The organism is Streptomyces sp. NPDC046915, from assembly GCF_040644935.1.
Taxonomy (GTDB): domain Bacteria; phylum Actinomycetota; class Actinomycetes; order Streptomycetales; family Streptomycetaceae; genus Streptomyces.
Window position 1 is genome coordinate 1 of the sequence record NZ_JBEYXB010000039.1, and the last position, 44761, is coordinate 44761.

45 protein-coding genes and 10 pseudogenes are annotated in these 44761 nt (G+C 68.9%); 29 read left to right on the forward strand and 26 right to left on the reverse strand.

The window, feature by feature from the left end:
• Positions 1-312: 312 nt before the first annotated feature.
• Positions 313-536 (forward strand): annotated as a pseudogene (locus ABZ915_RS46580) (DUF664 domain-containing protein); the annotation flags it as partial.
• A gap of 82 nt (positions 537-618) precedes the next feature.
• On the opposite strand, the pseudogene ABZ915_RS46585 reads toward ABZ915_RS46580, so the two are convergent.
• The 4 genes and pseudogenes from ABZ915_RS46585 to ABZ915_RS46600 form a co-directional block, all read right to left on the reverse strand.
• Positions 619-1071, reverse strand: a pseudogene (locus ABZ915_RS46585) (acetoacetate--CoA ligase); the annotation flags it as partial.
• A gap of 26 nt (positions 1072-1097) precedes the next feature.
• Complete coding sequence (locus ABZ915_RS46590) at positions 1098-1325, reverse strand: hypothetical protein (protein ID WP_361816903.1); 228 nt, start codon at positions 1323-1325, stop codon at positions 1098-1100.
• Between the two features lie 409 nt (positions 1326-1734).
• Entirely contained in the window at positions 1735-1914 is a 180-nt protein-coding gene (locus tag ABZ915_RS46595; protein WP_361816904.1) for a hypothetical protein, read from the reverse strand.
• Between the two features lie 118 nt (positions 1915-2032).
• Positions 2033-2620, reverse strand: coding sequence for a TetR/AcrR family transcriptional regulator (locus ABZ915_RS46600; RefSeq protein ID WP_361816907.1), 588 nt, complete (start codon positions 2618-2620; stop codon positions 2033-2035).
• A 79-nt stretch (positions 2621-2699) separates the two neighbouring features.
• Between ABZ915_RS46600 and ABZ915_RS46605 the strand changes: the two genes are divergently transcribed.
• The gene (locus ABZ915_RS46605; RefSeq protein ID WP_361816910.1) at positions 2700-3668 is read left to right on the forward strand and encodes an NADP-dependent oxidoreductase; all 969 of its coding nucleotides are present in this window, start codon (positions 2700-2702) and stop codon (positions 3666-3668) included.
• 251 nt (positions 3669-3919) lie between these two features.
• Here the strand turns inward: ABZ915_RS46605 and ABZ915_RS46610 are convergent.
• Positions 3920-4809, reverse strand: a pseudogene (locus ABZ915_RS46610) (integrase core domain-containing protein).
• A gap of 1603 nt (positions 4810-6412) precedes the next feature.
• A complete protein-coding gene (locus tag ABZ915_RS46615) occupies positions 6413-6904 on the reverse strand; it encodes a GNAT family N-acetyltransferase (protein ID WP_361816913.1) in 492 nt (163 codons plus the stop codon).
• A 99-nt stretch (positions 6905-7003) separates the two neighbouring features.
• Here ABZ915_RS46615 and ABZ915_RS46620 point away from each other — a divergent pair, with 99 nt between their 5' ends.
• Entirely contained in the window at positions 7004-7924 is a 921-nt protein-coding gene (locus ABZ915_RS46620) for a LysR substrate-binding domain-containing protein (protein WP_361816916.1), read from the forward strand.
• Between the two features lie 299 nt (positions 7925-8223).
• Here ABZ915_RS46620 and ABZ915_RS46625 read toward each other — a convergent pair whose 3' ends face one another.
• Positions 8224-8835, reverse strand: coding sequence for a TetR/AcrR family transcriptional regulator (locus ABZ915_RS46625; RefSeq protein ID WP_361816919.1), 612 nt, complete (start codon positions 8833-8835; stop codon positions 8224-8226).
• Between the two features lie 131 nt (positions 8836-8966).
• On the opposite strand from ABZ915_RS46625, the gene ABZ915_RS46630 reads away from it, so the two are divergent.
• The 3 genes from ABZ915_RS46630 to ABZ915_RS46640 all read left to right on the forward strand — a co-directional run bounded on the left by ABZ915_RS46630 (position 8967) and on the right by ABZ915_RS46640 (position 11331).
• Entirely contained in the window at positions 8967-9899 is a 933-nt protein-coding gene (locus ABZ915_RS46630; protein WP_361816922.1) for a chlorophyllase, read from the forward strand.
• A gap of 41 nt (positions 9900-9940) precedes the next feature.
• On the forward strand, positions 9941-10792 hold the full coding sequence (locus ABZ915_RS46635) for an LLM class flavin-dependent oxidoreductase (RefSeq protein ID WP_361816925.1): 852 nt from the start codon (positions 9941-9943) through the stop codon (positions 10790-10792).
• 197 nt (positions 10793-10989) lie between these two features.
• Entirely contained in the window at positions 10990-11331 is a 342-nt protein-coding gene (locus ABZ915_RS46640; RefSeq protein ID WP_361816928.1) for a hypothetical protein, read from the forward strand.
• Between the two features lie 437 nt (positions 11332-11768).
• Here the strand turns inward: ABZ915_RS46640 and ABZ915_RS46645 are convergent, their stop codons facing one another.
• A complete protein-coding gene (locus ABZ915_RS46645; protein ID WP_361816931.1) occupies positions 11769-14696 on the reverse strand; it encodes a BTAD domain-containing putative transcriptional regulator in 2928 nt (975 codons plus the stop codon).
• Between the two features lie 470 nt (positions 14697-15166).
• Here ABZ915_RS46645 and ABZ915_RS46650 point away from each other — a divergent pair, with 470 nt between their 5' ends.
• The 5 genes from ABZ915_RS46650 to ABZ915_RS46670 all read left to right on the forward strand — a co-directional run bounded on the left by ABZ915_RS46650 (position 15167) and on the right by ABZ915_RS46670 (position 18519).
• Positions 15167-15673, forward strand: a complete 507-nt coding sequence (locus ABZ915_RS46650; RefSeq protein WP_361816933.1) for a hypothetical protein — start codon at positions 15167-15169, stop codon at positions 15671-15673.
• Positions 15674-16217: 544 nt separating this feature from the next.
• Positions 16218-16643, forward strand: a complete 426-nt coding sequence (locus ABZ915_RS46655; RefSeq protein WP_361816936.1) for a hypothetical protein — start codon at positions 16218-16220, stop codon at positions 16641-16643.
• Between the two features lie 60 nt (positions 16644-16703).
• On the forward strand, positions 16704-17108 hold the full coding sequence (locus ABZ915_RS46660) for a hypothetical protein (protein ID WP_361816938.1): 405 nt from the start codon (positions 16704-16706) through the stop codon (positions 17106-17108).
• Between the two features lie 234 nt (positions 17109-17342).
• Entirely contained in the window at positions 17343-17774 is a 432-nt protein-coding gene (locus ABZ915_RS46665; RefSeq protein WP_361816940.1) for a hypothetical protein, read from the forward strand.
• Between the two features lie 496 nt (positions 17775-18270).
• A complete protein-coding gene (locus ABZ915_RS46670) occupies positions 18271-18519 on the forward strand; it encodes a transposase (RefSeq protein ID WP_361816942.1) in 249 nt (82 codons plus the stop codon).
• Between the two features lie 20 nt (positions 18520-18539).
• Here the strand turns inward: ABZ915_RS46670 and ABZ915_RS46675 are convergent, their stop codons facing one another.
• Together ABZ915_RS46675 and ABZ915_RS46680 are read right to left on the reverse strand one after the other, a co-directional pair.
• Positions 18540-19082, reverse strand: coding sequence for a DUF6368 family protein (locus ABZ915_RS46675; protein ID WP_361816945.1), 543 nt, complete (start codon positions 19080-19082; stop codon positions 18540-18542).
• A 233-nt stretch (positions 19083-19315) separates the two neighbouring features.
• The gene (locus ABZ915_RS46680) at positions 19316-20092 is read right to left on the reverse strand and encodes an alpha/beta hydrolase (RefSeq protein ID WP_361816948.1); all 777 of its coding nucleotides are present in this window, start codon (positions 20090-20092) and stop codon (positions 19316-19318) included.
• 336 nt (positions 20093-20428) lie between these two features.
• Here ABZ915_RS46680 and ABZ915_RS46685 point away from each other — a divergent pair, with 336 nt between their 5' ends.
• Positions 20429-20599, forward strand: coding sequence for a hypothetical protein (locus tag ABZ915_RS46685; RefSeq protein ID WP_361816950.1), 171 nt, complete (start codon positions 20429-20431; stop codon positions 20597-20599).
• Positions 20596-20754, forward strand: a complete 159-nt coding sequence (locus ABZ915_RS46690) for a transposase (protein ID WP_361816953.1) — start codon at positions 20596-20598, stop codon at positions 20752-20754. Before ABZ915_RS46685 ends, ABZ915_RS46690 begins: the two co-directional genes overlap by 4 nt.
• Here the strand turns inward: ABZ915_RS46690 and ABZ915_RS46695 are convergent.
• The 4 genes and pseudogenes from ABZ915_RS46695 to ABZ915_RS46710 form a co-directional block, all read right to left on the reverse strand.
• Positions 20732-20836, reverse strand: a pseudogene (locus ABZ915_RS46695) (LysR family transcriptional regulator); the annotation flags it as partial. The gene ABZ915_RS46690 and the pseudogene ABZ915_RS46695 sit on opposite strands and share 23 nt — an antisense overlap.
• A 44-nt stretch (positions 20837-20880) precedes the next feature.
• A complete protein-coding gene (locus tag ABZ915_RS46700) occupies positions 20881-22212 on the reverse strand; it encodes a cytochrome P450 (RefSeq protein ID WP_361816956.1) in 1332 nt (443 codons plus the stop codon).
• A gap of 185 nt (positions 22213-22397) precedes the next feature.
• Positions 22398-22891, reverse strand: a pseudogene (locus ABZ915_RS46705) (TetR family transcriptional regulator).
• Positions 22891-23022 (reverse strand): annotated as a pseudogene (locus tag ABZ915_RS46710) (QacE family quaternary ammonium compound efflux SMR transporter); the annotation flags it as partial. The pseudogenes ABZ915_RS46705 and ABZ915_RS46710, both read right to left, overlap by 1 nt.
• Between ABZ915_RS46710 and ABZ915_RS46715 the strand changes: the two are divergent.
• Complete coding sequence (locus tag ABZ915_RS46715; protein WP_361817021.1) at positions 22988-23287, forward strand: MerR family transcriptional regulator; 300 nt, start codon at positions 22988-22990, stop codon at positions 23285-23287. The pseudogene ABZ915_RS46710 and the gene ABZ915_RS46715 sit on opposite strands and share 35 nt — an antisense overlap.
• A gap of 399 nt (positions 23288-23686) precedes the next feature.
• On the opposite strand, the gene ABZ915_RS46720 is transcribed toward ABZ915_RS46715, so the two are convergent.
• Both ABZ915_RS46720 and ABZ915_RS46725 read right to left on the reverse strand, forming a co-directional pair.
• The gene (locus ABZ915_RS46720) at positions 23687-24466 is read right to left on the reverse strand and encodes an oxidoreductase (protein ID WP_361816959.1); all 780 of its coding nucleotides are present in this window, start codon (positions 24464-24466) and stop codon (positions 23687-23689) included.
• A gap of 247 nt (positions 24467-24713) precedes the next feature.
• Entirely contained in the window at positions 24714-25607 is an 894-nt protein-coding gene (locus ABZ915_RS46725) for an MBL fold metallo-hydrolase (protein WP_361816962.1), read from the reverse strand.
• Positions 25608-25694: 87 nt separating this feature from the next.
• Here ABZ915_RS46725 and ABZ915_RS46730 point away from each other — a divergent pair, with 87 nt between their 5' ends.
• The 3 genes and pseudogenes from ABZ915_RS46730 to ABZ915_RS46740 form a co-directional block, all read left to right on the forward strand.
• Positions 25695-26123: a MarR family transcriptional regulator gene (locus tag ABZ915_RS46730; protein ID WP_361816965.1), complete on the forward strand. Its 429-nt coding sequence runs from the start codon at positions 25695-25697 to the stop codon at positions 26121-26123.
• 143 nt (positions 26124-26266) lie between these two features.
• Positions 26267-26887 (forward strand): LysE family translocator, encoded by a 621-nt coding sequence (locus tag ABZ915_RS46735; RefSeq protein ID WP_361816968.1) that lies wholly within the window; start codon positions 26267-26269, stop codon positions 26885-26887.
• 311 nt (positions 26888-27198) lie between these two features.
• Positions 27199-27591, forward strand: a pseudogene (locus ABZ915_RS46740) (transposase); the annotation flags it as partial.
• Positions 27592-27606: 15 nt separating this feature from the next.
• Here ABZ915_RS46740 and ABZ915_RS46745 read toward each other — a convergent pair.
• Together ABZ915_RS46745 and ABZ915_RS46750 are read right to left on the reverse strand one after the other, a co-directional pair.
• Positions 27607-27921, reverse strand: a complete 315-nt coding sequence (locus ABZ915_RS46745) for a hypothetical protein (protein WP_361816970.1) — start codon at positions 27919-27921, stop codon at positions 27607-27609.
• Between the two features lie 1056 nt (positions 27922-28977).
• Positions 28978-29667 (reverse strand): hemerythrin domain-containing protein, encoded by a 690-nt coding sequence (locus ABZ915_RS46750; protein WP_361816973.1) that lies wholly within the window; start codon positions 29665-29667, stop codon positions 28978-28980.
• An 83-nt stretch (positions 29668-29750) separates the two neighbouring features.
• Between ABZ915_RS46750 and ABZ915_RS46755 the strand changes: the two genes are divergently transcribed.
• Positions 29751-30197: a MarR family winged helix-turn-helix transcriptional regulator gene (locus tag ABZ915_RS46755; protein WP_361816976.1), complete on the forward strand. Its 447-nt coding sequence runs from the start codon at positions 29751-29753 to the stop codon at positions 30195-30197.
• A gap of 892 nt (positions 30198-31089) precedes the next feature.
• Here ABZ915_RS46755 and ABZ915_RS46760 read toward each other — a convergent pair.
• The 4 genes from ABZ915_RS46760 to ABZ915_RS46775 form a co-directional block, all read right to left on the reverse strand.
• Entirely contained in the window at positions 31090-31419 is a 330-nt protein-coding gene (locus ABZ915_RS46760; protein WP_361816979.1) for a hypothetical protein, read from the reverse strand.
• A 422-nt stretch (positions 31420-31841) separates the two neighbouring features.
• On the reverse strand, positions 31842-31997 hold the full coding sequence (locus ABZ915_RS46765; RefSeq protein ID WP_361816982.1) for a DUF6131 family protein: 156 nt from the start codon (positions 31995-31997) through the stop codon (positions 31842-31844).
• Between the two features lie 157 nt (positions 31998-32154).
• Complete coding sequence (locus ABZ915_RS46770; protein ID WP_361816985.1) at positions 32155-32943, reverse strand: GvpL/GvpF family gas vesicle protein; 789 nt, start codon at positions 32941-32943, stop codon at positions 32155-32157.
• A 3-nt stretch (positions 32944-32946) separates the two neighbouring features.
• Entirely contained in the window at positions 32947-33345 is a 399-nt protein-coding gene (locus tag ABZ915_RS46775) for a gas vesicle structural protein GvpA (protein WP_361817024.1), read from the reverse strand.
• 628 nt (positions 33346-33973) lie between these two features.
• On the opposite strand from ABZ915_RS46775, the gene ABZ915_RS46780 reads away from it, so the two are divergent.
• The 3 genes from ABZ915_RS46780 (at position 33974) to ABZ915_RS46790 (ending at position 35514) form a co-directional block, all read left to right on the forward strand.
• Entirely contained in the window at positions 33974-34468 is a 495-nt protein-coding gene (locus tag ABZ915_RS46780) for a hypothetical protein (RefSeq protein WP_361816988.1), read from the forward strand.
• Between the two features lies 1 nt (position 34469).
• Positions 34470-35156 (forward strand): response regulator transcription factor, encoded by a 687-nt coding sequence (locus ABZ915_RS46785; RefSeq protein ID WP_361816991.1) that lies wholly within the window; start codon positions 34470-34472, stop codon positions 35154-35156.
• Between the two features lie 124 nt (positions 35157-35280).
• Positions 35281-35514: a hypothetical protein gene (locus tag ABZ915_RS46790; RefSeq protein WP_361816994.1), complete on the forward strand. Its 234-nt coding sequence runs from the start codon at positions 35281-35283 to the stop codon at positions 35512-35514.
• A gap of 122 nt (positions 35515-35636) precedes the next feature.
• On the opposite strand, the gene ABZ915_RS46795 is transcribed toward ABZ915_RS46790, so the two are convergent.
• Positions 35637-35813 (reverse strand): hypothetical protein, encoded by a 177-nt coding sequence (locus ABZ915_RS46795; RefSeq protein ID WP_361816996.1) that lies wholly within the window; start codon positions 35811-35813, stop codon positions 35637-35639.
• Positions 35814-36033: 220 nt separating this feature from the next.
• On the opposite strand from ABZ915_RS46795, the pseudogene ABZ915_RS46800 reads away from it, so the two are divergent.
• From ABZ915_RS46800 to ABZ915_RS46815, 4 genes and pseudogenes are all read left to right on the forward strand, one after another.
• Positions 36034-36494 (forward strand): annotated as a pseudogene (locus ABZ915_RS46800) (alpha/beta hydrolase); the annotation flags it as partial.
• A gap of 311 nt (positions 36495-36805) precedes the next feature.
• Positions 36806-37645 (forward strand): alpha/beta hydrolase, encoded by an 840-nt coding sequence (locus ABZ915_RS46805; RefSeq protein WP_361816999.1) that lies wholly within the window; start codon positions 36806-36808, stop codon positions 37643-37645.
• 48 nt (positions 37646-37693) lie between these two features.
• The gene (locus ABZ915_RS46810) at positions 37694-38515 is read left to right on the forward strand and encodes a hypothetical protein (RefSeq protein WP_361817002.1); all 822 of its coding nucleotides are present in this window, start codon (positions 37694-37696) and stop codon (positions 38513-38515) included.
• Between the two features lie 59 nt (positions 38516-38574).
• Positions 38575-39147: a hypothetical protein gene (locus tag ABZ915_RS46815; RefSeq protein ID WP_361817004.1), complete on the forward strand. Its 573-nt coding sequence runs from the start codon at positions 38575-38577 to the stop codon at positions 39145-39147.
• A 774-nt stretch (positions 39148-39921) separates the two neighbouring features.
• Here the strand turns inward: ABZ915_RS46815 and ABZ915_RS46820 are convergent.
• Entirely contained in the window at positions 39922-40176 is a 255-nt protein-coding gene (locus ABZ915_RS46820) for a Smr/MutS family protein (RefSeq protein WP_361817007.1), read from the reverse strand.
• A 164-nt stretch (positions 40177-40340) separates the two neighbouring features.
• On the opposite strand from ABZ915_RS46820, the pseudogene ABZ915_RS46825 reads away from it, so the two are divergent.
• Positions 40341-40793 (forward strand): annotated as a pseudogene (locus tag ABZ915_RS46825) (metallophosphoesterase); the annotation flags it as partial.
• Positions 40794-41096: 303 nt separating this feature from the next.
• Here ABZ915_RS46825 and ABZ915_RS46830 read toward each other — a convergent pair.
• Positions 41097-41585 (reverse strand): GNAT family N-acetyltransferase, encoded by a 489-nt coding sequence (locus tag ABZ915_RS46830; protein WP_361817010.1) that lies wholly within the window; start codon positions 41583-41585, stop codon positions 41097-41099.
• Positions 41586-42155: 570 nt separating this feature from the next.
• Between ABZ915_RS46830 and ABZ915_RS46835 the strand changes: the two are divergent.
• The 3 genes and pseudogenes from ABZ915_RS46835 to ABZ915_RS46845 all read left to right on the forward strand — a co-directional run.
• Positions 42156-42309 (forward strand): annotated as a pseudogene (locus ABZ915_RS46835) (6-phosphofructokinase); the annotation flags it as partial.
• 361 nt (positions 42310-42670) lie between these two features.
• Positions 42671-43429, forward strand: a complete 759-nt coding sequence (locus ABZ915_RS46840; RefSeq protein WP_361817012.1) for an SDR family oxidoreductase — start codon at positions 42671-42673, stop codon at positions 43427-43429.
• 16 nt (positions 43430-43445) lie between these two features.
• Positions 43446-44111, forward strand: a complete 666-nt coding sequence (locus tag ABZ915_RS46845; RefSeq protein ID WP_361817015.1) for a helix-turn-helix domain-containing protein — start codon at positions 43446-43448, stop codon at positions 44109-44111.
• Positions 44112-44282: 171 nt separating this feature from the next.
• Here the strand turns inward: ABZ915_RS46845 and ABZ915_RS46850 are convergent, their stop codons facing one another.
• On the reverse strand, positions 44283-44423 hold the full coding sequence (locus ABZ915_RS46850; RefSeq protein WP_361817018.1) for a hypothetical protein: 141 nt from the start codon (positions 44421-44423) through the stop codon (positions 44283-44285).
• Between the last annotated feature and the right edge of the window lie 338 nt (positions 44424-44761).

The window sequence follows — 44761 nt, forward strand, 5'->3', positions numbered from 1 at the left end:
GAGATGAGATAGTCAGTCGTCGTCATGGGGAAGAGCTTGCCGCCCACGGCGCCGCACGGCCTCGACCCGCGGGTTGACTCCTGGGTTGATACCTGGCGTCAACCCACGGGTTGACGCACCAGACCGCCCGGGTTGCGCCAGCCCGTGGCCGAGCAAGTTGAGCCTGCGGGCCGGGTCGTCCGCCCGTGGAACCGGCACCGGGAGCCGTCCCCGCGGCCGTACCGTCCCCGCGATCACCCTTGCGGAGGCGCGCAGTTCGGCCTCTGGACCATGAATAGGTGGCCAGGACCGGTGGTGGCGAGGCGGGCGGCGGCCCGCCGGACGGACGAGCTGGTGACCACGCTGCCAGACCTGGACGTCGCGCAGCCGCCGCCGAAGGCCCGTGGTTCCCGGCCAGTGCGTGGTGGTCGGCCCGTCGAGTACTGATGCGCCTCCTCGCCGAGACCGCGCAGCACGCCGGCCACGCCGACATCGTCCGCGAGTCCCTCGACGGTGCCAAGGGCACGGGGCAGGCCCGGCTCACCCGGTCAGAGTGAACACTCGCTCCGCCGTCCGGTGGGCGATCGCCGTGCGCTGGTCGTCGGTCAGCGGGGTGTTCCGCAGGAAGTCCACGGCCGCCTACCCGGGGGTGCCCGGAGCCGTGCCGCGTCGCGCGCGGTGTGCGGCGCCGATCCTCGCGTACCAGTCGAGGAGGTCGGGCCGGTCGACGCTGCCGGGGTCGGCCACAGTGTCCTGGGCGTCTCCGCGCAGCAGACGTTTCACGGGGACCTCGAGTTTCTAGCCGGTGTGGGTGTGCGGGATGCCGGGGGCCTGGATGATCTCGTCGGGGACGCGGCGGGGGGAGGCACCGCGGCGGATGACGGCGCGGATCTTCTCGCGCAGCGCGTCGTCGAGGCCGATGCCGTCGGTGGTGGTGACGAACAGAGGCATCCAGTAGTCGCCGCCGTCCTGCTCGACCCCGACGACGAGAGCCTCCGCGCTCTCCGCCAGGTCCTCCACCGGACCGTATATGTCGCTGCTTCCCATGCGTACGCCGTGGCGGTTCAGGGGCGCGTCGGACCGGCCGTGCAGGCCACGGCCGCCGGGACCAGGTGCAGCTAGCCACCAAGTTCGGCATCGACCGCAGCGCCGGTGACCGGGCACGCCGCATCCGCGGTGCCCGGGACGTCCGCTCGGCGGGCGATGGCGGCGGCACTGACCTGGGCTTTCTCGTGTCGGAGCCGGGCGATGGCCTGGTGGACGCGCTCAAGGGCGGCTTCGATCTTTCGGCGGCGGGCGGCCAGGGTCGCCGCGGTGCGGGGTTCGGGAACGGTGGCGGTGTTCATGCAGCTTCCTGTTCGGGGTCGTCGCCGTCGGCTGTGCACGTATCGCTGTACTCGTCCGGCTCGTCGCTGCCCGCGTCGGCAAGGTCGGCGGCGCGGAAGGTGGTGGACCACACGCGGTGGAAGTAGTCCTGGGGTTTGCGCAGGTCCAGGGCGAAGGCGTCGTCGAGGAGGCCGAGGCCGGCCAGGCCTTCTCCAGGCCGTCGATGGCGCGGGCGATGGGCTCGAAGTAGCGGTGGAGGTAGTCGGCGGTGGCGTCATCGGGGGCACCCTCAGCCAGCAGTCGCCACTGCTCACCCTTACGCCGCCAATACAGCAGGTCGGCGCCGGAGAGGACGAACGTGTCGCAGTTGTGGCAGTCGAGGTTCCAGGGGCAGGCGTCGCCGTCGACGACGGGCTGGAAGGTGCAGAATCAGCCCTCGGCGGGTGTGCTGCGGCGGGCGAGGTCGATGGCGAGAGCTTGGGCCTGCTCGCGGGTGAGCGGGGTGGTGTCGCCGGCGAGGAGTTCGCCGAGTTGGGCGGTGCCGGGGCCGGTGACCCAGACGTGCTGGAGGACCTTCTCCAAGTCTTCGCTGGTCAGGGGTACTGGCAAGTGCGGCTATTGAGACTTGCGGAATACCCAAGCGGTCGAGGGGTGTGCCGACGGGGGCCTGGCAAGACAGAGCCCCCGTACGGCTCAGTCCTGGCAGTCGCCGTCGTTCGGCTGGTCCTCACGGGTGCCTCTGCGGTCGAAGGCCATCCAGCAGGATGTCCAGGAGGCGATCGGCTGTGACCGCGTGGCCGGACTGGTGCGCGACGGTGAAGATCCCGATCAGGCTGGCTGCGATCTCTTCGGCGGTGACGTCAGGCCGGAGGTCTCCGGCTGCGCGGCCTGCGTCGAGGATCGCCGATATCGCGTTCAGGAGCTCGGCCCTGGTTTGGGCGTGGCCGACAGCGCCCGACTCGATCAGGGCCGGCAGGGTGTCGACCATGCCGTTCTTCGTCGCGACCCAGTCACCGAAGAGATCCATCCAGCGTCGCATCGCAACGGCCGGGGCCTCGCTGGCGAGCAAGTCCTGGGCGCCGTTCGTGAGGCGGCCGACTTGGTCGCGGTAGACGGCCTCCACAAGGGACTCGCGCGTAGGGAAGTGGCGGTAGAGCGTTCCGATACCCACACCGGCCTCGCGGGCGATAGCTCGCAGGGATGGCTCGCCGTCGGGCGAGGCGAGCACGCGTGTCGCGACCTCAAGCAGCTGATCGCGGTTGCGGGTGGCGTCGGCCCTCGTCGCCCGCGGCTTCGAACTCGTCAAACGGATCACGCTCCGGTTATGCTGGATTCCATAAGCGGAGCATAGTCCGCTTTGGGCGGCTCCACGAACACAAGGAAACGAGTAGGACATGCAGCAATATGGCGACGCCCTTCGAGACGGCGCGAGCAGGGCCGTGCTGCTCGACTCGTTCGGCGGCCCGGAGGTCCTGGCCCTCAAGGGCGTGCCTGAACCCCAGGCGGGCGACGGGCAGATCCGCGTGCGGGTGACGGCGGCCGGGTTGAACCCGATGGACTGGTTCATGACCGCCGACGCGGAGACCGCGGCACGGTTCGGCCTGAGCCTGCCCTGCGGGTTCGGGACCGACTACGCCGGAGCCGTGGACCAGGTCGGTGCCGGCGTGAGCGGCTACGCGGTCGGTGACCGCGTATTCGGGGCGGCCCTGTCCCGGGCGGTCGCCGACCACGTCGTCCTCGACGCGGACGGGAACATCACAAGCGGCATCGCCCACCACACCCCGGACGGCGTCGACGACCGTACCGCCGCCACGCTCGCGATCGCGGGCAGCACCGCGTCCGCCGCACTCGACGTCCTTGGCCTCGGTCAAGGCGACACGGTGCTGGTCGGCGGCGCGGGCGGCGGAGTCGGCGTGTTCGCAGTCCAGCTGGCGCAGATCGCGGGTGCGCGCGTCATCGGGACCGGCTCGCCGTCGTCAGCGGAGTACTTGCGAAGTCTCGGGGCCGAACCGATCGCGTACGGCGAGGGCCTGGCCGACAGGGTCCGCGACCTCGGTGCGGGCGCCGTCACCGCAGCCCTGGACCTGCACGGCACGGACACGGTGCACGTCGCGCGCGAGCTGGGAGTCCCGGATGACCGCATCTGCACCATCGCGGGCCAGGTCGACGGCGTTCCTGCTGCCAACGGCGCCAACGCCGCGCCCGACTCCCTTGAGAACATCGCACGCCTTGTCGCGGCAGGCCGCCTGCGTGTACCCCTTGCAGCGACCTACCCTGTCGAGGACATCCGCACGGCCGTCGAGCTCCAGGCAGCCCGACACGTCCGCGGCAAGGTCGTTATCGACCTCCAGCGCCAGCCCTGACAGCCCGTGCCGGACTCGAGATCGGCCGACGCTGCACGCAGACGCCGCCTGAGATCCGGTTCCTGCAGCCGGGCCGCACCGCAGCGCCGGGAACCGGCGAATTGGCCGACTGCAGGTAAAGGGCGTGTTCGTTAGCGTTCCCTGCGTGCGATGTCTGCCGCATAGCCGAGCCTTGTGTTTCCGGCCTCGTGGGACCAGGCCACCGCACAGGCGATGGAGATTGTGCGTGCCGAGAATCACGTCCGTGCAGGTCAAGCGACGTGTTGGTACTCGTGGATCACTCCGCAGAGGCGGTCGTGTCGATGTATGTCGAGGCGAGCGATCTCCCTGGGGTCGGTGATGGTTTCGGGGAGTGCGCGCAGCGGCGCGGCTGCCGGCAGGGAGCGGTGGGTGCGGTGCTCGTTGTAGAATCGCTCGTACTCGCTCAGGGCATGGCGCAGGTGGTGAGCGTTCCAGATGAGGGTGCGGTCGAGGAGCTCGCGGCGGAGGCTGAGCACCCATCTCTCCATAATCGAGTTCATCCTTGGCATGCGGACGCCGGTGAACACGCTCTGGCATGCCGACGTCGGCGAGGATCTCATCGATCAGGGCAGGGTACTTCGCGTCGCGGTCGCGGATCAGGTAGGCGGCGTGCGCGCCCACGTCCTCAAGGTCCATGACGAGGTTCTTGACCGCCGGGGTCACCCAGCCCGAGGTGGGGTGCGCGGGTGGTACCCAGGACGCGGATGCGGCGGGTTGCGTGCTCGATGACGGCCAGGATGTACTGCCGCTGTCCGGTCAGGGTGATGGTTTCGATGAAGTCCATGGCCAGCAGGGCGTCGGCCTGGGAGCGCAGGAAGCCGGCCCAGGTGGTGGCGGTCCGTTCCGGCGCCGGGTCGACGCCCTCGGCCTTGAGGATCTGCCAGACGGTGGACGGGGCGACCGTGATGTCGAGCACGGCCAGTTCCCCGTGGATATGGCGGTAGCCCCAGCCGCTGTTCTCGCGGGCCAGGCGCAGGACCACCGCCCGGATCGAGCGGACGGTGCGTGGCCGTCCGGGCCGCTTGGGGCGGCAGATGCGGGCGTGCCGCTGCTTCACCAGGTTGTGGTGCCACCGCAGCACCGTGTCCGGACGTACCAGAAGCCGGAGACGACGCAGCATCTGGCGCGGCAGCGGTGCCAGGAGCGCGGCGAGGAAGGCCCGATCCTTGGGGGCAGACTTCACCCTTTTCGGGCCGAGTTGGCGCTCGAGGACCGTGATCTGGTGGCGTAGGGCCAGGATCTCGGCGTCCTTGGCGCGGTCGCTCGTCGGGAGCAGCCAGAGCGCGGCGAAGGCATTCGACACGGTCAGATAGGCGAGACGCAGGAGCGCGAGTGGTCATCATGCCGTGGCAACTGGCAGCGGCCGCAAGCGGGATGACCTGCGCGGACGAGATTCTCGGCACGCACACTTTGAGCGCCGCCGTGTAATCGCCCTCGACCGGGACGGGCTCGCCGGCGTCCCGGGAGTTGGCGCGGGAGCGGAACATGCCCAGGGCCCACAGGACACCGTCGAGGAGTTCGGCCATGGGCGTGGCATCGTCGCCGGCGACGTCGGCCTTCGTCGGTGTCAGGTTGATGGTGAAGCTGAGCGCTCCGGTATCGCTGTCAGTGACGCAGGAGATGGTCATGCGCTCGACCCGTGCGGCGAGGTATTCGGCACAGACGCGTCGCGCGCGTTTCCCGCCGTGCGCGCGATGTGCATTGCGTGGGTGCAGTGCCTGGACGGGGCCGTATTGCGAGCAACCGCCTGAGCTCGCGCTGGGATACGTGCGAGCGTTGAGCGGCGACCTTGCCGCTGCACGTGTTCATGGATGACGGGGCCCTCGCGCCGCCTGCGCCTTCAGCAATCTCCTCGCCAAGGCGTACATCCTCGACGACGACGGTCATGATGCTGGACCGCGGCGTCACTGGGCCGGGCAGTTCGCGGCATACATTCCGACGGGATCGGCCAGCAGGGGAGTGAGGCAGCTCCGGGGGCTCCGACGGCGCCGGCCCGTCGTCCGGCTCCCCGGGGACCGAAGCGCCCTAGCGGGGAAGTAGCGGGGAAGCGGACCCGGCCGTCTGTCAGGCACTGCCCGCCTACCTCCGCAGCGCCCTCGCCTGACGTCGGGCCCACGACGACCGGATCACCAGCCCGGCCCCGGCCGCTCACCCAGCTTGCCCCCCTGCCCGCCCGCAGAGGTCAGCGCGCTCACGCCGAGGCGCGCCGACTGAGGGTCAGTGACGGGGCTGGCTACCGAAGGCCACGGCTCGCGCGACGGAAGGCATCACTCGTCGTCCATGATCGACCGGAGATGTTCGGTAAATGCCTCGGACCTGTCCCAAGTCTGCCGAGGCGCAGTGCCCTCAAGCCGCTCGCCGTCGCGTTTTCCCCTGAACCGCGACGGCGAGCCACCACCTTGCTCAGTGGCCACCCGGACGCGCTCCTTGGACGGCCGAGCCACGACGCCCCCTCACGCCTGCGCACAGGAGTTCCCCAGGCCAGGGCCTCGCGGGCGCCGCACGGCGGGGCGCCAGGGGCCGGGCCGTGCACGTGGGGGACCTACCGCGGCCACCCAGACCTCCTCAGCCCAGCCTTCAGTGCAGTCGGCCCGTACGGGGCCGTAAAGGCAGCCGTCCGCATGGCCCTGCCACGACATGGCATGGGTTCCGCGTGCGCGGGGCAATCGGCCGCTGGTGTAGACAGCCGTGGCGAGGCAGTTTCCGGGCGCCGGGCCGGGGCGTCATTTCAGTTCCATGAGGATGTCGGCGCGGGCGTAATAGTCGGCGACCGGGAGGCGGTTGCGGGTGATCCTGACGAACCCGGCTTCCTCGTAGAGGTGGATGGCGGGAGCCAGTTTGCTGTTCGTGCCGAGGAACAGTCGGGTCCCACCGAGTGCCTGGGCGCGGTCGATCGCTGCGGCTATGAGTTGGCGGCCGATGCCGCGTCCCTGCGCGGCGGGGGCCACGGCCATCTTCGCCAGCTCGAACACGGCGTCCGGGTAGGCCAGCAGTGCGACGCACCCGACGGCGGTGCCGCTGCCCGGCTCGCGCGCCAGGAGCACATCTCCACCCGGGTCCACGATGCGGCCGAACGGATCTCCGAGAACCGCCCGGTCTTCTTCCTGCAGGGTGAACAGGCGTGAGATCCACTCCTCGTTCAACGCGCGGAACGCGTCGGCATCACGCTGTGAGGCGATCGAGGAGACCACGGTCGGGGCAGAGGTGTGCGGCATGAGGCGGGTTTCCCTTCGGGTGTGGCTTCCCGCCAGCCTCCGGTCCCGCCTACCCATATGTCCAATACAAGCAATAGCCCATATCGATAAGCTTGAGCTATGGATCAGCGTATCGAGCTCCGCCATCTGCGGTACTTTCTGGCTGTGGCCGAGGAACTCCACTTCGGTCGTGCCGCCCAGCGGCTGAACATCGCTCAGCCCGCTCTGTCCCAGCAGATAAGGCAGCTCGAGAAAATTGTCGGTGTTGAGCTGTTCCGGCGGACCTCCCGAAGCGTCCGCCTCACAGACGCGGGAGCGACGTTCCAGCCACGGGCGAGGGACCTCCTGGGTCGTCTGGCGACCGACCTCGACGAGGCCGGCCGTGTCGGGCGCGGCGAGGCCGGTCGCCTGGATGTCGCCTTCATCACCTCTGCCACCGCGATCGTCAGCGAACGGATCCGTGAATTCTCCCGCTGCCGCCCAGACGTGCAGGTCAAACTGCGCGACGGCTTCACCGTCGATGTCCTGGCGGCTCTGGAGCGGGGCACGGCCGACATCGGGATCGTGAGGGATGCTGAGAAGCGGGACGACATCGACCTATCCCTGCTGACGACGGAACGGTTTGTCGCCGTCATCCCCGCAGAGCACCCCGCCGCAAGGAGTGACCATGTGGAAGCAACCGCGCTGTCCACTGACCCGCTGATCCTGTTCCCACGCACCGCAGGAGCTCAAGCGTTCGACCTGAACACACAGCCGCTGCGGGACGCCGGCATCGACGTCCAGGTCGCGCAGGAGTGCTCGAACTGGCACACCATCATCATGTTCGTCGCCGCTGGCCTTGGCGTCACCATCGCCCCCTACAGCGTCACGACGCTGCTCCCCCCGGGCGCCAGGCGTCTCGAGCTCGACGGGCCTCCCGCAGTGAGCCGGATCTTCATGGCCACCCGCCGAGGCGACTACCGTCCCCTCGTACAAGCCTTCATCGCTGCATCTGAGTCCGTGACAGGTTGTGGCTACGACCGGACGACGAGAGCGCGTTGACCTGCCGAGCGAGCACCTCCACGTGCCAGGGCCACGTGAAGGGATACCGTGCGTAGCCTCACCCGCCGCACCTGGAGCACCCACCGCTGGGACAACAGCTCAAGCCGACCGCCGTGAAACGCCCCTACCCGCGCAACTTCTTACCGAAGGGCTCCGCCAGGACCACCGAGCGGTTCGGTCACCAGTCCCTACGGACCCGCCGCCACAAGGTCCGTCGAACAGCTCCCACTCCGGTCCCGACGGCCTCACCCGCGATCAGCTCTACAGGGTCCTGGCACGGGCGTGCGAGAGCGCTGACGCTATTTCCACTCGCTGGCTGTCGGTGCCGGGGCGGTCTGTGCCAGGCCGGCGAGCAGCAGGTCAATCATGCGGCGGGCCTGGTAGTCGGGGAAGGTTTCGACTCCGATGCACAGGTTGCCGATGGCGAGCATGAAGTCGTAGGCGCGGATGTCCGCGTGTGTGGAGCCGGCGGCGGCGGACGCTTTCAGCAGCTGGTCGAGCACGGGCAGCAGGCGTTCGATGAACTCGTTGTGCAGGCTCTCGAATCCGGCTTGGTCCGAGTGCAGTGCCTCGGCGAGGCCGTGCTTGGTGACCAGGAAGTCGGCGAATTGGTGAACCCACAGCCGCAAGGCCTCGTACGGCGTATCGGCAGCGGGCGGCGTATGCGCGGCGGTGGAGAGCGCGTCGACCTGGTGCCTGAAGACGGCGACCACCAGTTCCGCCCGGGTGGGGAAGTGGCGGTAGATGGTGCCCATGCCGAGGCCCGATTCGGCGGCGATCTCCCGCACGGGAGCGTCGACTCCCGCACGGACGAACACGGCCGCCGCGGCGTCCAGCAGTATCTGCTCGTTTCGGCGGACGTCGGATCGCTTGCGGCTGGCAGGTGGTGGCGGCGTGTTGGGCGTGGACATCGTGAGCACCTCCCGCTTGCAAAGCGGAGCAACGTTCCGTATCGTAATGCGGAGCGGCGCTCCGTATTTCAATCATGCCAGACGCCTCGCAGCACGGGCCACTTGGCCCCTCCGAGAAAGACATTCACCTCATGAGCGACACCACGTCCGCCGACGGCGGCAACGACTCCACCACCCCGGTCATATCTGTCAGACCTATCGCACTGGCCGCCCCGGACCGCGGCCAGGATCTGCAGGTACGGGTCACAGCGCCGACGACCGGCCACAACCTGCCTGTCGTCGTCTTCTCGGGCGGCATGGCCGCGACCATGGACGATTACGCACCGCTGGTCGGCTTCTGGGCCGCCCGCGGGTTCGTCGTCGTCCAGCCCACCCATCTCGACGCGCTGGGCCTGCTCCCCGACGACCCGCGCACCCCGCTCATCTGGCGTATCCGGACCGACGACCTGACCGGGATCCTCGACCAGCTCGGCACCATCGAAGCCGGCGTGCCCGGGCTGGCCGGCCGCATCGACCACGACCGCATCGCGGTCGCCGGACACTCGTGGGGCGCACAGACCGCCAGCACCCTCGCGGGCGCACGGGTCGTCGACGCCGACGGCACTCCCGGTGGGAGCATGAGCGACTCGCGTGTGAAGGCGGCGGTACTGCTGTGCCTGCCCGGTACCGGCGGCGCCGACCTGAGCCCGCTCGCCGTCCAGTACTTCCCGTTCATGAGCCCTGATTTCGCCGAGCTGAAGACGCCGAGCCTGATCGTCGCTGGCGACCATGACCAGTCCCCGCTGACGGTGCGCGGTCCGGACTGGTTCACCGACGGCTATCGCCTCAGCTCGGGCGCCACCGATCTGCTGACCCTGTTCGGCGCGGAACACGTACTCGGCGGCATCCTGGGTTCCAACGACACCCGGACCACCGACGAAAGCCCCGAGCGTGTCGCGGTCGTCCAGCACGTCACCCTGGCGTATCTGCGTACCGCGCTGGGCCTCGACAACGACGCGTGGCCTACCGCCCGCCGGTCCCTGGCCGCGGCCGTCGACGCGCTGGGGAGGATTGACTCTAAGTGACCAACCCCCTCGCACCGGCCCGCAGACCCAGTTTCGGGATCATGACCGCCCCATCTCAGGTCGCCTACGACGATGTCCTGCGGGTCTGGCGTGAGGCGGACGGTATCCCGCAGATCGAGCACGCCTGGCTGTTCGACCACCTCATGCCGCTCGGCGGCGACCCGAACGGGCCCACCTTCGAGGGTTGGACACTGCTGTCCGCTCTCGCAGCCCAAACCGAGCGGTTGCGGCTCGGGGTGATGGTCACCAGCAACAGGTTCCGCCCACCGGCCATGCTGGCCAAGATCGCCGCCACTGTCGATGTCATCTCCGGCGGCCGGCTCGAGTTCGGCATCGGCGCGGGCTCTCGGCCCGACGTGCCAATGGCCCGGCGTGAGTACTCAGCTCACGGCCTTCCCTTCCACGATGCCGCCCACGCGGTCGGAAGCCTCGCCGAGGCGTGCACGATCATCCGCAGACTATGGACCGAAACCGCACCGTTCGACTTCCAAGGCGATTACCACCAGCTGACGGGCGCGTTCTGCGGTCCCAAACCCGTCCAACAACCCCACCCGCCGATCCTGATCGGCGGCCAGGCCACCCCGACGCTGCGCGTGGTGGCCGAGCACGCCGACCGCTGGAACATGCCCGGGGGCAGCATCGAGCAGGCGATCGCCCGCAGCGCCACGCTGGACCGGCTGTGCGCAGAGATCGGCCGCAACCCCGCAGAGATCACCCGATCCATCGTCCTGCCCGCCTCCTACGACCGGCCCCAGGACACCCGCCACGTCGTCCGCGCGGCGCTCGACGGCGGGTTCAGTCACATCGTCCTCGGACTCGACGCGCCCTACCCGGCCGAGGTCGCACGCCGGGTCGCCGACACCATCATCGACCCCCTCTCCGACACGAACTGATACACCGAATCACTCTTCGCCCCTCGTGGTCACCGTCCCCGTGGCAGCCGCGCGCATTGCACCCTCAACAGCAACCACCGCCACACGCCGCCGACCTCCACGACTCTCACAGGAGACTCATCCCTGCAGACATAGACGAACCCGCCCTCGTTCCTGTCTTCAACCCGGCGAGGACGCACGGGTTCAACGGTTGGCCCATGCCAGAATCCGCGAACTCGCGCGCTTCCGCCCGGGACGTGCAGAAGATCCGCCGCCGGGAGCAGGGGCACCAGTACGCCGCCGCCCAGCTCGTCGCGCTCGGAGCGCCGCGGCCGCGGCCCGGCTGCGACCCCACCCTCTGGCTGCGCGAGGCGCTGGCCGCAGTCGGGGCCCGCAACGTACGGCACCGCGGCGCGCACCGCTTCGTGTTCCGGCTCGGCCGAACCCGCCGAGAGCGGGAGGAGATCGAGCTCGGCCTCCCCACGCGTCGGCCTCATCCCAAGCAGCCCGACCCTGAACCATCGCCCGCCTCATCTACGGCGGCACCGTCCGCCCGCTGAGTTCCCCTGCGGCTCGTCCCACTGGAGTCGACACGCCATCGCGTCCCACCAGCTCGTCCACCATGCCCTACCTGACCTCGTACGATCTACTCGCCCCGCAGCTGTCCGGCGGAATGGACAACGCGGTCATGATGGCCATGTTCATGGAAGCCGCCCGTACCGCCGGCGTGGCCGACCGGGTGATCTCGTACTACTCCAGCCTGGGAGTCCTGGAGTGGCCTACCGTCGTGTTCGACGGCATCCGCTACCCGGAAGTGTCCGAGCTCGCCGCCCTGCAGAGCGCCGCGTTCGGGGTGCCCGCCGACCGGCACCTGGAGGTCACCCGCACGATGCCGGGCCCGGACGGGACCCGGGTGCCCCACAGTCTGCTCACCGAGATCGCGGCGTACGGGCGGTTCCCGCGCGGACAGACGTCTCCGATCAGGGACATGGCCACCTCACGGCGACGATGGTCGCGCCGGAGAGTTCGTCTGGTTGATGTCGCCGATCATCTGCCACAGCCGCAGCGCCCGCCCGCGGTGCTCGTGCGCCATGTGGTGGACGCCGGCGGCGGCGTCGAGGTCGCCGATCAGTTGCCAGCAGGCGGCCTCGTCCTGGCGGTCGCCGTGCCGGTGGAAGAGGCCCGCCGCGCGCTCCAACGCTGGGCTCGCCCGGTCCCGGTCGTGCTGGCCTGCGTACACGCGGCCGACTTCCAGCAGCGTGTACGCGGCGCACCGCTCGTCGGCCAGTTCCTCGAAGGTGGCCAACGCCTGCCACAGGCAGCGCAGCGCCTCGTCCGCATCACCGCGCCGATCGTGCAGCCGGCTGAACCGCCGCAGGACGACGGCCACGCGATGGCCGTCGTCGAGCGCCCTGGCCTGACTCAAGGCCCCGTCGAACCAGAGCTCCGCCTCGTCGAGTCTGCCCTGCATGAGCTTCATCACGGCCATGGAGCAAGACAGCTGCGCTTCGATGTGCCGGTCGCCCTCGCCGACCGCGATGGCCAGCGCGTGCTCGACACGTTCGAGGGCTTCGTCGTCACGGCCCTGTACCCGGCTGAGCGTACCCAGCATGGCCACCGACAGCGCCTCTCCGCGCTTGTCCCCCACCTCCTGGCACAGCCCGACGGAGGACTCCAGGGCCCGGGTGGCCCGATCGAACTCGTCCTGGTAGATGTGCAGCTGGCCGAGACCGCGTAGCAGCACCGATGTGCCGCGCACGTTGCCGGCGGCCTCGGCCGCGTCCAACGCGAGCTGGTGCCCGTGTTGCCAGTCCTGATACAGACACCGGTGGTCGTAGTAGGTCGCCGTGCCGGCCGCCAGCTCCCAGGCCAGTTCGTCCAGGCCCCAGTCCACGGCCAGTTTCACCGCGCCGAGCAGGTTGTCGCGTTCCGCGTCGAACCAGCCGACCGGGTCGGCCATCAGCCGGTCCACGACCGCGTCGGGCAGCGGCCGGCGCGGTGCCGAACCGGGGGCGGCGGCCAGCAGCCCGGCCGCCGGCAGTCGATCGGTGCCGCGCCCGACCAGCTCGAGCCAGGCGGACAGCACCCGGATGATCGCGTCCCGCTTGTCCTCCGTCGGCAGCGGGGCGGCGGTCTCCACGGCGCAGGTCCTGATCAGGTCGTGCAGCCGGTAGCGCGGCTGACCGATGGCGTCGGTGGCGGTCAGCCGTACCAGACTGGCATCGACGAGGGTGTCCAGCACCTCCTCGGCGTCCGAGCGGTCCAGCAGCGGGCCGACCACCCAGCCGGGCAGGGTGTAGGCGCCGAGCAGACCCAGCAGGCTCAGGGCGCGCACCGCGTCGGCCGGCAACAGCCGTAAGCTCAGCTCCACGCTGGCTCGTACGCTGAGGTCCCCGATCCTCAGCTCGGCCAGCCGCCGGGACTCATCCTCGATCCGTTCCCGCAGTACCCGCAGCGACCAAGCCGGGCGGCCCGTGAGCTTGCCGCTGGCGATCCGAATCGCCAGCGGCAGGTTGCCGCAGCAGTCGAGGATCGCGTCCGCCTCCGCCGGTTCCCGCTCGACCCGCCGCCGCCCGACAATCGCGGTGAACAACTCTCGCGCCTCTGCCGGGCTCAGCACGTCCAGGTCGATGTGCCGGGCGCCGGGAAGTTGCGTCAGCACAGTGCGGCTGGTGATCAACACGGCACAACCGTCGGCCCCGGGCAGCAACGGCAGCACCTGATCGGCGTGACCGGCATCGTCCAGCACCACCAGCATACGGCGGTCCACCAGCAACGACCGGTAGAGCGCGGCCCGCTCGGACAGGCCGTTCGGGATCGCGCTGCCGGCGATCGAGAGCGCGCGCAGCGCCTCGGCCAGCATCAGCCCCGGGGCCCGCGGCTCGTCCGATGTCGCAGCGAGGTTGAGGTAGAACTGGCCGTCGGGGAAGGCGGCGCTCGCCAGCCGCGCGGCGTGCGTCACCAGGCAGGATTTGCCGACACCGGGACCGCCCACGATGACGGCCACCGGGGCCCGGTTCGGCGCCGCCCCGTCGAGTAATCGGGCGAGTTCGGCCAGCGCGTCGGCTCGACCCACGAAGTCGGGTACGTCGAGGGGCAGTTGACGCACGGGCATCGCCATGGCCGACTCGGCGGCCGTCGCGTCAGGTCTCTTTGGTCGTGTGTCCGAGGGGCCACCTGCTGGAACCGGAGCCGCCAGGGCGGGATCTGCGGTCAGGATGCGCTGATGCAGCGCCTGGAGCGACGGGGTGGGATCGACGCCGAGTTCGTCGGCCAGTGTCCGGCGCAGCCGCTCGTACACCTGCAGCGCCTCGCCTTGTCGCCGACACCGGTAGAGAGCCACTATCAGGTGTTCGGCGACGTCCTCGTCGTACGGGTGCTCGCGGAGCAGGGCGGTCAGTTCGTCGATGACCTCCCGATGACGCCCCAGGTCGAGTTCGATGGCCAGGCACTGTGTGTGCGTGGCCGCGCGTTTCTCGTTCAGCCGTGCCGCATCGATCTCCAGGACCCGGCTGGAGATGTCGATCAAGGCGTTTCCGCGCCAGCAGGCCAGCGCCCGCCGCAGCGCGACAGCTGTCTCGAACGGGGCCGTGTGCCGTTCGGCGAGGTACCGCTCGTGGTCGAACTCCAGCAGGTCGAGCTGGTCCCGGGCGAGGTGGATCTCGTAGCCGCCGCCGCGCCGCGTACTGATCAGGGAGCCTGGTGCTCCGCACGCGGCGAGATTGCGGCGCAGCCCGGAGACAGCGTCCTGGACCTGACGGACCGCGGTGGCGGGCGCGTTCCCGTCCCACATCACGGCGACGAGCCGTTCCATGGCGACGATGTGGTTGGCGTCGATCAGAAGCGCGGCCAGCATCTTGGCCTGCCGCGGTCCGTCTAATCGGACCTCGCGTCCGGTGATCTGGGCGTGTAACGGTCCCAGCACGCCAAACCTCATGTTCCTCCCGGCACTTCAGGATCAGCGCCGATCCCCTGGCTGACCTGGCAGTAGGACGAATCTAGGACGGCCGACGGACCCATGTCCATAGCGTCACCGTGGGCTACTCAGCCATTCCCTCGCAACGAAAGGAACAGCGATGAGACTTTCGGTCGAGACAGCAGTGGCGGCCGCGGCGACGGCCGTCGCCACTGTCACCTCTACCGGAGCGGCCCAAGCCCATGGCTGACCGATGGGCTGGCGGGACCGCAGCTTCTCACCGGCCTAGCGCCCATGCCCGGCCGAGGCAGTACGCCCTTGAACCATCGGATGAATCACCGCCCTCGCCATCGGATGCGGTGCCGGCCACCCGCGCAGCACTCGGCTGTCCCCGCGCCGTGCCGCACCTGGCAGCGCGGACGCCCGGACATCAACGCGGGCTTCCGGCCGACCACTTCAGAGGGGATGAACCTGGCATCATGAGATCCGGACTGCGGCGCCTCGCCGTCGCCGTAGCTGCCGTCACCGTCGCCGCGGCGGGATCGGTGGCCGTCAGTGCCGACGTGGCCACCGCGGCTGCGTCAGACGCGTGTAGCTACACCATGCGACTCAATACCGACGACATCAGCACGGGGAACCTCGGGTACATCGGATACGTCGAGATGAGGTACTCCTCCGGCTGCCATCGGGTCGAGGCGGTCATGCATATCGACTCCGGGTTCGCCGCCTCGCACTCGGGCTGGAACGCGAGGGTGACCATCCGGACGACGCAGGGCTTCTCCGCCGCCACCCCGTACCGGAACACCTCGCAATCCGACCTCCTTTCGCCCTCAGTGTCGATCTGGGGACAGTCCACCGAGCAGTTCCAGGCGGACGTCGACTGGACCTACAACTGCAACGAACTCGAAACGGTCACCGCCGCCTGGGACTTCTCGAACGGAACCGTCGTCGGGAGTCCGAACGGCAGCGGCCGGTGGCTGTGCTGAGCGGTCGGCCAGTCGTGGCACCCCTCGAACGTCGGGGCAGCCCTGTAGTGGTCAAGGATTCTCTGATGATGCGAGAGCGCTCGGCCGGCCTGGTCGCCCTCGTCACCGGGGCCACCCTGACCGGCATGACCGGGTCGGCGCAGGCCGCCGCTCCCACGGGCACCGAGACCTGTCCCGTCCTGAGTCCGTGCCTCTACTGCAACTCGCCCAACTACGAGTGGGGCTCGTCGAGCACTGGCCGGACGGTTGATACCCAGTGGTACCCAGACCTCTCCTCGTTCACCTTTGGCAACTGGGGCAACGGTGCAGGCTACGGCGTCAACGTCGCGGGGAACGCCGCCTCGGTCGTCGACAACACCGGCGGCACCTGGCTCATCTGTAACGCCACGGGCGTCTTCTCAGGGCCGGGAACCTGCGTGAGGCTCCCGGACGGATACGCAGACGCAACTGCCCGACATCCTGCACAACCACGACTGGTCCATGACGTCCCAGGTCACCTGGCCCCAGAGACCAGAGACCCGAAACCAGGTTCCGGAAGGAAGCTATGAAGCACCGCCGCGCACTCGCCACCGGACTCGCCGCGCTCTCCCTCGCCGCTGCCGGAGTCGTGACGACGGGTTCCCAGGCCCAGGCGGCCAACTACGTCTGCCGGGGCCGGCTCATCACGAGCCACACTGAGGGCGGTTACACGTCGCAGCTGATCGAATCGACGGACGGTACCCAGGCGTGCGTCGTCACCTTGAACCAGACCGGTCATCCGGCCTCCACCTGGGCATTCCTCGACCACTATGGCGATGCCACGTCCATGCCCTGGGACGACGAGGGCGTCTACTCCCAGTTCGCCTCCACGGGCTGGGTTCCGGAGCACCAGCCGGCCCCGTGGGGTGACTCGTGCTGGCTGTGGGGCGGAACCCCCAACACCTCGGCTCCCAACAGCATCTGGGACGCGAGTTTCTGTTTCTCGTACTGACGATCTCGTACCGACGACTGCGGGCGATCCCTGCTCGCACGAGCAAGGAGACACCCAACGATGCGCACGCGACTCGCCGCTGCCGCGGCGACCCTGACGCTGGCGACCGGAAGTCTGGTCGGCCTCGGTGCCACCAGCGCCAGCGCTGACGACACCTACTGCACCCCCGTCACGAGTGCCTACGGCTGGCAGGTGTACACCTGTTTCGACGTCACCACCGCCGTCTTCTCCCAGAGGATGGACGGCACCTTGGCCAGCACGGATGTGCGGATCTTCTTCCGGGTGGACGACAGATGGTCCATCGAGTACAGCAACGCGGGAACCGGCGGTACGCTGGCCGAACCCAAGCAGACCTACAGCATCAGCATGCCCTGGTACGCCCACGCGCCGGGGTACAAGCTGGAAGCGTGGATCACGGAGTCCGGCCGGACTGTCGCCGACCAGTCGACCGGCTGGTTCGGCTGACAGGTGCCCCGCCCGCATCCGAGGCTGACGCGAGCCGGTGAATCCGGCGCCGTCCACACCCACTTGCTGCCGAAACCGCGGTTGTGAACGCATGAAGCGGCCCGCACCTTCAAGCCCCCTTGCAGTCGGCACGGCTGTGGCGGCACGTGTCCACCGAGCTGATGAACCGCGGCCTGCGCGGCCGATGGACGAAGTCGGCGCCGATCGCGCAAGGCTTCACACGAGGAGGAATTCATGCCCCGTCAACCGCACCAGCGCCGGTCGCGAGGCGGCCGGCGAGCCGCCGCAGCCACCCTGTGCACCCTCGCGACCCTGACCACCGGGGTCCTGCTGGCGCCGAACGCCCAGGCAGCCGGCTCCAACTGGGAGGACTGGTCCGGTAACTGCTACGGCTGGACAACCTGGGACGCCAACCACGTCACCGGACACACCTGGGACCACGCTCACGACGACTGCCGGATCTCGATCATCCAGTGGAACGCCTACGCATCACCCGGCTCGGGCTCGTCCTACCACTACGCCGACGCCTACGCCCCCAACACCGGTGCCAGCACCCCCACATGGTGGCACGGCCCCACGGACACCGGCGGCCTGCTGGAGGTTCAAGTCTGCGTCCAGGACATGAGCACCGGAGCAGAGGTCCAGTGCAGCAAGGTCTACGACTGACATGTCCGCTTGTCACGGCCCGGGCCTTGCGCACCGCCTGCCCACGACCGCATCCGGGCCACCCCGGGCAGCGTCCGCCTCGAACTGCCCCGGTTGCAGTCGCGCCGCACCATGGACGGCCACAGGCCCCGGCCAACCAACGTCCGGCCGCACCAGGGCGGCACACACACCCGCCCTACCCGATACTCGACGAGTACAAGAGCTACCTCGACGATCGCTGGGCGACGGCTGCACCAACGCGTGGAAGCTCTGGGAGGAGATCATCCCGCTCGGCTACAAGGGCGGCAGCTACCAGGCCGTTCGCGCCTACCTGTTCAAAAGGCGCACGTCACCGCGGCCGGTTACGGCACGACCTCCCTCGCCCCGGGCTGTCGCCGGGAGGACCCTCCGCCGCCCGGAAACCCTCGCCGAGCCCGAACAGCTCCAGCTCAAGCACGTCTGCCCCCGCTGCCCCGAGCTGGACGCCCTCACCCGGCCCGTCCGCTCCCTCGGGACCATGCTCACCGAGCGACAGGGTGAGCGTCGTCCCGACTGGCTCGATGCCGTCCGGCAGGACGACCTGCCCAGCCTCCGCACCCTCGCCGCAGGCATCGACCGCGACCGCGACGCCGTCATCGCCGGTCTCACCCTGACCTGGAACTCGGGTCCCGTCGAAGGTCATGTCAATCGGATCAAGATGCTCAAGCGCCAGATGTTCGGCCGCGCCGGCTTCGAGCTGCCGCGCAAGCGGGTACTGCTCGCCTGAGCCGGCCGGACCAGCCCCGTCTACTTCAGGAGCCGGAAGCCCGGCTGTTGGGCCCAGGCTCTGAGGAATTCCGCTGAGCCGTACGCGGCGGGCCACGGATCGGTCATCGCAGCGATGACGCCCGGGAGCCCGGCCACGATGGGCACCTGGTCCTCCCGTAGTTCGGCGTTGGCGACGCCGCCGATCAAGTCCATGACGGCGGCGGTCAGCAGGGCCGTGACGACGTGGTCGACGGGGCTGTTGCAAAATGCGATGACGTCGACGGCGTGGGTCGGGGTGAAGCCGATAAGTGGCTCCTGGTCGACCTCGTTGGCGTGTTCGGTTTCGAAGACAGCCTCGTCGCCGATGCCGGGCCCCATGAGAGAGACCAGGACGGGCCGACGCCCGTCAACGTCCCCGATGTCCGTGATGCCGAGGCTCTCTGCGTGAATGCTGATGTCGTACTCGCCGACCCGCTTCTCCTCAAAGCGCGCCGAGGAGCGAACCAGGAAGTCGCGGACTCGCTGGATCGACGCCCGGGGGATCACCTCCGCCAACTCAACCACCAGCACCGGTCCGCTCATGGCTCGGAGCGTAGCCAGCCGGGACCGTCATCCCCAACCCATTACTCAGCGTGCACGCCCCACAAAATCTGAGCCGAAGCCCGAGTTTGGGCAGCACTCGAAGGCTCTCGAGAAATCGAACAGTTCATGACTTCAGGCAGCACGGGCCCCTGCCGAGATTTCAGCAGGGGCCCACGGTGTAGACCGTTACGGAAGGCCGGAACCTGTGCTCGGTGGGCGGTATGCCGCTGACATCAGCTACCGTCTGCTGCCGGTCCGACGGCCCGGCTTCGCTTCAGGTGCCGTGTGAAGAACTGGGCCGCGGCGTCCCCCGCGAACTGCGGGACGCCGGTGTGACCGCCCATATTGGCGTGCAGGGACTTCTCCTTGGAACCGAAGGCGTCGAACAGGTCCAGGGCCGCCTGCCGGTCGTTGCCTTCGTCGTCCCACTGCAGCAGGACATGCAGCGGGACAGTGACCTGCCGGGCTTCCTCGAACATGACGCGAGGCACAAGACTCCCCGCGAAAAGACCGGCGGCCATGATGCGCGGTTCGACCACCGCCAGCCGGATGCCGATGGAGATCACTCCCCCCGAGTACCCGACCGGACCGCCGATCTCGGGCAGCGACAGGAAGGCGTCCAGCGCGGCCTGCCATTCCGGGACTGCTTTGTCGACCAGCGGAAGGATGAGGGCGTCGACCATCTCGTCGCTGACCGGCTCGCCGGCCTGCATCGCCCGGCGCAGGTCGGCGCGGGCCTGGTCGAGGGCGGGCCAACTGGGCCGGTCGCCGCTTCCGGGGAGCTCGATGGTGGCCGTGGCGAAGCCCTCCGCCGCGGAGTGCCGGGCCCGGGCCACCAGTCGGGGGTACATCTTGCGCAGCCCGAGCGTGGGGTGGCCGAGCAGGATCAGCGGCACTGGTGCGGAAGCGGACGCGGCTTCAGGTGTCCACAGGATGCCGGGAATCTCACCGAGGGTGAATTCGCGTTCGAGGACGCCGTCGCCGAGGCGTTGCTCGGAAGTGAAATGCATGGTCGTGCCCTTTCGGGAGTGCACTGGAACGGCGCTCCCGGACGACCTGTCTATCGCCCGACCGTGACCCCGGAGGGAAGCACCCATGTCAATACTGTGTTCACGGGTACCACCCCCTCGCTCTCTCGCACGGCCTCCGAAAAATGTAGCAGCGGTCGACCCTCGTCCGTCAAACGGTTTTTGCGGTGTCTCCATGGCCGGGCGCCACGGAGACATGGCCAGCCAGACCTCTTGCCAAGAGGCCGTACTGCTGGTGGGCATGCGCGTGCTGGACTTGCAGCGGAAGCCGCCTCCCGCCACCGGCATCGCCGTCGCGGACGGAGGGTGGGATCGGCAGTGGACGTCAGACCGTTCTGGACCGATCCGGACACGAGTGATCCACCCATCATCGCGAAGGCGGCTGCGCACCCACCGGTGACCTTCCCCTACAAGATCTCGTCGAACGATCCCGAGGTGTTCTGGGGTCCGTCTTCAAAGATCATCGAGTTGTGGATCATGATGGGGTGATACACCGTCATGAACCCACCGACCAGGAGTGGGAGTTACTCGCTCCCCTCATACCGCGGACGGCGACGGGGCGGCCGCGGGTGTCGGACCGGCAGATCATCAACGGCATGGTCTACAAGATCCGGACCGGGACCAGTCGCGCGTGGAGTGGATGATGCGCGGCCGTCCGGGCAGGCCGGGCCAGACGCCGAGCAGGGGCTCAGAGCTTGATGACGGGGTGGCGATCCATGCGGCGTCCGTCGGCTGCTCGCCCAGCGCACCGAAAGCCACAGGATGGCGCTTCAGATGCGTGAGCGTTCCAAGGATGCGCGAGCAGGGCCGTCGGGGCGGATGGTGATGCCGTACACCGCCTTCGTGGGGGTGGAGTGGAAGGCCGGAGCATAAGGCGGCAGGAGGTGTTCGAGCAGGATGGTCGACTCGCGGAGCGCGAACTGCAGACCGAGGCAGGCACGGGGGCCCATACCGAAGGGGAAGTAGGCGCCCGGGTGGGTGGGGCGGCCGTCCGAGGTGGCGAAGCGCCGGGGGTCGAAGCCTTCCGGGTCCCGCCACAGCGCGGGATCACGGTGAGTGAGGTACGGGCAGACCAGGATGTCGGTTCCCGCCTCGACGGCGTAGCCGGCGAGGGTGTCCTCCTCGGTGGCGTGGCGAGGCAGGATCCAAGCGGACGGGTAGAGCCGGAGCGTCTCGTGGACCAGGGCTTGGATGGCGTGGCGGCGTTGCGCTGAGCCTTCGCCGCCCGCGGCGAGAGCTTGTTCGCGGGCGGCGGGGTACCGGTCGAGGAGCAGGTAGAGCCAGGTCAAGGTGGTGGCGGTCGTCTCGTGCCCGGCCACGAGCAGCGTGACCAGCTCGTCGCGGATCAGCCGGTCCGTGTACTCGGGGCGCTCGGTGGCAGCGTCGGTCAGGACGTTCAGCAAGCCCGGGCCGTCGGGGCCGACCGCCCCGCTGCGGGCGGCGTCGATGGCGTGCCGGGCGACCGCGTCGATCCGGGCGAGATCGGCGGCTACTGCGGCCGGGGCGTCGGTGACATCAACGGGCAGGGTCGGCAGGGCGGCCGCCACGGCCGCGACGGCGGTCAGTTCGCGCTCGGTCCCGTCATCGAGAGGGTAGCCGGTAAGGGAGCGCCAGATGGCGTCCAGGGCGAAGCGGCGCATCTCCTGCCCGACATCGACGGTCTGCCCGGTCCGGGCGTACCGGCGCCAGCGCCCGGCGGTGGTGCGGGCGGCCTCGGTGATCCGCTGTTCATAGCGGCGCATCCCGGTACCGGTGAACTGGGACTGCAGCAAACGGCGTTGCTGCTTCCAGGCCGCACCCGTGGCGGCGAGGACGCCACCGCCGATCAGCAGCCGAGCGCGGTGGGAGCGCTTGACGTACCGCTCAGGGTGCAGGGCGAGTACGTGCTGGACGGCCTGCGGGTCGGTGACGAGAACGGTGCGGGCCGGTCCCAGGCGGAACGCGGCGATTCCGCCGGCTTGCTCATGCACCCGAGCCAGCAGCTCAACCAGTTCCCCTCCCTCCGAACGCCACCGCTCCACGACTCCGGCCCCGGCTTCGGGGACGGGCCGGCCGGTTTCGGGAACGTGCGGAGCGGAGCCGGAACCGGCTTCGATGTCCATGCTGCTTCTCCTGGTGAACCGCTGGGATCGACCGGACCGTCGTAGACACGGACTGTACTGGAGCGGGCGCGTTTGGTAACAGCCCGCCCTTTGTCCGATTACAGCGCCCACCGGGGACCCGGAGTCGTCCTCGCTGGGCGCGGGCTCCGGCGCGGACGCCGGCAACGCCCGTCTTCCGGATGTTTCTAGTTGCTCTCCCCGATCACCCGCGCGAGCGCATCCCTCGCGTACTCCTCGTCGCAGTTCCCACCGGTCAGCAGCACTTGCAGACAGATCCCGTCGAGCAGCGCGACCAGGGCACGGCCGGTGCGTGGGTCGGTGCGCTGGGCGAGCAACTCGGCGACCTCCTCGCACCACTCGGCGGCGACTGCGCGTAGCGCAGGGCGGCGTAGCGCGGCGAGGTAGAGCTCGTACTCCAATTCCGTGCCGGCGCGGTCGCCGCCCAGCCACTCGCCGGTCAGCCGGGTCAGCTCGAGCCCTCCCTGGCCTGGCGGAGGGCGGCCACGAGGAGGTCGTCGAGGGTCTTGAAGTGATGTGTGGTGGAGCCCAGCGGCACATCCGCCCCGGCCGCGACGCTGCGATGACCGAGCCCGGCGATGCCGGAGCGACTCACCACCCGGATCGCGGCGTCGATGACCCGCTGGCGTCGCTCGGGATCGTACCGCCGGGCCGCCGCCATCAGCGCGCTCCCCCGAGGTTGGGCAGCACGACACCGAGGATCACGAAGACGATCCCGGCGAGCTTCGCGAGCCCGGCCGACTCGCCGAGGAAGAGGATCCCGATTGCGGCGACCACCGCCGAGCGCACCCCCGGCGGCCACCGCGACTACCCGGAGTGGGCCGTCGACCGGGTCATCCGGATCCAGGAGCTGTACGCGGCCGGGCTGCACAGCGAGAAGATCCGACAGTTGCTGCCCCGCATGCGCGACCGGGACGGCGGACCCTCCGCGATCGCCACTCCGCTCCTGGTGCTGGACCTGACCGCCGAGCGAGACCGGATCGACCGCATGATCGCCGATCTGCGCCGCTCCCGGGAGACCCTGGACGAGGTCATCCGCACGGCCCGGGACGCCTGACCGGCCGAACCCTCGAGCGCCCCACTCACCAGGAAGCCATCCTCCCCTCCGTGCAGGCCGTGAAACCGCTCCCCCAGCCAGGCCACTCCCCCTGGGGCTGCTCAAAGCCAGTACGTCACCGGTGTCCTGGTCGGTGAGGCTGACGCGGGCGTCGGGCATGCTGCCGTATTCGCCCACCCAGCGTCGGTACTTGTCCCGTGCCACTTCCCCGCGGTTCCACCAGCCGTGCTGCACCGGCCGGCCACCGGAAGTGAGCAGCAGGTGATGGCGGCCGGGACTTCACGCGAGGCGGATCCCTCTGAGCCGCCCTGGCTCTCGCACGATCGCGGTGAGTTCCCCTCACTACGGCTTCGCCGGAGCGCCCGGCAGGGGTTGTCCTCCCGCCGTGACATTTCCGGTTCAGACCGTCTTGATCGTGCCGCCGTCGATGACGTAGTTGGTGCCGGTGATGTTTCCGGCCACGTCGGACAGGAGGAACGCGATCAGGGCTGCCACTTCCTCGGGTTCGGTCATGCGGCCGGTCGTGACGTTCTGGCCTGTCACGAGTTGCTGGGCGAATTCGTCAAGGCTCATGCCGGCCGCGGCGGCCCACTGGCTGACCTGGCCGTTGGGGTCCTGGTAGACGGCGGTGCGGACCAGGCCGGGGGAAATGGTGTTCACGCGTACGCCGCGGGGACCGAACTCCTCGGCCAGGGACTTGCCGAGCGCAGTGAGCGCTGCCTTGGCCGAGGCGAAGGCGACCGGGAAGCCCCCGGGCATCAGGGGGACAACGGACGAGATGTTGACGATCGCGCCCCGGCGCTCGGTCAGGCTGGGCAGGGCCGCACGCGTGGTACGCACGGTGCTGAGCAGGTTGATGTCGAGCATGTCGGCCCACTCGGCGTCGTCGGCATCGAGGAAGCCGACGGTCGCCTTGTCTCCGCCTCCCACGTTGTTCACCAACAGGTCGATGCCGCCCAGCTCGGTGAGAGCGCTGTCGATGAGGGCGGAGACTCCCTCCGCGGTGTTCAGGTCGGCTGCCACCGCGTGTGCGCCGGTTTCCTTCAGCTCAGGCGTGATGGTGCGGGCGGCGCCCACGACACGGACGCCCTCGTCGATCAGGGTGCGGACAGTGGCGAGTCCGATGCCCCGGCCGGCACCGGTGATGACAGCTGTCTTGGCAGTGAGGTTGAGGTTCACGGCACTCCAATTCCAAGAGAGAAAAGCGCGAAGAGCGGGCATTCCGTTCGGGTCGGAGGCCCGCCTCGGGTTCGGGGTGTCGACCGTCGCAGCCGGTCGCCTGGGGCCGAAGCTGCCTCGAATCAGGCGAGCGGGTGTTTCGTCGACGGTGGATGCCGAGCCCTCATGTGCCCGTCGGGGACTCGGTGTTGACCATTCGGTGGCGGGAGCGGCTGCCGTGCGGTGAAGGCCTCTCACCGGGCCGGTTTCAGGCGTCGACGGGGTGCCAGACCGGCCCGCCGCCGTCGACGCGGACGCGGCCGAAGGGTACGTCGGCGAAGTGGATTCCGAAGCCGATGGTGTCGGATTCGGCGAGTTCGAGGACGAGGCGGTGGCGGAGGCTGGTGGACTGCTGGTGGTCGTGATCGAAGGTGTTTTCCCAGAGCGGGTGGGTGATCTGGAGGGGGGAGTGGAAGGCGTCGCCGAAGGCGATGACCCGCTGCCCGCCGGCGTCGATGACGTAGGCGGTGTGTCCGGGGCTGTGGCCGGGGGTGAGCATGACGCGGACGCCGGGGAAGATCTCCTCGCCGTCGGCCACCGTGCGTACCCGCGGCTGCAGGGCATTGATCATGTCGCCCATGCCCTGTGCTTCGGCGTAGTGGCGCTGGGTCCACTCGGGTTCGGCGACGAGGTAGTCGGCGTCGGCGAACGCGGGTCGATCGCTGCCGGGGGCGGGGTGCCAGGCCCATCCGAAGTGGTCGACGTGCAGGTGGGTGAACGCGACGGCCTCGATGTCCGCGGGGTTGCGGCCGAGTACGGCGAGGCTGTCGAGCAGGGCGCCGCCACTGAGGACGCCGAACGGGTTCTCCGGGGGCCCCATCGTCAGCGGGCCGACGCCGGCGTCGATGAGCAGGGCCCGGCCGTCGCGTTCCACGAGCAGGCCGCCGTTGCCGGTGACCAAGTGCCCGGTGTCGTCGAGGTACTCGGCGTACTGAGCCCAGTCCTCGTCGGTGGGCTCCGTCAGCAGCATCCGGGCGTCGAGTGTGCCCACGCCGTCAGGGACGTAGCTGAGCTTGGTGTCACCGAGGGCGAGGGAGCGGATGCCCGCAGGACGCCGGAGCCGCTCGTTCAGGTGCGATGCCGTGTGTGCCGTGTGTGTCATGACTCTGACTCCTCCGATGTACCTATGACTTGAAAGGCTATGGTTCATAACTATCATGACTTGAAGGAGCTTGCTAGCCTGGAGGGCATGACGACGACATCGGATGCGCAGGCGGCGGCGCAGTGGGAGCTGAGCAAGCTGGTGCACGAGCTGGACATGCAGAACGCTGCGCGCCTGCGCGAGCGCGTGGCCGAACTCGGTCTCACCGTCGCGCAGGCCTCGGCGCTGCGCGAACTGACGGGTCCGATGACCTTGAGCGAGCTGGCCGTGCGGATGAGCTGCGAACCCTCGAACGCCACCGTCGTGATCGACAAGCTGGAGAGCCAGCGGCTGATCGAACGGCGTCCCCACCCCTCCGACCGCCGGGCCAAGCAGCTGCTCCTGACTCCCGAAGGCGTCGAGCGCCGGGAACGGCTGCTGAAACTAGTGCGCGAGGATACGTTCTTCCCGGGCCTGACCCAGCAGGAACAAGACGCGCTCCAGGACCTGCTGCAACGAGCCATCTCCCACCGCTGAAACTCCCATACCTGAAGGCACCGGAAAGCAGATCGCCCCTACGATCACGACACCGAGCTCAAGATCGACTATGGGCGGCCTTTCGTTCCAGGGGGTCGCCCATGGAAAACGGCGAGGCGATCCGGGGGTGCGAGACTGAACCCATGTTCATTCAGCTCCTCGCGGCCACGGGTGTGCTCGCTGTCCTGACCATCGTTCCCGGCCCGGACATGGCGGTGGTGACGAAGCGGGCCATCGCGTCCGGCTGGCAAGACGGTCTGCGCACGGTCGGGGGCATCACGGCGGGACTGCTCATCTGGGGTGTGCTCACCGTGGTCGGCCTGGCGGCCGTCCTGGCGGCGTCTGCCACGGCCTACATGATCGTCAAGCTCGCCGGTGCCGCCTACCTCGGCTTCCTGGGCGTCCAGGCACTGGTGCACAGCCGACGCAGCCGTTCGGTGACTTCGGGGGCGAGCGCCCCGTCCCCATCGGGCAACCCATGGCGCACGGGACTGATCAGCAACGTCTTCAATCCGAAGATCGCCGTCTTCTACACGGGTTTGCTGCCCACGCTCACGCCGTCCGGTTTCTCGCCGCATATGGGGATGGCTCTGTTGGTCCTTATCCACGCGGCCCTGACACTCGTCTGGCTCGGCAGCTACGTGCTGATGCTGTCCAAGGCCCGAGCCTTCTTCGAGAAGCCTGCCGTACGGCGCACCATGGACCGCATCACAGGTGTCGTCCTGATCGGGTTCGGCGTCAAGGTGGCCACCTCCCAGACCTGATCCGGAGCAACCCTCGGAGCGCGCCCCTCGCCAGAACGAACCACGGCCACTTAAAGTTCGGTGGCGCACGATCAGGGTTCAACGGCACAGGACGTCAGCCGCCCGCCAGGGCCGAGGGACCGATGTTCTCACCTCTCGCCCACAGCTTCGTAGTCGTATTCGGTCGTCACAGGTACTCCTGGATGGCCAGCCGCTGTTAGCGCGGCAAGCCCACACGCCGTGAGTCGTGATCACGATCAGCACCCCCGTCAGACCAGAGGTGCCGGTCAGCACTTGCTCAACACCTTGAACTCGACAGAGAAGTCACCGGTGGGCAGCGGGCGGACTGCACCCAGTTCCAGACGGTGCTGGCGAAGATCCGAGTTCCGCGAGTCGGTCCGGGTCGGCCCCGCACGAAGCCCGAGAGCCTCGCCGCCGACAAGGCCTACAGCAACAGACCGTGCCGCGAGTACCTGCGACGACGGGATATCCGGCACACGATCCCGGAGAAGTCCGACAGCCAAGCCGCCCGGCTGCGCAAAGGCGCACGCTGCGGACGGCCACCAGGCTTCGGCGAAGAGCGGTACAAGAAGCGCAATACCATCGAACGAGCGATCAACTGGCTGAAGCAGTCCCGGGCCGTAGCCACGCGCTACGACAAGCGCGGCTACGTTTTCCTTGGCACCGCCACAGCAGCTGCCCTTGTCATCTGGCTCCGAACATGACCGCTCGGACAGGGTTCACGGTGTGCCGCCGCCCTTCCGGTTACCACCGGCGAGCTGACCCACCATCATGACGATGAGGCCGGCAAGGAGAATCGCGGCGCCGATCAGCGTTCCCGACGGCCGAGCACCGGAATCGCTGATCACCAACCCGAAGACCAGCTGCCAGCACAACGCAAAGGCCACCACCAGCTGACCCCAGCCATAGATCCGCGGAGCGCGAACATGGCGCCGGTTCATGGGAAGCACCCAGCCGCTGGTAACCGCCGCAACACCGGAGGCGGCGATGAGCAGCGCCAACAGGACAAAAGGCCCGACGAGGTACAGCTTCACGGTTTCTCCCCTGCGTACCGGGCCCACACCCGACGACAGCGTGATCATGACACTCGTTGCATCGCACGTCCACAACTACACAGGCCCGGTGATCGGCCGGACAAGTCCCAGCTCAGGGCCGGCTGCCAGGTGACTGGATACTCGTCGCCAACCCTCGGTGTCGGTGGGGAAGGAATCGCCGCGTGACATGGTCCTTGCCCGAGCCGATGCTGACCGTAGCGGTGGACAGTCCTGTGCTGGCCGCACCGACTCGGACCAGCTCTCCGTCGTCCTCCACCGACACCACCCTGATCTCCGGGGCCGGCTGGAAGAGCAGCTCTTCCAGCCGGAGCAGTACCTCGCGCACAGCCCAGAACCATCAGCCCAGGCGAGGTCGGCAGCGGCAGCTTCGAGACGATCTCGCGGGAGGCCTAAGTTAAGATCAACAATCACAGGGAGTAGGGAACGCCACAGAAGTTGGACCAGAACCCGTTTCCCACCTGCAAAGCCAGTCCGTGATGTCCCTTGACTGCAATGGCTGTGTGGCGTGCGCAGACCTGGTGTCGCGGTAGGCCCAGGAGATATTGGGAGCGTTCCTGCTGGGTGAAGTCCCGGTGAAGGGCGCGGCAGATCCTGTCGATCGCCTGGGGTGGGCGAGGCAGGCTCAGCTTCCACTCCTGAATCGTGCCGTCGACGTTGCTGGCGGCGAGTGTGCGCTGATCAGGGCTCGTTCTGGCCGCCCTGAACCACGTGCACACCACCGCGACCAGCTGACACACGACAAGGGCCGAGACGCACGCCAAGGGGCACTCTGGCTACAAGATCGCGCGTAAAGGGAGGCGCTCGGTCGGCTGACCTGCCAAGGTCCGGAGGCATTCCCGGGCCAGCCCGGGCACGCGAATGTGAACAATCACTGCCCCCAAGGCAGGGGCATCGCCCACCTGCCCTGCGGACACAGGAAGGGCGAGAAGCCGTGCACAATCGCCGTCGCCGTGACCGCGCGCGCAGTCCGACCGGGCGCACGGCGAAGCTCGGTGCGGTGCCGGTCGGCGTACAGCCGCCAGGCGGTGCCCAAGGTCAGGGCTGGGCCTGGAGCGCCCAGGTCTCCGGCACGCCGAGGTCGTCGTACAGTCGCTGGCGCTGGCTGGGGCCGAGGGTGGTGGTGGCCGCGGTGAGGAGGTCGGCTCCCTGGCCCGGCGCCGCCTCGACGATCGCCCGCGCGATCGCTGCCCGCACTGCGGGCGGCAGAGCGGGAAGCATTCGGCGAAGGTCGGTAAGCGCCTCCTCGGGGGTGCGGGAGGCACGGAAGGCGGCGAGGACGGCGCCCAGCTCGGTGTCTCCGGCGTACTGCCACAGTGCCGGCATTGCGACCGTCTCCTCGAGGTGAAGGTGCGCGAGGTAAGCGCTGATGACTTCGTTCAGGGCGAGGTAGAGGGCGTGCTGGGCCTCCGGCAGGGCCTCGGCGGGGGTGCCGGGCAGCGAGCGGGCCTGCTCGTCGAGTGTGGTGAAGGCGGCGTCGAGGCGTATGTGCTCGGCGTCCAGTGCGTCGGCTGCCTCGGGGGCCCGCTCGCGCAGGAGCTGGTGGATGAAGGTGTCCTCGTGGTCGGCGTGCTCGCGCAGTTCCTGGGTCATGGCCAGGCAGCGGTCCGCCTGCTCGGTGGCGGCGCCGCTGTGGGTGATGTCTGCGGCGCCGAGTTCGGTGGCGAGGGTGAACATCCGCGCACGCTGTCCCATGTGAACGTTCCGGTAGAGGTCGATCTTGGGCATGGTCTGTCCTTCGGGTGGTCGATCAAGTACGATGACAACACATTGTCTTGTTAGCAACATGTTGTCAAGAGAGGTCAGGTGCGATGCCGGACGAGACAGCCCTACTGATCGCCGACATCTTCGAAGCGGCTGGCGCCCTGCGCCGGCTCGGCGAGCAGACCGCCGCCGCGGAAGGCCTCACCCAGGCCCGATGGCAGGTCCTCAGCGTCGCCTGCGAAGACCCCCTCACCGTCCCCCAGGCTGCGCGCCGCCTCGGCGTCAGCCGCCAGAACGTCCAGCGCGTCGCCAACGACCTCGTTGCCCTCCGCCTCGCCGCCTACGAGCCCAACCCGGACCACCGCGGCTCCCCCTTGCTGACACTGACGCCCGGCGGCAGAGAGTCACTCGCCCGCGTCACCGCTAGAGCCGAACAACTGCACCGCACCCTCTTCGCGGCCATCCCCAACGAGAAGATCAACGCCACCAGGGCATCACTGCGCCGCCTGCTGTCCGAACTCGACCGCCACGAAGGAGAAGCAGGCAAACGCTGAAGAGACATCTCAGGCCCTCGAACCCGCCGAGCAGGCGAGGAAGGACTGCGCGCTGTCCGTTGTCCACGGCTGAACGGGATGCAGGGCGGGAGCCGACCGGCCTACTGGCCGAGGGATCCATGGCCCCCGCGGGGACCGGCCGCCCTCCGCCGACGCGCCACCCTGCACGCCGCAGGCGGCACCCTCGCCGTCACCGGCCCGCAGTCCCCGAGCCAGCGAATTTGGGACGGTATATGACACCTTCGATGGCGCACACACCACAGCCCGGCGGGCTGCCGGTCGCATCCGCCGCCACCGACGGCACCGCATGCTGACCCTGACCGGAGAGATCGACCACCACACCGGCGACCGGCTCAGGCACGCCCTGGACCCCTCCGACGCCGTCGGGCCCGGCACCGTGGCCGACATGCGGCAGGTCACCTCAATGGAATCAGCGGCATCAACCTCTTCACCGCCTCACACCAGGCCGTCACCCAGGCCGGAGGATGGCTGCGCCTGACGCGCCCGCCTCCGCAGTCGCATTTGAGAAGGCGTTCACGCCCGGTCGGCTCGGCGCTCTCACCGGCGAGCCGGTCGACGACGTCGCGGAGGGCGTCGATCCCGCACGGGCTGGCGTGGATAGACGCGATGACCGGGCTCCATGGTCGTCGGCCTACAACTCGATCCCGGACAGCGAGTTGTCTCGTCCGAGATCCCGGCCCGGTCGAACTAGCCTGCCAGGGACTTCGATCCTTCGGTTCGGCCGCCGTGGCGGCCGGTTTCGACGAGGTCCTTGCTCGCCTGCTTGGCGGCGGAGGCGAGCCGCGGCGAGCGCGTACGCAGCTCCCGGGATGCTGCGCACAGCCTGCCTGCCGTCCCGGGGTGCAGGCGTACGGGACGGTGTCAAGCGTCGTCAGGTGTGAGGTGTACGCCAGCGCCAGAGCTGGTCGGTCCAGGGACCGTACTCCTCGACCTCGACCGGCGTGGCGTTGATCTGCAGGCCCTCACGAGGTGAGACCACCAGGTTCGGCTTGCTCGGACAAGCGATGACGAAGTCGGCCTGGCCGACGCCAGCGTGGATGAGCAGCCAGGTCTGGCCTCCGTCGTCATCGTCGCGTTCGGCGAATGTCACCGGCTCACGCAGCTCGGCGTTCTTCAATGTAAGGCAGCGGTTCCATCCGGCGTTCTTGATCCGGACAAGGTGCTTGTTCTCGCTGGAGGAGATCGGAGGGATCTCCCACATCGCGATCTTCGCAGTCGTCGTCGGTTCCTGACGCCACAGGCGGACCAGTAGGTCCGAGTCGGCGGAACCGTTCCTATGTTGGATGGTTCACCCGGAGAGATGATCGCCATGACCGTCAGGCCGCACGCTGCCGGCCTGTCACGGGCCGACGGCGGGCCGCCTTACATCCAGCCCAGCTCCAGGAACATGTTTCGGCAGCCCGGGACCGGACTTGCTCGAGCGGGAGCGACCCCGGAAGCGCGGGCAGCAGCGCTCAGGGCGTGGCGGGACGTAGCCCGCCGGCGCCGCCTTCGGCTTGGCCGGCGCTTGGTTCATTCGCCGCGCTCCGCGCCTGATCCCTGCCCACTGGCCCTAACGTGGGCACGCCCGCGGGGCTCACCGTGACGAAGATGTGCGGGGGTAGCGACGCATGTCGAGGCAGGTCACCAGTAGTGTCGGCGGCCGGCGACTGCGTGTCCCATGGAGCCCATGATCCACAGAACCGCGCCGATGACCGCCAAGATGATCCCGATCGTCCACAGGATCGCTATGCCGGTGAAGAACCCGACGACCAGCAGGATGATGCCAAGGAGGAGCATGATCGCCTCCTGTCGCAGAGATCCAGTAGGGGAAGGGACGCCCCGGTTCCTGCAGGACCAGTCCGCACCTTGCCGATGAAGAGGTCATGCAGCCCCGCGGGGCGTTGGATGGTCCTGAGATGACTGGAGGGGTTCGTTTCTGACGCATCACGACTCCCTACCCGTTCGGCTGGGCTGCCGCGGCTCCGAAGGTTTCCACGGTGCCGCCTTCGGCCTGCTGGGACGAGGGGGTGTCGACGAAGCTGTAGGGCGGCATCGGTCCGTTGACACGCAGCTCGAGGTAAGGGTGCTGCTGGCGGAGTTCGTCGACCACGGCCAGGAACTGCTCCGCAGAGCCGCGGTCCACCAGGAAGGAGAGGTTGGCCAGCCAGCCGGTGCTCTGCGGCCCGGCGCTGACTGCCTGGACCTTCGGCTCCAGCACCTGCTGTAGCAGTTCCGCGTCAGTCGCCTCGCGTGCCTGGACGGCGGCAGCGATCATCTCCCCGAGCCGTATCTTCTGTTCCTGTGTGCCGCCACCGGCCTCGCGGTTCGCTTCCGCCAGGGACCGGATGTCGTCGTTGTCCGCCATGATCAGGCGGAGCACGGCCTCTTCGTCGTGGTTGGCCTTGAGGTTGTACTCGGCCGAGCCCTCCAGTGCTCGCAGCCGCTCGAGGAAGCCTGCCCCGATCTCGGCGAGCACCGTGGTCACCGTGTCATCGTCCGGAGAGACGCTGCCGAACCGCATGGGCAGGACCACGCCGCCCGCTCCGGCTTCGTCCAGTACCCGCTGGTGGGCGAGCAGATCGCGGCGCTTGGGCCGTAGCTCTTCGGGGGCATCACTGACGATCGCGGCCAGCTCCCCCTGGGCCAGCACGCGGACCGGCCGCGGGGGGTCTCCGATGCCGTCCAGGTCCTGGCGCAGGGGCGAGTGTGAGGCGTGGATGATCCCGTAGACGTAGGTGCTCATCTCTCATTCCCCTCTTCCGCGCGCGGTCCGGTCGCCCTGACGCTCCCGGCCTTCGTCACGTGCCTGCTGGAAGGCGTCGGAGATCGTCTCGGCGGCGCCGGACAGAGCTCCCTTGGTCTTGCCGCTGGCGCCGGACTCCGTGAGCTGCCCGGTGAGGTCGGTAAGCCCGGCCGGTTTGCGCGGCCCCGCTTCCAGGTCGAGGCGGTTGCACGCCTCGGCGAAGCGAAGGTAGGTGTCGACGCTGGCGACCACGACCCGTATGTCGATCTTGAGTATCTCGATACCGACAAGGGAGACCCGCACGAACGCGTCGATCACCAGCCCGCGGTCGAGAATGAGTTCCAGAACGTCGTAGAGGCCACTGGAACCGCCCCCGCCGCCCTGCTGTGTCGCCACCGTCATCGCGACCAACCCCTCGTTGTCTCCGCGCGGTCCCGTCGGCACTGTCCTCGCTGCGAGGCGGGCTTCCAGGAGCGAGTAGCCCCCACCACCTGGGGCCAAACACCTGTACGGGCATGCCGCGGCGGACCTGCCCGGCAGGCACACCGCAACCGCTACAAAGGCTTCGGCCCCGCCCCGACCTGCGGCCCAGGTCGCCTGGTCGTCGTCGACCGGTGCAGCAGGCCCTAACCCACACCGCCGCCGCATGCCCCGATACCGACGTCACCCTCGACCTCGCGCTCTCGGACTGGCTTCGCGCGGTGTATGCGTGCCCGCACTTCCTCATCATCCAGCGCGGCCCCCAGGCAATGATCATCGCGCTCATGCCACGGCGGGGTAAGCGGGGTGAGAATCTCGGCCGAGATCCGTGGGCTGTTGCTACGGACATTCTCGTGGGCGTCGCCTCGCCCGGCGGTTTCAGGCTGGAACGGACCGCCGCCTACTACCTCGTAATCAATTGCGCGGTCTCTCCGCGCCGGGGCTCGCCGTCGGCGTTCCCATGCCTTTGGGAAGCTCATCTCTCGCCGATGGGATCACACTCCGCTGATGATGCTCCTACGGTACGTAGTCAAGGTGGGGGACGGACTGGATGGCCGAGATAGTGCAGGACGGGGCCGATCATGGGGCGCACGCGCCGGCTTGGGCCACGGCGTGGGTTCCAGCTGCGCGGCTCGCCTGGTTGTTGTGGGTGCTCATCGCTGGGTGTGCGGGGCTGACGACGCTTTTGGTGGCCGGTTCCCGGACTGCGCCGCGGCCGGACTGGCAGCCCGTGGCCTTCCGCACCGGCGAGGGCGCGCTGGCAGACATCGCACGGCATGCGCAGGTCGACCGGTGCCGGCTGGGCATGACCGTACGGGACAGCATGCTGGTCCTGGCCATCGAGGACAACGGACGAGGGCGCGACGGTGCCCCCGAGGGTGCCGGGATCACCGGTATGCGTGAACTCTGCGCCCAGATCGGCGCCACCCTCCACATCACCACTCCCCGCGGCGGAGGCACCCGTGTCGAGGCCTGTCTGCCGCTGGCAGACCACTCGGCCAAGGCAGGAAACGGTCCTGTACCGGATGCGGGAAATCGGAGCTGACATGAACCCCATCCGCGTACTCATCGCCGAGGACGAGCCCGTCGCACGCCAGGGGATGCGCGTCTGGCTCGCAGAGAGCGGCATCCAGGTCGTCGCCGAAGCCGACACTGGCGTGCAGGCCGTGGAACTGGCGCAGTCGCATCACGTCGACGTCGTGGTCATGGATCTCAACATGCCGGGCCAAGACGGCATCACGGCCACCCGCGAGATCCGCCGGACCTGGCCCCACACCAAGGTCCTGGCGTTCACCTCGTTCTCCGACATCCGGCACCTGCGCGCAGCCGTACGGGCCGGAGTACACGGATTCGTACTCAAAGACCGTGAGAGCGACGCCCTTGTTCGAACGGTGCGGGCCCTGGCCGGCGGCGAGGCCCACTTCGGCCCCGGTACCGCGGACCGGGTGGTGGCGCTGCTCCAGGAAATCCCAGAACAGCCCCGCCCTTCCGCCCTGCAAGACCTCAGCACCACACCGCTGAGAATCCTCTCCCTCATGGCCGACGGTTACGACGACCCAGCCATCGCCCGTCTGCTCTTCCTCCAGCTGAAGACGGTTCGCTCCCGTGTCTCGGAGATTAAGGAGACGACCAGCCTGCGCACCCGCGCGGAACTGATCGCACTCGCCCAGCGTGCGGGAATGGGCACTCCGTTTCCATCCACGCCCGCAGGGGACGTCCAATCCCCGTCATGAGCAAGCGAGATCCCACAATCTGGTGTTTTGCACACCTCCGTTGCGGGACGGGTCACGTCCCAGATTGATGAGCAGACGGTCCGCACCGCGCGGCCGTCGTTCGGGCATCCGATGGGGGATCGCCATGACAGTCTCGCTCTCTCTCGCGCTCGGCGTACCGGCACGGGCCCTGATCAGGGAAGCCGTCGGCAGCGCCGTCCGGCGTCACGCGCAGCATCGCGGATGGACGCCGTCCACCCAGCGGCGCTTCGAACTCGCCGCCCGCACGATGGCGGGCCTCATGACCAACGCGGCGCTCGCCGCCGTCGACGCGGCCAACACCGGTGAGCTGCTGCTGAGGCTGGCCTCCCATCTGTGAAGTAGCCCGCTGACGGTGGGGTTGCAGAGCGGCGCCGTGCCCCGACATCGACGTCGCCATCAACCCCGTCCCAGGCCCAAGCAGCGTGTCAGCGCGGGCCCGCAAAGGAGCGGGTCCTAGGCTCATGCGAAGCGGATCCCTCTTGGCCGCCCTGGCTCGCGCACGATCGCGGCCTTCACCTCCAGCTCGATGAGCTGGCAGTGCACTGACGCCCCGCTCCGCATGCCGACGTCCGCCCCGATCTGCTGCGTCTTCGACGCCGTCCCGGGATCAGCGATGTGCCGGCGGACGCAGCGCAAGATGCGCTCCTAGGGACTGTCTCTCAGCTCCGTCCGTGAGATCGTCGTGCTCGTGATCGAGTCCTGGGTGATCAATGACGGCGGCAGCGTCCCTGTGTCGTCCGAGGTGGTACTCCAGACACTTCGGGCGAGGGCCGACAGAAGTCAGTTGGAGACCTGGCCGAGCAGTTCGTCGGGACGATCGCTGGGCTTCGTGACGAACACGGAGCGGGCGATGGAGGTCCCGGACCGGATCGCGCATCTGGTCTACGTCGACGCGATGGTACCGACCGACGGTGAGAGCGCGCTGGACGTCATACCGGACAAGACCCAGCGACTGATCGACGCGGCCGCCGCCTCCGACGCCCCTGGCGCATCCCGCCCGTGCCGGAAATGCCGGCGCCCATGGGTCTGTTCGGGGTGACCGATCCGGCGGACACGACGTGGCTGCGCACCATGTTGTCGGACGAGTCGGTGCGCTGCTTCCTCCAGCCGGTCCGGCTGGACACCCTGGCCGTGGACGCGATTTCCCGGACGCACATCCACTGTGTCGGCAGTGCACCGGGGGACGTCACGCGCCGCCCGGTTCCGGCGGTGCCGCCGGGCGGCGCTGCGTCGCAGGTGTGGGAGCTGCGGAGCGGCCATGACTGCATGGTCACCATGCCGCACGCACTAACCGACCTGCTGGTGAAGGCTGGCTGACCAGTTGCCGTTTGAATCCGGCGTCATGTTCAACCGTCGTCCGGGAATCATGGCGGCACGACCCGCGCACCGAGCGCGCCCGGTCGCGCCCACCCTTGGGACCGTCGGCCGCACTCGTCGCCGAGGCCCTTGTCCGCGCGGCCGCACAGGCAGTGCCCCGCAAGACCAGAAACCGCCACGCCTGGCCCGGCGCCAGCCGGCCAGAAGAGCGGTGCCGGGCCGCCCACTGCGGGAATGCGCGCGCCCTCGGCCTTGACAATCCGCCGTCACGACTGAAAACTGACCGACCAGTCGGTATGAGGAGGCGAGCCGTGACCGAACTGAGTATCTCCACCGCTGCGGGCACGTTCGACGCGATCGTGGCGGGTCCGCCCGAGGGCCGCCCGGTGCTGCTGCTGCACGGCTTCCCGCAGACGAAACTGGTGTGGCGACGTCAGATCGCGGCGTTGGCTGCGCACGGCTACCGTGTCGTGGCACCGGACCAGCGTGGGTACTCCCCCAGGGTCCGCCCTGAGCAGCCCGAGGACTACCGCATCGGCGTCCTCGTCGAGGACGTGGTCGCCATCACGGAGGAACTCGGCTGGACGGCGTTCGATCTGGTCGGCCATGACTGGGGCGGCGCGGTGGCGTGGTGGACCGCCGATGCCCACCCCGGCCGCATCCGTACCCTGACGGTTGTCTCGACCCCGCACCCCCGGGCGCTGGCCACCACCCTCCGCACCGACCGGGATCAGCGCGAACGCTCGCACTACATGATCGACTGGCGTGAAACGCCCGCGACGGAAGATCGCATGCTCGCCAACGGTGCCGAGGAACTTCGCGCTTTCTATTCCGGAAGGGTCCCCCAGGCCAGCGCCGAGGCCTATGTCCGGCACCTGTCCCAGCCAGGCGCCCTCACCGCGGCGCTGAACTGGTACCGGGCCGGCCGCCCCGGCGGCGCGATCGGCGTCATCGACGTGCCCACGCTGTACGTCTGGAGCACGGAGGACAGCGCGTTCGGTCCAGCGGCCGCGCAGGAGACCGGGCAGTGGGTCGGCGGGCCCTACCGGTTCGAGACCCTCCAGGGCGTCAGTCACTGGGTCCCCGAAGAGGCGCCCGAGACGCTGAGCCACCTGCTGCTCGCACACCTGCAAGCGCACGACGTGCACTGAACCACGACGAATGCCCCGCTTGTCGGCTCTCCGAAAAAGGGTGAACCCATGAAGACAGCGCGAGCGGCCTGGCGCCGCCTCGAGCCCGTGCACGGCATGATCTACTTCGTCCCGGAGGCAAGGCGACGCTACGCGGACCTCGGGCTGAGCGCACGCGCCGGGTACTTCGCCTCCCGAGGCGCCGCCTTCGGCCACGTGTCCGCCGAACTGGTCATCTCGACCTTCTACAACTTCAACCCCGGTCTTGTGCGGAAGGCGGTCGGTGGGGTCTGGGACACGGTGACGCCGCAGCAGGTGCTGGACGCACGGCACGCCGCTGCGAGCGAGGCCCTGCGACGGGCCGCGATCCACGAGCTGCCCGCATTGGACGAGGTCCTCGCACTGACCCGCCGAGCCGCCGAGGCGGCCTGCGAACGGGCGCAGGGACGCCCGCTGTTCGCCGCGCATGCCGCACTGCCCTGGCCGGAGGAGCCGGTACTGCAGTTGTGGCACGCTCAGACGCTGCTCCGGGAGTTCCGCGGAGACGGCCATGTCGCGTGCTTGCTGAGCGAGGGCGTCGGAGGCTTGGAGTCGTTGATCCTGCACGCCGCCACCGGGGAGATTCCCGTCGACTTCCTCAAGGCGAGCCGCGCATGGCCCGAGGAGGAGTGGGCCGACACCGAGGAGCGCCTGCGCGAGCGAGGTCTCCTCGACGGCGACTCCCTCAGCTCGGAAGGCGTACTCCTGCGCAGACACATCGAGGACCGCACCGACCGCCTGGCCCTTCCCGCCTACGCCGTCCTGGGTGACGCCGACTGCGAACGCCTCGCCGAACTCGCGAGCCCCTTCGGCCGCGCCGTCGTGGAGGCCGGCCTCCTCAAGCTCGACTGACAGCGTCTGCCAGGTCCTCGAGGGTGCGCAGCACGTCGTAGTGGTTGGAGCGCGTCGGGATGGAGCTGCCCGGTACGACGTGCGAACTGCTCGCCATGCTGTCGTTCACTGCCGTCCCGCGCAGGAACCTGCTGTCGTACACCTACAACAGCATGGGCGCCTTCCGGTACGGCGACCACATCGCCAAGATCCGTACTGTGCCGACGGACGCGTCCCTGGCCTCCCTCACACACCAGATCGTGGACGTGCGCGCGGACAACGAGGCTTTCCGCCGCACCTTGGTGACCGAGGCCGTGGAGCGACACCATTCCTGCGAGCTCCAGGTCCAGCTCAACACCGATCTGGCCCGGATGCCGGTGGACAACACGTCCGTCAAGTGGCCTGAGGACCTGTCCCCCTGGGTGACGGTCGCCCGTGTGAATCTTCCGCGCCAGGACATCGGCGGGAACGGCTACCTGGCGGCCGCCGACGCCACGTCGATCACGCCGTGGCGATCACGCGAGGAACACCGGCCCATGAGCGAGATCCAGAGGGTGCGGCAGGAGGTGTACCGGCGCCCGTCCATCGAATGGCACCGCATCAGCGGACAAGAGCGGCGAGAACCGGTCGGCAGCGCTGAGTTGCTGGGCTGACCAACTCCGGCCGTGCCTGGACGCGTTCAGGCACGGCCGGCGTCGGCCCGGCTGGCCCGGCTCGCGGCTGCCTTCCGCACGGTCAGCCTGGTGTGGGCGGACGGCGGAGACGCCAACTCTTGATTCCACGCTGCTTTCATGGGCCCGCGACGCGTATTGGGTATCGTCGTGGACATCGTGAAGCGGACCGATGATGTCAGGAACTTCAAGGTTCTGCCCCGTCGCTGGGTGATGGAGCGAAGTTTCGGCTGACTGCTCCGAAACCGTCGGCCGGCCCGCGACTACGAACGGCTGACCGCGACCTCCGAGGCCACGATCAAATCGCGATGATCCGCCTGATGCTCGTCCGGCTCGCCAGGAAGTCATCGCGGTGGAGCCATGCATCCCACCGCAAGACCGCGTGAACCAAGACCACCGAAGACACCTCTTCGTGGCGTAGTCAACCGGCCATCAGACAGGCTCCAAGCCACCAGCTCGCGGACCTCTGGGCCCTTAAAGACAGCCGTCGCCGAGGGCTTGCGGTCTTCTTCACCCGCACGTACGGCTTGCGGCCCTCGGGATGCCAGTCGAGCCCTCCAGGGCAACAGGTGATAGTGGCCGGGACTGCTCGGCCAGCGCGTCCAAATGAGCGCCGACCAGTTCTCCAACCTGATCGGCGACGCAAAGGCGGGAAAGCAGGACGGCATAGCCCAGCCCTGACCCCGGCGCCGACCACCTGCTGCCTGGCGACCGGGCCAGTCACCCCCGGGGCCCCGAACCTAGGTGCGAGATGCCTCAGGGGTGGGGTGCGAAGTGGACCAGGATCCGGCCCGTGTTGGCCGTGTCGATCTCCACACGGTCGTACAGCTTCCTGATGTGCTTCTGGCCGAGGAACGCGAGGACGCGCCCCTTGAGCTGCCCGGTGCCCTTGCCGTGAATGATCTGTACGACGGGCTCCCCCGTGCGTTTCGCCTGGAAGACGATCTGCCGCAGCGAGAGTTCGATGTCGCGGTTGTTCCGGAAGATCGGGTGCAAATCCAATGTCAGCAAGGTGCAACCTCCCGCTGCCGCCACCTGCGACGACCCGGTCCGAGTGTGTCATGCGACATCCTGCCAGAACCTGGACCAGGGCAGATCCGTCGTCGTCACTGACGACCGCAACGACCGCGTGGCAGCCTGCTGATACTGCTCCGTGCCGTGGGTCATCAAGCAGTACCTGGTCCGTCGTGCTCGGCGTCCCGCTGCGGCTCGCCCCGACCGGCGTCGGCATCGGCGACGGCCAGGACCGGGCCCGGATCGTCACCTGGGCCGTCCTCGACGCAGCCACCGTGCTGCTCACCTGGGGGTACGCCGAGGCCCGCCGCGTACCACGCGTGCGCCGACTCGACGTGCAACTCCCCCGACTGGGTGCCGGGTTGGACGGCACGCGCGTCATCCTCATCACCGACACCCACTACGGCCCACTCGATCGCGCCCGCTGGTCGGCACGGGTGTGCGAGACGGTGAACGCTCTGGAAGCCGACCTGGTCTGCCACACCGGCGACATCGCGGACGGCACGGCCGAACGCCGCCGCGCCCAGGCCACCCCACTTGGCACCGTGCAGGCCACCCGGGCCCGTGTGTACGTCACCGGCAACCACGAGTACTACAGCAAGGCCCAGGGCTGGCAGGCTCTGATGCCCCTGTCCGGAGCCTCTCGCCGATCCGCTCCACCGCGGGACGCACCAACGCCGGTCGGCCAAGCTTCACGGGGCAAGGGCTGTAACTACGTCCACCTGCGCTGATGGCTGCACTGGCACGGCATCACCCCCTACAGCGCTGACGGTGGACCGTGGACACTTCGTGTCGCCGATCAGGGTTCTGTGAACTGCGTATTTACGCGGCCCACCTCGATGGTGTGCGGAGCGAGCCGAGGTGTACGCGATTTCGGTGGCCCTGGTAGTGCCGGAGACGCGGGAGAGACCACCGCGTCATTCCGAAGGAATGCGGAACTCGAATTCGGGACGGTCCCACGGCACGGCGGGCGGGTTCGCGAGCGCGGTCCCGATCCGCACTGCACCGACGCGGTGGTAGAAGTCCTCGGCGGGAAGATGCGACACGACCTTGACACGGTCGAGCCCGGCGGCACGGGCCTCGGACTGCATGTGCGCGACGAGCAGCCGTCCAATACCCCGTCCTTGCACTTCGTCGGCGACGAACAGCAGATCGAGCTCCGGCGGAGCGAGGACGAGCGAGTAGAACCCGAGGACCCGGCCTCCATGCTCGTCGGCGCCGACGGCTACGAAGGCGCGGTGGGCCTCGATGTAGTCAGGACCGACCCGGTAGCCCGCGACTGCGGCTGCGTACTTACCCTCGTAGGCGCCTGAGCCACGCACGAGCCGCGTGAGCCGTTTGGCATCCCGCGCGACTGCCCTCCGTATCGTGATCGACTGACTGATCGGGGAAGTGCGTGAACTCATCGGGAGAGTATTTCGCACCGGTGGGTGCCTTCCTGCGGCGGGGCGGCTGCTCGGGCGGGCGTTCCCGCACCGCTCCCGGAACCGCTCGCCCAGGCCCCGACCGACCACGTCACTGCCGCCGAATCGGCCGCCCGCCAGCAGCAACCGAACCGCTGCGGAGGAGCTGGAGAACGGAGTGGTCGACGGCTGCTCTTTCTGGGCTGCCGTGGCGAAGCCGAGCCGGTACAGGACATTCCGAGCCAGCCTCGTGAGGCGATCATCCCCGACCTGTTCGCCGGCCCCGGCGGCTGGAGCCACGCCCTCACCGTCCCTGGAGGCCCGGGACATCGACCTGGAGTGGGACAGCAGCTTCGTCTGTAAACCCGGGCTCGAGTCGGTCAGTCGACGATCCAGACCAGTGTCGCCCGCGCGCCCCGTCAGGTCACCCGTGCGATCGCGGCTGTCCTCTTGCCTCGGGGCCGGGGAGCGGGCAGATGACACGGATGCGACCTGAGCACCAGTACGTCTTCATGGCGGCCGTTCGTATCGAGCGCTCGTGGAAACCCATAGCGGGTCACGGAGTAGCCTCAGAAGGCGACGCGGCCGCTCTCGGACGACGGCCTGCCCATCGTCGGGCCAGCGAAGACCATCGACAACGACATCGCCGTCACGGACGTCACGTTCGACTTCCCGGTACCGGCTCAAGACCACGGCCGAGCCGCCCCGGCGCGACCTCGTCGTCGAGTACCCAGACACCGGCGCCCTCGCCGACGCCCCGACTTCCTGGCCCGCGGCTTCGTCCACGGCGACACCTCCTTCGAGGCGGTCATCCCCGTCATCGAGGCAGCGCGGTGAGGAGCGGCGCGTGCGCGCCCTTGTCGTACAGCGTGCGGGCGCCGGCCAGGGGGCGTCGAGGGGGCCGGCACCGGGCGGGGCGGGGGTGGCGGCCAGGGCATCATCCAGGCCCATCAGCAGGGCGGCCGGTCCGGCGGCCGCCGTGGCGGTGAGCAGCGTACGGCGGCGCACGGGGTCCTCCATTTTGAGCGGAGCGCTCCGCTCCGATAAGTTGGATGCAGAACGCACCGTTCTGCCGACTCGGAGGACACATGAAGACGACGAGCAAGCCGATCGCACTGGTCACCGGTGGCAGCCGGGGTATCGGCGCGGCCACCTCGCGGGAGCTGGCGGCCCGCGGGTACCGCGTGGCCGTCAACTACTTCTCGAACCGCGACGCCGCCGACCAGGTGGTCAAGCAGATCGAGGCCGACGGCGGCGAAGCCTTCGCCGTGCAGGCCGATGTGTACGACCCCCAGCAGGCGGCCGAACTGCTGGAGCGCTCCGCGGCCGACGGACGCCTGGACGTCCTCGTATGCAACGCAGGTGCCCGCTTCACCCCGACCCCGCTCCCCAGCCTGTCCTGGGACGACTTCCACGCCAAGGTGACGAACGAACTCGCGTCCGTCTACACCCTCACCCAGCAGGCGCTGGCCGCCATGGGCGCCCAGGGCGGCGGCCGGATCGTGTACGTCTCCAGCGCGGTGGCCGACGGCCCGCCCACCGCGGGCATGGCCGCGCACGGCACCGCCAAGGCGGCGCTCAACGCCTTCGCCCGCTTCGTCGCCTACGAGGCCGGCCCGCTCGGCATCAACGTCAACGTCGTGGCACCCGGCTTCGTGCGCACCGAGGCCAGCGCCGGGCAGCCGGCGGAGTTCCAACAGCGCCTGGCCGAGCACACCCCGCTCGGGCGGGTCGCGGAACCGCGGGACGTGGCTCGGGCGATCGCCATGCTCGCCGACGAGGACGCCGGTTTCGTCACCGGGGCTGTCGTCACGGTCGACGGCGGGCACGGCGTGGGACGCCGCTGAGGGAGAATGTCGCGCCATGGGCGACACGTACACAGGCAAGCCGCGCGGCCGACAGCGGGAGGCGGACCGCAACGACGCCCGCCTCTTCCAGGCCGCGCGCGAGGTCTTCGCCGAGCGCGGCTGGGACGCTCCCGTCTCCGAGATCGCCCGCCGCGCCGGGATCGGCATGGGCAGTCTCTACCGCCGCTACCCCAGCAAGGAGCTGCTGGCCCAGCACATGCGGATCGCGGGAATGGAACAACTCGTCGCGCAGGCACGCACGGCGCTCGCCGAGGAGCCCGATCCCTGGGCGGCCCTGGTTCGCTTCCTCCGCGACGCGTTGACCGACCAGGGGACGGGCGGTCCGCTCCTGCCCCTGGTCGGTGGCCGACTGCCGGCCACCGACGAGGTGCTGACCGCAGCTGATCGGCTGCGCGCCGCCCTCGACGACCTCGTGGACAGCGCCCACCGGGCGGGCGTACTGCGCGCCGACTTCACCTCCGCCGACATCCCGTTGCTGCTCGAACACCTCACCCCGCGGATCCCCGCCACGGGCGAGCGCGCCACCGCGCTGCACCTGCGCTACCTCGACCTGGTCCTCACCGGGCTGCGCGCCCCGGGCCCCGGTCAGCCCACGGACCTGCACGGCCCTGGACCGCAATGGGGGGAGCTCCGGGAACTGTGGAACGCACCGGAAAGCTGACCCAGGCAGCGGCCCCACACAAGTGCAACCGCCACCTTGATTTCTCGTGTGCGGCCGCATCTGCCACTCACGGCGGCCGCGGCCTTCGGGCGCTGTCCGGCCGCTGTCCACGCGCGTGAAGGCCCATCTGAACCCGCACCGCCGCCGACTGCCCCGACACCGACGTCACCATCAGCTCCGTCCCCTGACCGGCTTCGCGGTTTCGTAGGCCTCGGCCGCCCCGTGGCCGGGCTCCAGGACCGCGCCGCGGCCAAGCTCGCCGAGGTTGAGGGGGACTGCCAGGACGGGGAAGTTGCGCAGGAAGCCGGTCAACCGTCTCGGAGACCTCGTGCCAGCGTCGCCACTGGGCGTATCAGGGGTAGGCCGGGGCGGCGGCTACTCGCCGGCTGGGTCTTCCTGGGCGTGCCGAACGGCCTTCTTCACGGCCTGCTCCAGTGACTCGACAACCGCGAGCTACCAAGAGGCCCCTCTTCCATGCCCCGGCATCGGCCAACTCACCCGATCCAGGACGCTGTTCGAACCCAGCCGACCCGCAAGCGGATAGAGAACAGGCAGTTAGCTTGGCGTTTATGGTCTGCGGTCGAACACGGCCTCGAACTTGCTGATGGGTTTGGTTGTCCGCCGGACGTGAGAGCGGCCTTCGTCTGATC

What these genes read in the sequence shown, in the direction of transcription:
- ABZ915_RS46750 (WP_361816973.1), bottom strand. Translation starts at nt 29,667, where the DNA reads ATGCCCAAGATCGACCTCTACCGGAACGTTCACATGGGACAGCGTGCG.
- ABZ915_RS46635 (WP_361816925.1), top strand. Translation starts at nt 9,941, where the DNA reads ATGACCGCCCCATCTCAGGTCGCCTACGACGATGTCCTGCGGGTCTGG.
- ABZ915_RS46725 (WP_361816962.1), bottom strand. Translation starts at nt 25,607, where the DNA reads ATGACACACACGGCACACACGGCATCGCACCTGAACGAGCGGCTCCGG.
- ABZ915_RS46625 (WP_361816919.1), bottom strand. Translation starts at nt 8,835, where the DNA reads ATGTCCACGCCCAACACGCCGCCACCACCTGCCAGCCGCAAGCGATCC.
- ABZ915_RS46840 (WP_361817012.1), top strand. Translation starts at nt 42,671, where the DNA reads ATGAAGACGACGAGCAAGCCGATCGCACTGGTCACCGGTGGCAGCCGG.
- ABZ915_RS46650 (WP_361816933.1), top strand. Translation starts at nt 15,167, where the DNA reads ATGAGATCCGGACTGCGGCGCCTCGCCGTCGCCGTAGCTGCCGTCACC.
- ABZ915_RS46785 (WP_361816991.1), top strand. Translation starts at nt 34,470, where the DNA reads ATGAACCCCATCCGCGTACTCATCGCCGAGGACGAGCCCGTCGCACGC.
- ABZ915_RS46675 (WP_361816945.1), bottom strand. Translation starts at nt 19,082, where the DNA reads ATGAGCGGACCGGTGCTGGTGGTTGAGTTGGCGGAGGTGATCCCCCGG.
- ABZ915_RS46700 (WP_361816956.1), bottom strand. Translation starts at nt 22,212, where the DNA reads ATGGACATCGAAGCCGGTTCCGGCTCCGCTCCGCACGTTCCCGAAACC.
- ABZ915_RS46760 (WP_361816979.1), bottom strand. Translation starts at nt 31,419, where the DNA reads ATGTGGGAGATCCCTCCGATCTCCTCCAGCGAGAACAAGCACCTTGTC.
- ABZ915_RS46775 (WP_361817024.1), bottom strand. Translation starts at nt 33,345, where the DNA reads ATGACGGTGGCGACACAGCAGGGCGGCGGGGGCGGTTCCAGTGGCCTC.
- ABZ915_RS46605 (WP_361816910.1), top strand. Translation starts at nt 2,700, where the DNA reads ATGCAGCAATATGGCGACGCCCTTCGAGACGGCGCGAGCAGGGCCGTG.
- ABZ915_RS46665 (WP_361816940.1), top strand. Translation starts at nt 17,343, where the DNA reads ATGCCCCGTCAACCGCACCAGCGCCGGTCGCGAGGCGGCCGGCGAGCC.
- ABZ915_RS46660 (WP_361816938.1), top strand. Translation starts at nt 16,704, where the DNA reads ATGCGCACGCGACTCGCCGCTGCCGCGGCGACCCTGACGCTGGCGACC.
- ABZ915_RS46780 (WP_361816988.1), top strand. Translation starts at nt 33,974, where the DNA reads ATGGCCGAGATAGTGCAGGACGGGGCCGATCATGGGGCGCACGCGCCG.
- ABZ915_RS46770 (WP_361816985.1), bottom strand. Translation starts at nt 32,943, where the DNA reads ATGAGCACCTACGTCTACGGGATCATCCACGCCTCACACTCGCCCCTG.
- ABZ915_RS46590 (WP_361816903.1), bottom strand. Translation starts at nt 1,325, where the DNA reads ATGAACACCGCCACCGTTCCCGAACCCCGCACCGCGGCGACCCTGGCC.
- ABZ915_RS46640 (WP_361816928.1), top strand. Translation starts at nt 10,990, where the DNA reads ATGCCAGAATCCGCGAACTCGCGCGCTTCCGCCCGGGACGTGCAGAAG.
- ABZ915_RS46655 (WP_361816936.1), top strand. Translation starts at nt 16,218, where the DNA reads ATGAAGCACCGCCGCGCACTCGCCACCGGACTCGCCGCGCTCTCCCTC.
- ABZ915_RS46845 (WP_361817015.1), top strand. Translation starts at nt 43,446, where the DNA reads ATGGGCGACACGTACACAGGCAAGCCGCGCGGCCGACAGCGGGAGGCG.
- ABZ915_RS46755 (WP_361816976.1), top strand. Translation starts at nt 29,751, where the DNA reads ATGCCGGACGAGACAGCCCTACTGATCGCCGACATCTTCGAAGCGGCT.
- ABZ915_RS46620 (WP_361816916.1), top strand. Translation starts at nt 7,004, where the DNA reads ATGGATCAGCGTATCGAGCTCCGCCATCTGCGGTACTTTCTGGCTGTG.
- ABZ915_RS46630 (WP_361816922.1), top strand. Translation starts at nt 8,967, where the DNA reads ATGAGCGACACCACGTCCGCCGACGGCGGCAACGACTCCACCACCCCG.
- ABZ915_RS46615 (WP_361816913.1), bottom strand. Translation starts at nt 6,904, where the DNA reads ATGCCGCACACCTCTGCCCCGACCGTGGTCTCCTCGATCGCCTCACAG.
- ABZ915_RS46735 (WP_361816968.1), top strand. Translation starts at nt 26,267, where the DNA reads ATGTTCATTCAGCTCCTCGCGGCCACGGGTGTGCTCGCTGTCCTGACC.
- ABZ915_RS46790 (WP_361816994.1), top strand. Translation starts at nt 35,281, where the DNA reads ATGACAGTCTCGCTCTCTCTCGCGCTCGGCGTACCGGCACGGGCCCTG.
- ABZ915_RS46680 (WP_361816948.1), bottom strand. Translation starts at nt 20,092, where the DNA reads ATGCATTTCACTTCCGAGCAACGCCTCGGCGACGGCGTCCTCGAACGC.
- ABZ915_RS46765 (WP_361816982.1), bottom strand. Translation starts at nt 31,997, where the DNA reads ATGCTCCTCCTTGGCATCATCCTGCTGGTCGTCGGGTTCTTCACCGGC.
- ABZ915_RS46810 (WP_361817002.1), top strand. Translation starts at nt 37,694, where the DNA reads ATGAAGACAGCGCGAGCGGCCTGGCGCCGCCTCGAGCCCGTGCACGGC.
- ABZ915_RS46670 (WP_361816942.1), top strand. Translation starts at nt 18,271, where the DNA reads ATGCTCACCGAGCGACAGGGTGAGCGTCGTCCCGACTGGCTCGATGCC.
- ABZ915_RS46830 (WP_361817010.1), bottom strand. Translation starts at nt 41,585, where the DNA reads ATGAGTTCACGCACTTCCCCGATCAGTCAGTCGATCACGATACGGAGG.
- ABZ915_RS46730 (WP_361816965.1), top strand. Translation starts at nt 25,695, where the DNA reads ATGACGACGACATCGGATGCGCAGGCGGCGGCGCAGTGGGAGCTGAGC.
- ABZ915_RS46815 (WP_361817004.1), top strand. Translation starts at nt 38,575, where the DNA reads ATGGAGCTGCCCGGTACGACGTGCGAACTGCTCGCCATGCTGTCGTTC.